Genomic DNA, 55,275 nt, shown 5'->3' on the forward strand with positions numbered 1-55,275 from the left:
AAACCACGCATCTGCGCACCGTGATTGTGCGCGCACTCGCATTGGCGCGCGGGCCTTTTGCCGCGTAAATTCCAAGGCGTATTTCCTCAAGGAGCATTCCATGCCGCTATCAACCACATCCACCGCCTATGGCGCGGTAACAAAGGGCTTTCACTGGATCACCGCGCTGCTAATCCTTACTGCCATCCCCCTGGGCCTGATCGGGGACGAACTGGCGCAAGAGATCCGTCAAACCGATGCCGGCGGTGATCAGGCGCTGATTGATCGTGCCGTGTTGGTTTTCTCGCTCCACAAGACGATCGGACTGGCGGCGTTTTTCACCGCCGCCCTGCGCATCCTGTGGGCGATAGGCCAACCCAAGCCGGGCTTGCTCAATGGCGGCCGTTGGGCCGAGGCGACCTTGGCAGAGACCATCCACTGGGCGCTCTATGGCGCCATGCTGATCACGCCGCTGGCCGGTTGGGTGACCCACTCCGCCGAAACGGGATTCGCGCCGATCTGGTGGCCCTTTGGTCAGAACCTGCCGTTCGTGCCGAAGGATGCCGCCATCGCGGGCGCGGCCGGCATGGTCCACTTCCTGTCGTCGCAGGTGTTGATCGGGGCAATCGTGCTGCACCTCGCAGGCGCGCTCAAGCATCACCTGATCGACCGTGATGCCACGCTGCGCCGGATGCTCCCCGGTCAAACCGATGCCATGCCCAGCCCCCAACAGCCCGGCCATACTGCGCCGGTATTGGCCGCCATTGCCATTTGGGTTGGCGTCCTGGCGGCCGGGATTGCCCCGGCGCTTGGCAATGCGGGCGGCGATGAGGCAGGCGCCCCGGCCATGACCAGCGCCGCCGCCGGGAACTGGCAGGTCGAGGGCGGCACACTTGCGATTTCGATAACCCAGATGGGCAACACCGTTACGGGCGAGTTCGCCCAGTGGCAGGCCGACATCACCTTCGCCGACGATCCGAACACCGCCCGCAACGGCGATGTCGAGGTGAGCATCGCAATTCCATCACTGACCCTCGGCTCGGTCAGCGATCAGGCCATGGGCGCCGATTTCTTTGCCGCCGATGAGTTCCCGAAGGCCACATTCACCGCCGACATCCTGCGCGCAGAGGGCGAGAACGCTTTCACCGCCGAGGGGCAATTGACGCTCAAGGGCCAAAGCGTGCCGGTGACGATGCCCTTTACCCTGAAGATCGAGGGCGAGCGCGCCACCATGTCCGGGGGCACCACCCTCGACCGGCGCAACTACAATATCGGCGAAGGCGTGCAGGACGAAAGCTCGCTTGGCTTTGATGTGGACGTGGATGTCTCGCTCACGGCCACCCGGGCCGGGCAATAGCCACGCGCGCGCCTTGGGCACGCATGAAAAAGGCCGCGCAAGTTCCCCGGCGCGGCCTTTGTTAAAACTGTACTGGTTATTTATTCAGCCTTCATCGCCTCGATTGAGATTTCGACCTGAACGTCGTCACCGACGTAAGGGGCGAATTTCTCAAGGCCATAGTCGCTTCGGGTCAGCGTGGTGCTCGCGTCGAAACCGGCCCAGGGCTTGCCCGCCATCGGATGCTCGCCCGCCTGGTTGAGCTGCGCATCCAGCACGACCGACTTGGTCACGCCATTCAACGTCAGATCGCCGGTGATCAGCGCGGTGTTGTCCCCGGTCACTTCGATGCCGGTCGATTCGAACGTGACCATGTCGCCCTCGCTGGCGCCAAAGAAATCGTCCGACATGAAATGCTCGAACCGCTTTTCCCAGCCGGTGATCATCGACATGACCGGCATCGACACTGTGACGGACGAGTTGGCCGGGGCTTCTTGGTCGAACATGATCTCGCCCTCGAACCCCGAGAACATCCCGGTCGTGTTCGAGAACCCAAGGTGGTTATAGGAAAAAACAACCTGGCTGTGACTGGGATCCAGAACATACTTCTCGGGTTCGGCATGCGCCGCCGTCACGCTTAGTGCCGCCGCGGCGAAAGCTGTCGTTAAGCCGTATTTCATTTGTCATTGCTCCTGCAATTTGAATTTATCAAGACGTCCGTGACAATTGCGGCACCGGCCGCGTTGTGCAATTCCGCAGAAGTCAACATGTCGTGTGGGGGAATGAACACCCGGCGCGCCGATCTGCGCGGCTCTCACGTAACCCTGTCGAGGCGCCCCCGCTCTTCGCCGCACCCATTGCCGGAATGCAACGCGGCAGCCCCCAAGCACAGCAGGACCACCGACAGGACCAACTGAGCCAGGAACTGCGCCGGCTCATCCGGTGCCCCGCGCACCGTCCAAGGCCCTGCACCCAAGAGCGTCATGGTTGCTCCCATCAAACGCGCCACCCTCGATTTCCGGGCGCCCATGCCGCGCCAGGTCATGGCCGCCGCTCTTCCGCTTTTGTTGTCTGCCTTTTTGATATTCGATAGTGATCCGCGCATTGATCCCATAGTCAATTTCAATCCTCGATTTAAACAATACACTCATGACGAGCAATGAGGGCGCAACTTGGGCAGCAATCGGAATAATCTGCGACGGGCGCCGCGCTCAGGGCCTGCCGGGCTTGCGTCACGGCGCGTTCCATCGTATAGCGCCGCTTCCTTCCGCAGGTAACAATGAACCGCGCAGTCTCTCGTGGATGGGTCGCGGAAGGCAATGACCCTCCTATGAAATGCGCCTGAAACAGAACAGGAGTGCACATGCCACTTTATGAGCATGTCTTCATCTCGCGCCAGGACTTGTCCAACACACAAGCCGAAGGCCTGATCGAACATTTCAGCACCGTGCTGGCGGACAACGGCGGCAAGATCGTCGATAGCGAGTACTGGGGCGTCAAGACGATGGCGTTCAAGATCAACAAGAACCGCAAGGGCCACTATGCCTTTCTGCGCTCCGATGCCCCCGCGGCCGCAGTGCACGAAATGGAGCGCCTGATGCGCCTGCATGACGACGTGATGCGCGTCCTTACCATCAAGGTGAACGAACATCAGGAAGGGCCCTCGGTCCAGATGCAAAAACGCGAAGAACGCGGTGAACGCCGCGAACGTCGCTGATCAATCGCTTCAGGAAAGGACGCCAAGTCATGGCCACCAAACCGTTTTTTCGCCGCCGCAAGGTTTGCCCCTTCTCGGGCGACAACGCACCCAAGATCGACTACAAGGACACGAAACTGCTGCAGCGCTACATCTCCGAGCGCGGCAAGATCGTGCCCTCCCGCATCACCGCCGTTTCGGCAAAGAAGCAGCGTGAACTGGCCCGCGCCATCAAGCGCGCCCGCTTCCTCGCCCTGCTGCCCTACGCCGTGAAGTAAGGAGTTCGCGACATGCAAGTTATCCTTCTGGAACGAGTGGCCAAGCTGGGCCAGATGGGCGACGTCGTCGACGTCAAGCCCGGCTACGCCCGCAATTACCTGTTGCGCCAGGGCAAGGCCCTGAGCGCCTCCGAGGCCAATATCGCCGACTTCCAAGAGCGCAAAGCGCAGCTTGAAGCGCAAAACCTCGAGACCCGCAAAGAGGCCGAGGCCCTTGGCGAGAAGCTGGGCGGCAAGCAGTTCATCGTGATTCGCCAAGCTTCCGATGGCGGCAACCTCTATGGCTCGGTCAGCACCCGCGACGCGGCCAACATCGCCACCGAAGAGGGCTTCTCGATTGATCGCAAACAGGTGATCATTCGCCAGCCGATCAAGGAGTTGGGCCTGCACGAGGTCGAGGTGCACCTGCACCCCGAAGTCATGGTGACGATCACGCTGAACGTCGCCCGCTCGCCCGAAGAGGCGGAGCTTCAGGCATCCGGCAAGACGATTCAGGAACAGGCAGCCGAAGACGAGGCCGCCGCCGATTTCGAAATCGCGGAGCTGTTCGAGGACATCGGCGCAGCAACCTCGGAAGACGAGGAACTGGCCGAGGTTGTCGAAGGCTCGAGCGACGAGGAAAGCGGCGAAGACACCGCATCCTGATCACGCTCCCGGCCTTGCCGTTACGGCAAGCCGGCACACACTGATCAAGCCGCGCGAGGGAACACCCCCTCGCGCGGTTTTTCAAATCTCAAGACAGCATACCCCGCGGATCAAGGGGCAAACCCCTGCCCCTCATCCTTGGGCGCCATCCTGATCAACCGCGAATCCGCTACCGCCGCCTGGCGATGCTCCATCGCCTCGCGGTACTGTGGGTCCTTAATCATTTGTGCAAAGGCGTCGGGGCTTGGATATTCAGCGATGAAACACAGGTCCCACGCCTCGTCTTCGGGACCGATCAGCATTTGTTCCATCTCACCGCGCCAAACGATGCGCCCGCCGACGCGCTCCAGCACCGGCGCGCTTTCGCGTCCATAGGCGGCATATGCCTCGGCCCCTGTCGCACGGCGCCCGTCAGGATACTCCGCCTGCGCGCGAAGACGGACGAGATTGAGCATGTGAATGGGCCCGGGGCGATCGTTCTCGCGAAAGGCGGCAAAGCCCTCCTTGGTGAATGACGTGTGGCTCATGGCTCTCCCCCAGTGTCTGCGTGGTTCATGAATAAATCATCAACGCCAGTCGGGACAATGAATGCAAGCCATTCGCGGCCACAGTCAATCGAACCCTCACGAAGGAATCTTCGGGAACAATGCATGCCGGATGTCAGGTCAGCGGACGAAGGAGGCTTTCGGGTCTGTTCGGGACGTGGGTAGGCTTGCCTGTTGCGGGCATTGAGCGCTCGGTTGAAAAGCCACGCATTGGTGCCATACCGCAACGGCAGCAACAGGCCATACGCCGCCAATATCGCGCCAACCTGATCCGGCGCAAAGGCCTCAAAGCGGTCATTGCGCCCCGCGCCCTGGGGCCGCTCAGTTGCACCGCGCAAAACGACAAAGGGCCACCCACCGGGCGGCCCTTTCGTTCTCATATGCCCGGCCCCTGCGGACCGGCGGCGGATCACTCGTCGTCGAGCGCCTCGACCGCCTTTTGCAAGTCGTCCTTGGACACTTTCTTTTCGGTCACCTCGGCCTGCTCGGCGATGTGATCGACAACCTTGTCCTCAAAGATCGGGGCGCGCAGCTGCTGCTGCATTTGCTGATTTTGCTGAACGAATTCAAAGAATTCGCGCTCCTGCCCCGGGTACTGACGCGCCTGGTTCATGATCGCCTGCGTCATCTCGGAATCGGACACCTCGATCTCGGCCTTGCGCCCAAGCTCTGCCAGCAGCAGACCCAGACGAACGCGGCGCTCGGCCAGCTTGGTGTGCTCCTCGGTGGGCTCGACCTCGGGGTGATCGTGACCTTCCACGTCGGGATTTTCCTCGTGCCACAGCTGATGCGCGATCTGCTTGGCCTCGGACTCCAGCAAGCTGGGCGGTAGATCGAATTTGACCATCTCGTCCAGCTTGTCCAACAGGTCGCGCTTCATCACGGCGCGCGCGGCACCCGCGTATTCCGCCTCGAGGCGTTCGCGGATCTGCGTCTTGAGCGCCTCCAGATCTTCCGCGCCGAACTTCTTGGCCAGTTCGTCATCGATCTCGGCCGCCTTGGGCGCCTTCACAGCCTTGATGGTGCAGTCGAACACGGCCTCTTTGCCGGCCAGATGCTCGGCGCCGTATTCCTCGGGGAACGTCACCGTGACGGCCTTTTCTTCACCGGCCTTGACGCCGACCAGCTGCTCTTCGAAGCCGGGGATGAAGCTGCCCGCGCCCAGTGTGAGCGGGTAATCCTCTGCCGAGCCGCCCTCGAACGCCTCGCCATCGACCTTGCCCACGAAATCGATCACGACCTGGTCGCCGTCCTTGGCTTTCGAGCCCTTCTTGCGGTCCTCGAAATCCTGGGCATTCTCGGCCAGGCTGGCCAACGCGTCGTCCACGGCGGCCTCGTCGGGCTCAACCACCATGCGCTCCAGCTTGATCGCGCTGAAATCGACCTCGGGGATATCCGGAAGCGCCTCGTAGGACATGGCAACCTTGACGTCGTCGCCCTCTTTCCAGTCTTCGCCCTCAACCATCGTGACCTGCGGCTGCATCGCCGGGCGATCGCCGCTGTCCTCGAAATGCTGGCTCATGGCGCCATCGACGGCTTCCTGCATGGCCTCGCCAAGCAAACGCTGGCCAAACTGCTTTTTCAGCAGGGCCATCGGCACCTTACCCTTGCGAAAGCCTTTCATTTCGACTTCGGGCTGCGCTTCGGCCAGTTTTTCGTTAACCTTGGCGTCCAGCTCGTCCGCGGTCACGGTGATCTCATACGCGCGCTTGAGGCCTTCGTTCTGGGTTTCGTTGACCTTCATTTTCCGTCGTCCTTTTGTCATGTATCTGGTGCGGGTGAAGGGACTTGAACCCCCACGCCTTGCGGCGCCAGAACCTAAATCTGGTGCGTCTACCAATTCCGCCACACCCGCAAAAAGCCAAGCAGGCGGCCTAAGACAATCGGGCCGCCCACAGTTGCTGGGCTATCTAGCAAACCAGCGCCCGGGATGCGAGAGGAAAATGACACCGTATATTTGACGATCACGCACGAAAAACAGCGACAATGCAGGCCGCCCGCGCTATGCTGCCCTCAATAACCGAGGCAGAAATCGAGCATACGCCCATGAAACCGAAAACGGTCGGGCGCCACGGCGGGCAAAACCCCGCAATACGTGCCCATGTGCAGAACATGGGCCTCGTGGCCGGCACATCAATCCTGACGCTCGACGGCGCCCTACCCGTCGAGTACCTGTACCCTGCGGATCGCATCATCACGCGCGATGCGGGCGCAGCCATTTTGCGCGATATCCAAGTGCACCGCGTCGCCGGCCCGGCTGTCCTGATTGCGGGGGGCACATTGGGCGATACCCGCCCTGAGCATGATCTGATCATTCCCGCAGCGCAGGCCGTTTTGGTCCGCGATTGGCGGGCAAAGGCGCTTGCAGGGCGTCAGCAGGCCCTGCTTCCGGCGCGGATGCTGGTGGATGGCGAATTCATCCGCCTGCTTCCCTGGACCCAGATAACGGTTTACCAACTTTTCATGGATGCGCCGCACATCATCTACGCAGGCGGTCTTGAGCTGGCCGCGCTGGCCTGTGCCCCCGCAACAGCCAACGCCGCGTGACGGGCTCAGGTCACGCCCAGCCCATGAAGCACCTTGGGAAGCGCTTCCGGTAAATCCTCGGCAATCAGGCCGGGGCCGAAGCCGCGTGCGCATTCCACGTGCAGCCACGCGGCCGTTTCCGCCGCCTGCATCGGCGCAAATCCCCGCGCCAATAGCCCGGTGATGAACCCCGCCAGCACATCGCCCGCCCCGGCCGTGGCCAGCCATGGCGCGGCGCGCTCGTAATGGGCGGAATTGACGCTGCACCGGCCATCGGGCGCGGCGATCACCGTATCCGGCCCCTTGAACAGCACCGCGCAGCCCGCCCGTTCGGCCGCTGCCCGCGTGGCATCCACCTTGGAGTAGGCCGGGCCCTTGGTGGCCGGCGCGTTCAGCTTGGCGGCAATGTCCGGAAACAGCCGCGCGAATTCGCCCGCGTGCGGGGTCAGCACGCATTTGTCGTGCAAGAGGGCAAACAGCGCTGCCGGCTCATCCTCGAACGCGCTCAGCGCGTCGGCGTCAAGCACCACCGCCCTGCCTGCGCTCAAAGCCATGGCAGCCAGATCTTGCGCCCGCGTAAGGCCCATCCCCGGGCCAAGGCACAGCGCGTTGATACGCGCATCCTCCAGCACCTGCGCCAGGCCCGCCGCATCCTCGACCCGCCGCAGCATCAGCGCGGTGATCTGGCTGGCCACCTCCATCTGCGCCGATCCCGGCACACCCAGCGTCACCAACCCCGCGCCGATGCGCAGCGCCCCCCGTGCGGCCAGCCGCGCCGCGCCCGTGCGCCCGGCCCCGCCCGACAGGATCAGCGCATGACCGTGGCTGTATTTGTGGGTCTGCGCGGGTTTTCCCAAGTCTTGGAACGACGCTCGCTCAACCAATCCAACCACGTCACCCGGCACCGCCGGACACCCCCCACCCTCAAGGCCAATGCTTTTCACAACGAGTTTGCCGCAACCGACCGGGCAATCCGCGAGACGATGCGCAAGCTTATCCGAATGAAATGAAACCGTGAGATTGGCCATGACCGACGTGTCAAACGGGGTCTCACCGTCCAACCCCAAGTAGCGCCCGCTGTCCGAGCAAATGCCGCTGGGAAGATCAATCGCAACAACGCGCGGCATGCCCCCCATCTTCGAAGCTGCCTGCCAACGATTCATTTCCATCTGCACTCGGCCGAGATCGAGAAACGGCCGACTCAACCCCGTGCCGAAGATGGCGTCAATTGCCAGCATGCAATCGGGGTTATCCTCTCCATACCCATCCATCGCAGAATCGGTGAGCTGCTTGACCGCCCCCAACGCCCGCCACCGTTCATAATTCACCTTCGCATCAGGCGGCAGCTTGGCAGGGTCGCCGTAGAGGAACACCTCCACCTCCCAGCCCCATTCCTTCAGCAACCGCGCCACCACGAACCCATCGCCGCCGTTGTTGCCCGGTCCGCACAGCACTACCGCCTTGTGCGGCGCCTTCGCAAGATCCGGCCATTCCTCGAACACCGCTTCGACCACGCCGCGCCCTGCCCGCTCCATCAGCTCGAGGCCCGTCACCTCGCCCGACTCGATTGCGGCCTGCTCGATGGCCCGCATCTGCGCCGCGGTTAGCAATTCGTTCATTCCCCAGTTCCTTGATTCATTTCCGCCCCAATATTCATCGCTTTGCCCAAAAATTAGGCAACTGCACAAAATCCTGCCCGTTGAGTAGCGCCATGAAACCCTAGCGAATTGTGACCCGGTTTTGAAAGTGATCTGTGAGGGGCAGCAATCCGGCGAGGAGGCCCACGACCATGAAAAAGATCGAAGCGATCATCAAACCCTTCAAGCTCGACGAGGTGAAAGAGGCCCTTCAGGACGCCGGCGTTCAGGGCCTGAGCGTGATCGAAGTCAAAGGCTTCGGCCGCCAGAAAGGCCATACCGAGCTTTATCGGGGCGCCGAGTACGTCGTCGATTTCCTGCCCAAGGTGAAGATCGAGGTGGTGATGGACGACGATCAGGTCGATGCCGCCATCGAAGCCATCGTGGACGCCGCGAAAACCGACAAGATCGGCGACGGCAAGATCTTCGTCAGCCCGGTCGAGCAAGCCATCCGCATCCGCACCGGCGAGTCCGGCTCGGACGCGCTGTGATCAAGCAAACAAGATTGACCCCCACAATAGCAAGGGACCTTACCACATGAGCACCGAAACGTTTCTGGCCACGATCCGTGACGAGGATGTCGAATACGTCGATGTCCGCTTCACCGACCCGCGCGGCAAGCTGCAGCACGTCACCATTATCGCCGACGAGGTCGACGAGGACTTCCTCGAAGAGGGCTTCATGTTTGACGGCTCCTCGATTCAAGGGTGGAAGTCGATCGAGGCCAGCGACATGAAGTTGCTGCCCGACACCAACAGCGCCTACATCGATCCGTTCTACGCGGAAAAAACGATCTGCGTGCACTGCACCGTGGTCGAGCCCGACACCGGCGAACCCTACGAGCGCGACCCCCGCGGCACGGCCGAAAAGGCCGAAGCGTACCTGAAGTCCACCGGCATCGGCGACACTGCCTTCATGGGCCCCGAGGCCGAGTTCTTCCTGTTCGACGACGTGCGTTTTTCCAACTCGATCAACAAGGTCTCGTACGAGGTGGACGCGCTTGACGGGTCGTGGAACACCGACACCGAGTACGAAATGGGCAACACCGGCCACCGCCCCGGCGTAAAGGGCGGCTATTTCCCCGTGAACCCGATCGACGACGGTCAGGATATCCGTTCGGAAATGCTCTCGACGATGAAACGCCTCGGGATGAAAGTGGACAAGCACCACCACGAAGTGGCGTCCTGCCAGCACGAGCTTGGCCTCATCTTCGGCACCGTCACCAAGCAGGCCGACGAGTTGCAGAAATACAAGTACGTCATCCACAATGTCGCGCAGGCCTACGGCAAGACGGCAACCTTCATGCCCAAGCCGATCGCGGGCGACAACGGCACCGGCATGCACGTCAACATGTCGGTCTGGAAGGATGGCAAACCGCTGTTCGCCGGCGACAAGTATGCCGACCTGAGCCAGGAAGCGCTGTATTTCATCGGCGGCATCCTGCAGCACGCCAAGGCGCTCAACGCCTTCACCAACCCATCGACCAACAGCTACAAGCGCCTGATCCCAGGGTTCGAAGCCCCCGTTTTGCGCGCATACTCGGCGCGCAACCGCTCGGGCTGCGTCCGCATCCCGTGGGCCGAAAGCCCGAAAGCCAAGCGCGTCGAGGCCCGTTTCCCCGACCCATCGGCAAACCCCTACCTATGCTTTGCGGCCCTGTTGATGGCAGGCATCGACGGCATCAAGAACAAGATCGACCCCGGCGAGGCGATGGACAAGAACCTGTACGATCTGCCCGCCGAGGAACTGGCCGACATCCCCACGGTTTGCGGCTCGCTGCGCGAAGCGGTCGACGAGCTGAACAAGGACATGGATTTCCTTCTTGCCGGCGACGTGTTCACCCGCGATCAGATCGAAGGCTATATCGGCCTGAAGATGGAAGAAATCGAAACCTACGAGCACACGCCGCACCCCGTCGAGTTCCAGATGTATTACAGCTGCTGAGACTTGCCGGCGGCGTGTAACGCGCCACATGAGCAATCGTTGAACGAAGGGCGCCCCATCGATGGGCCAGCCCCTCGTAGTAAATGTTGAAATAATCACTTCTGTTGGCCGCATTGCGGCCAACATTCCCTTCGAAACAAGACGCCTGACGCTTTCTCAGAAGGAGATGTCGGGTGACGTGTGCCTCGAAAATATCTGCGACAGAAGAATACGACCTGGAACTCAGGATACCCGAGCCATGTGAAGGCTTGGATCTAAACTTCTGTCGAAATCCTACATGCGCATCATACGGGATAAAGCCCGACCCTTTCAAGCGGCCCAACAACGCGCCGCCCGCTCCTCCTGGGGTTTTGCGGGGCGTGGTCTCGGGAAAAAGGCATGAAGAGTATTTCCAGTGCCCGACATGCAACAAGACATCCCGTCTCAAGAACAACCGAGCAGTCATGGAGGAGTTCAGGCGGCTTCAGCACTCCCGTTCCCATGATCCCACGGCTCCGGCCTGTGGAACCTCCGAGTGCTTCGCACAAGGGATGCCGACGCATGACCACCCGGAGTTCTACCGGCGCTTCGGAAAGACGGCCAAGGGAGATCCACGGTGGCAATGCAGATTGTGCCAGAAGACCTTTTCCGCAGGCAGACCGGCCCGCCGGCAGAAGCGCAGCGACAAGAACCGGATGCTCTTCCAGATGCTGTGCAACGACATGTCGTTTGCCAAGATCTGCAAAATCACCGGCATGACATACCAGGATCTCTACAAAAGGATCGACTTCTTCCATGATCAAGTTCGAGGTTTCCTCGTTGAGCGCGAGGACTTCTCGGAAGTCGATTTCCACCGGTCGGGGTCCCGGTTCGCGACCGACAGCCAAACCCTCATGATCAACTGGCCAACACGGCGACAGCGCACATCCGTCGCGATCCAGCACCTTTGCACCGCGCATGCGCGGTCCGGCTACATCATGGAAGCAAGTCTCCAATTCGATCCCTCGATGTCCATGCTGGAAGCCGAAGCGATCGCCGGAAACGCGAATGAAGATCATGTCTCAATTGCGTTCCGCAAGCATGCGCGGGTCTGGACCCGAACCGAGTTCGATGCCTATTTGGCGAAGCTCCAGAAGCAAAAAAGCGTGAAGCTGACAAACCTTTATCAGTTGCCGCATCGTGGTGTTTTGGTGCGTTACGACATCCTGCAACACGCCCATGCTCTTCGGCTAAGGGATATACTGTCCTCGACGGATGCGCCTCTCTACTTCGTCATGGACGATGATCGTGGCCTTCAACAGGCATTCTCATCGGCTTTCATGAACGAGATCCGAGCCCAGCGCGCCGACCTCGCGGTTGTCAGCTTTGACAAGGGCATGACAAATGACAGACGCAACCAGGTTGTCGCTGCCGGCCAGGCTTTCCTGTCTGGCCTGACAGGGGTCAGCCATGCGTAACTCCGCAACCTTTCAAATCAGGATTATGCCGATCTCGTTGATAAAGAGGTCGCCATTATGACGGTCCTCAGTCAGCGGCCACTCGAAATGGGCTTCCACTATCCGTTCCCCCGGAAGTCCGAACCCAACAAGCAGGTCAAGATCCTCACGGATCGCCCGAGTCGCTCACCCAGGTCATCGGCCCGCATGTTGCGACTGGCGACACTTCGTAGCGTCGATTCTTACTTCCACAAGTTCCGGAGCAATGTGCGTTTCGCATCCCGGCCTGCAATATCTTCAGGAAGCGTGGGCCAGACATGGAAGCGCCAGTATCTCTACAAGCCCGACACCATGGTGAAGCTCGCTGAAATCTACCGTTTCTACCACAACTGGTGCGACCCTGGGGAGGACAAGAAGACGCCGGCCATGCGGCTCGGGTTGGCTCGGGGAAAAATCTATGAAAGGGATTTTCTCTAATCTTCGCGGTCAGCAGCTCGTCGAATTAGTCCCGCATAACAGAATCGTTAAAAGGCCGGCGGAAAACGTGTCCCGCCAGCCATCAACATTTACTGCGAGGGGCTGGCATCGATGGGGCGCCCTTTGCATTTCGCGGCGCAGGTCGGGAGGTGGTTACGCTGGCCTGCTGCTGCCGTTGAGGCATGTCACCAATGCGCGGCATCAAGGACGAAGCCCGCAGCGCCTGACCGCCCTGTCTGTTCGCATCGTGGCATGATGGGACCGGCGGCGATCCCGTTGGCCGCCCTGGGCCGCTGGACCCCGTCCGAGGGATCGGGACGCCGCCTCAGCGGACCCCGTGCCTCAATGTTTGCGAAATTGCGACAAATTAACCGCGTTTTTGGGGTCTACACCAAGAATTGTTGGAAACCGCACAGACCGGGGAGAACTGTCATGAGCACAGGTACACACCGCTACAAAACTGGCCTAGTTTTCGCCGCGTCGCATGACATCGACAGCGTCGCCGTGATCAACCGCATCGGTATGATTCTCGAAGCGCGCCAAACCCGCGTGACCGGCAAGCGCATCCTGTCCGATGAACAGGCGCAGATCGACGCCAAGAACATCGAGGTAACGATCAACACCGAAGACGGCGATGCTGACCATGACGATTCTCTCCGCCTGATCATCAGCGTAACCGCGCATGACTGCAGCTCGTCCAGTGACGACGATCAGGCATTGAGATTGCTGGCGGCGGTGACACTGGATCTGGTCCAACACATGATGCCCGAATCCCTTTGGTGGCTCACCCCGACCGCCGAACTGAGCCGCGAGCAGTTCCTTAGCGCAGCAGGCCCGCGCCGCCCGCGTCGCGTGCGTCATAGCCGCACCCGCAAAGCGGCCCTGCGCCCAACACATGCTGGCGCAACGGCCCATGTCAGCCAAAGCAGCGAACGGGCGGGGGTTGTCCGCTTCCCAAGCGTTGAGGAAAGCCTTGAACAGCTTGATGCACGCATGTCCGAGCAACTCTCGCCACAGGAGCAAGATCACGTCTCCACACGCGAGAGCACATCGCAGGAAAACACCCTGCGCGAGGTGTTCCTGACCGATTCGGAGAACCCGGACGCAGCGGGCGCGGACCTTTTCGAGCAACCCAACCAGGTGCAGCGCCTGACCACGTGGATGCTTACGATCACCGTCGGGGTGTTCTCGCTCCCGGTCGCGGCGGCGCTCGTGGTGATCAACCTGCTGCGCGGCGAAGATATGCGATTGTCTGCACAGGCGCTTTCGCTGACCGGGTTTTTCATCGTGCTGAACAGCAGTGGATTGCTCCAGCAAGCCACGACTCTTCTCACCCTCTGAGCTGCATCGAATCATGGGGGCACCCGGGACGGGTGCCCGATTTTCGACACAATTTGTCCTAATCCGGACCAGAATTCGCAGCCACGTTAACCATATCGATCCGACCCGATGAGGCCCGCCATGTCACAAGCCACCACATGCATCGTCGCTTGCCTCGCATACGGGGCAGAGCCCGAATTGTCATTTCCCGAGATCGTAAGCGCTTTCGGCGATGTTCTCGACGCACACAGCATGCAGCAGCGCTCGATCAGCTTCGATGCGGACGATATCGCGCTCATCGACCTGGACATGATGCGCATCGCGCTTGGCTGGTACCGGCCCGAGACAGCCGACCAATCCTGGTATCTCGCGATCGCGGTCGGCCCCTCGCCCCACTCACACCGCCCCACCATACCGCGCCGCTTTAGCGAACGGCTGGCCCAAAGCGTCATCGACCGGATCAACACCGATTTGCCATTCGACGCGGTATTGTGGAGCGATACCACACCGCCGCTGGACGTCGACAAGATGGACCAGATCCTTGATGCGCTTGGCGGCGTGGCCTCGATGCCGAGTGACCCGCACAGCTCGGGCGCACAGGAAATCAGATCGGTCATGGCGGGTGCCAAAGAAAGCGCTCGAATGGCTGGCGGATCTCCCGAAGATTATATCCACGTCGGCGAAGTGCAGGACACCACGCCGTACCACGACGCCGAAGAGCCGGGCGAAGACAAGAAGACCGCCCGCCGCCTCTTTGCCGAAGTTTATGTAGAAGAGCCCGAGGGATGCTCTTTGCAAATGTATCTGACGGTGTACACGCTTGGCACAACGCTGTTGCTGATGACACCGCCGGTTGGCGCGGCCATGTTGGCCTACACGGTGCTGCGCGACCTTCAGAGCGAAGCCCCCAAGCCCCTGCGTTTTTGGAAAAAGGCGGCGTAACCCTCCGCCGCCATTCCAGATGTGGGCGCTCAGATGCGTTGACGTGGCACCCCCCTCGCCCGTCAACGCATCAGGGCCTTTAGGTCGGGTTTCCAAGCTCAAAACGGCTGTGCAAACGTGGGCCACGACCGGGTCAGAGACCTGCCTACCCCCGCCGCATTCCCCGCCTGTCCAGGACATAGGTATGGATCGAGAACACCACGGCGTTGCTCCGGGGTAGCCGCACAAGGCACTGACGCTCAGAGCGCAAGTATCGCGCCTCGGCGCGCGCGCGCCCGGACGGCTCGGACGGCTCGGAATGCCCCTCGGATCGCGGTTGGTGCAGTGACGGATCGTCATACCCCAAGACATTGAACCGCCACAGCGGCCGGCCCGGGCGCACCCCGTCCAGCAGCCGCTGCACCCGGCGGGCAAGGCTTGCATCATATACGTCCACCGGCTTGTGGATCGCCAGCATCGGCCGCATGAATTTCTCGGACAAGCGCCAGCTTGCCGGAAAACACAGAACGGCGCCGGTCAACAGGTGCTCTTCATAACCCGAACGGCGCTCCATCAGGCAAAGATCTTCCTGTACCAAATGGCCAACGCTGCGCATGGGATCGCCATAGTCGATATCGACAGACGCACCATCCGGCCGGCGCACGGCATTTTCCGACACCTCGAAATCATCGCGCGCGCGCAAATGCTCAAGAACCGTTTCCAGCAGTTCATCCGCCGCAGGGCGCGCCAAGGCGTCCAGCGCCAGCACCTCGCCGGGCTTCTCGCCCAAGATACGCGTCCGCTCGGCCATCTGCGGGCCATAGGCATCGTCGACCAGTAACCACTCCTTTTGGTCAAGCGGCGCAATCCCGGGCAATCGGGGCGCCGCAGCGGGGTCATAGGGGATGTCTTGCTGTAATATGATGGGCATCGCACGGACATCGCCCAAATCGATGAAACAGGCAAGTGCCCGCTGTAGCCGCCCCGCACGCACAATCCCTCACTGTGGCGTGATGCGGCGCACATGGCGCTTGCAGCCTACCCCACCTGCCACCATCCTTGGATACGTACCGCAGCAGCAGCACATGTCAAAGGACACCCCATGACCACCGAACGCGTCACATTCCCCGGGCATGACGGACAGGACCTTGCCGCGCGCCTCGACTGCCCCGATGGCCCCTTGTTGGGGACGGTGCTGTTTGCGCATTGCTTCACCTGCTCCAAGGACATCCCCGCCGCCCGCCGAATCGCGGGGCGCCTCGCGGCTATGGGCTTGGCGGTGCTGCGGTTCGATTTCACGGGATTGGGCCACTCGGACGGCGAGTTCGCCAATACCACCTTTACCTCCAACGTCGACGACCTGGTTTGCGCCGCCCGCTACCTGGCGAATCGCGACATGGCGCCCGGGATGCTCATAGGCCACAGCCTTGGCGGCGCGGCGGTCTTGCGCGCGGCAAAACACATCGACAGCGTCCGCGCCGTCACCACCATCGGCGCGCCGTTCGATCCGGCCCATGTCACGCACAACTTCAAGGGTGCACTCGACACGATCGCGCGCGAGGGCTCTGCCGAAGTGGACCTGGGCGGCCGCCCCTTCCGCATCACGCGCGGGTTTGTCGAAGATGTCTCCGCCGCGAACCTGGCCCCCGCCATTCGCGACCTGAACGCGGCCCTTCTCGTGATGCACGCCCCGCGCGATACCCAAGTGGGCATCGACAACGCGAGCGAGATTTTCAAGGCCGCGCGTCACCCCAAAAGCTTTGTCACGCTGGACGACGCCGACCACCTGATCACCAAGCCGCGCGATGCCGAATATGCCGCCGAAGTGATCGCCGCATGGTCGGGCCGTTACCTTGACCTGCGGCCGCCCGCGCCGCCCCCCGGCGCCCCGGAAGGGATCGTTCGCGTCTCCGAGGCGGACGCCGACGGCTTCTTGCAAGACGTCAACGCCGGACCCGAACACCACGTTCTGGCGGACGAGCCCGAGGCCTATGGCGGCACCAACCGGGGCATGTCGCCCTATGGCTTCCTGTCGGCCGGATTGGGCGCCTGCACCTCGATGACCATCCGCATGTACGCCCGGCGAAAGGGCTGGCCGCTTAGCCACGTGCACGTGGATGTGTGCCACGACAAGATGCACGCGCAGGACGCGTCGGGCGGCGAAAAGATCGACGGCTTCATACGCGAGATATACCTTGAGGGCGACCTGACCGACGATCAACGCCAGAAGCTGCGCGAGATCGCCAACAAGTGCCCGGTTCACCGCACGCTTGAGCGCGCCTCAAAGATAACCACGCGGCTGGCAGATCAGGGGTGACGCACGCCGGCACCTTGATTTCGCCGTCGGGCCATGCGTCACTGCCACCATGCGTGAAAGGCACGGTTGACGATGACGGACTTACCGATCGGGGAATATTTGCAGGGGTGGAATCCCGCCGCGCCGCCCACAGGCGCGCGCCTTACCGGGCGCACCGCATCGCTGCGCCGCCTCACAAGCGATGACGCGCGCCCCCTCTTTGCCCGGCTCCACTCCGCGAAGGCCCCGCAAGATTGGCTCTACATGCCCGTCGGCCCGTTCACGAGCGAGGCGGTGTTCACCGATTGGTGCGCCTCCGTCGCGGCAGCGGATGATCCGCTTTTCTACGCGATGGTTGCGGGCGAAAACGACACGCCGTTCGGCTTTTGCAGCCTTATGAACATCAAGCCCGAGGGCGGCTCGATCGAGATCGGCTTTGTCATGGTTGCCCCGCAGTACCAGAAATCCACCGCATTCACCGAAGCGATGTACCTGATGGCCAGGCATGCCTTTGATCTTGGCTATCGACGGTATGAATGGAAATGCGATGCGCTGAACCACAGATCCCGCCGCGCGGCGCATCGCCTCGGCTTTAGCTACGAGGGGCTGTTCCGGCAGGCCGTGGTCATAAAAGGGCGCAACCGAGATACCAAGTGGTTCTCGATCATCGATTCCGAGTGGCCTGAACTGGACAAGCTCTATGCCCGGTGGCTCGATCCTTTGAATTTCGATGAGCACGGGCAGCAAAAGCTATCCCTGTCACGCCTGACAGCCCCCCATATCGTCCAACGCGACCCGGATTTACCCCCCGAATGAGGAAAATGCCGCGTAATGGCGGGCCACGATGCGTCTGAGGCATGTCACCAATGCGCGGAATCAAGGCCGCAGGCCGCCGCGCAGCGCCCACCCGGCGGTCGCGCACCGCACGGCTCCTCACCCGGTTGCCCAAGGGCCTCAAATGCAAAGGGCCGCCCACTCGGGGCGACCCTCCTTCAATTCATCGACGCTCTCGGCGTTCAGCTACGTGCGCGCGCAACCAGCTTCCACACCATCGGCAGCAGCGCGGCAGCCAGCGCCAGCTTCAGCGCATCACCGATCAGGAACGGCGTCAGGCCCCACTGCAGAATCGGCTTGTCCCAGCCGTACAGCATCCCGAGCCAGATCAGCCCCGGCACATAGATCAACACGTTGCCCGCCAGCATCGCCAGCGCCATGCGCCCGGTCGTGCGATCCCAGCCGGCCTTGGCGAACCAACCAAGCGCCAGCGTCGCCAGCACATAGCCCACCAAGTAACCCCCGGTGCCGCCCATCATGTAGGTCAGCCCCGATGCCTCGGCGCCCGAGCCGGCAAACACGTCGAACCCAAGCGCGCCGATGATCATGTAGCCCATGATCGTCACAAGGCCCAAACGCGGGCCATAGGCCGCCCCAAGCGTCAAAACGGCAAAGGTCCCCATGGTGATCGGGACGGGCCACATCGGCACCTTGATCTTGGCCGCGATCGCCAGGGCCGCAATCCCGAGACAGACCAACGCCGCCTGCTTGAGCCATTGCTGCGCCCCCTCGCGCGGCGCGATGGCATCGGCCAGAACCGTGTTTGTCACTGCTGTTGTCATATCGTTATCTCCCGGTTGACGCGCCTTGGCGCTATAGCTCAGTTCCGGGGTTTCTGCCCCATTACCCCCTTTTTTGCAAGCATCAGGCGTCCGCGCAGCGGAATTAAACATATCTTGAATACATGATATATGCCTTGTGCGGACCCTCCACGCGCCACCGCGCCGACCATTCGGGCCAGTGGGAAAAATCATAGCGCACGGCATAGCTATCAGGGTCGCACCAGTGCCTGTCACCGCTGTCGCCGGCATTGGGATCAAAGCGATGAAACGGGCGCCCGTCGTCGAACTGCACATCTATCGTACCTGCGTTTCCAGGCCTCCACAGGTAGCGCCGCGTCGCGGCAAACTCCCCCTGCCCCGGAACATGAAGCGTCCCTACTTCGCACAATAGAAGCGCGCCATCGGCTTGCGCCTTGAATCGGGCCTGCCCACAAAACCGGGCCTCCTGACCGCTGTCGTGAACGATGCGGCGCGTCAGGCGCCACTCTCCTATGAAATCGCTCAAGGCAATCATGTAGTCCTCCGCTCCCCGCGGTCAGCCTAGCCGCCCCGCGCCCTTGCCGCCACCTCGCACGAGCGATAAGAGGGCGCAACTCCTCTTGAACAAGGTCCTACTGCCCATGATCCCCCGTTATTCCCGCCCCGAGATGGTTGCCATCTGGTCGCCAGAAACCAAGTTCCGCATCTGGTACGAAATCGAGGCGCACGCCTGCGACGCGCAGGCCGATCTGGGCGTGATCCCGCGCGAAAACGCCGACGCGGTGTGGAAGGCCAAGGATGTGGATTTCGACGTTGCCCGCATCGACGAGATCGAGGCCGTCACCAAGCACGACGTCATTGCCTTCCTCACGCACCTTGCCGAACACGTGGGCAGCGACCAGGCGCGCTTTGTCCACCAGGGCATGACCAGCTCGGACGTGCTGGACACCTGCCTGAACGTGCAACTGGTCCGCGCCGCGGACATCCTTCTGGCCGACATGGATGCGCTGCTCGACGCCCTCAAGCGCCGCGCGTTCGAGCACAAGGACACCGTCCGCATCGGCCGCAGCCACGGCATTCATGCCGAACCGACAACCATGGGCCTGACCTTCGCGCGCTTCTACGCCGAAATGGCGCGCGGGCGCGAGCGGCTGGTCAATGCGCGCGCGGAAATCGCCACCGGCGCGATCTCGGGCGCAGTGGGGACATTCGCAAATATCGACCCGGCCGTCGAGGAACACGTTTGCAAGCAGATGGGCCTGACGCCCGAACCGATCAGTACGCAAGTCATTCCGCGCGACCGCCATGCCATGTTCTTTGCGACACTGGGCGTCATTGCCTCCTCGATAGAGAACATCGCGATCGAAGTGCGCCACATGCAGCGCACCGAGGTCCTGGAGGGCGAGGAGTTCTTTTCCAAAGGCCAAAAGGGCTCGTCCGCGATGCCGCACAAGCGCAACCCGGTGCTGAGCGAGAACCTGACCGGCCTTGCACGGCTTGTCCGCATGTCCGTCACTCCCGCGCTTGAAAACGTGGCGCTCTGGCACGAGCGCGACATCTCGCACTCCTCGGTCGAGCGGATGATCGGCCCCGACACCACCGTGACATTGGATTTCGCACTGGCGCGGCTCACCGGGTTGGTCGACAAACTGGTCATCTACCCCGATCACATGCTCGACAATCTCCACAAGTTCCGCGGGCTGGTGATGAGCCAACGCGTCCTGCTGGCCCTGACACAGGTCGGCGTCAGCCGCGAAGACGCATACCGCCTGGTACAGCGCAACGCGATGAAGGTCTGGGAACAGGGGCGCGACTTCAAGACCGAGCTGCTCGCCGACCCCGAAGTCACCGCCGCACTCACCCCCGCGCAGATCGAGGAAAAATTCGACCTCGGTTACCACACCAAGCACGTGGACACGATTTTCCAAAGAGTGTTCGGCGAAAGCTGATCGCCCCTTGAGGCGCCGAATATCACCCTCCCGCCACCTTGGGGGGGGCGATAGCACACCGGCCGCCAAATCGACGGTCCGGCACGCGACGAAATCGGAAATGTCCCATTGAGACGCTCCCTCACTGGGCTGCCGAAAGAAAATATTCATTCCTTTGACGCTACCTTGGGCCATCGAGCTTAGAGAGCAGCATGAATGAATTGACCCGTTTCACTCCTCCCATGAACGGCAACAGCCCCGCCCGGCAATCGCTCTCTCTTCGGCAGAAGGCCGCAATCATCGTGCGCTACCTTCTGAACGAGGGGGCAGATGTCGAGCTTGCCGCCTTGTCCGATGAATTACAGGCCGAATTGACGCGGCAGATGGGCCATATGTGCCATGTTGATCGTGAGACACTCGCGCAAGTCGTCGGCGAGTTCGCGCAAGAGCTTGAGGGGATCGGCCTGTCATTTCCGCGCGGCATCGCCGCCGCGCTCAGTGACCTGGACGGCCGAATCAGCGCCCAGGCCGCCGCGCATCTGCGGCGCTCTGCGGGTATTCACCAAGATGATCCATGGTCCCGCATAAAGGGCATCGACAACGACACGCTGCTGCCCCTGATCAACGCCGAGTCCACCGAAGTGGGCGCTGTCATCCTGTCCAAGCTGGACGTTGCGCGTGCCGCAAACCTGCTTGCCATGATGCCCGGCGCGCAAGCACGGCGCATAACCTGCGCAATGTCGCGGACCAGCGCCGTCACGCCGGATGCCGTGCTCAGGATCGGACAATCCATTGTCGCGCAGATCGACGATGTCCCGCCCCGGGCGTTTTCGTCCCCGCCCGCCGATCGCCTCGGCGCGATCCTGAACCTGTCGCCCTCGGCCACACGCGATGAACTGCTGTCGGGGCTCGATGATGACGATGCCGAATTCGCCAAGAACGTACGCGCGGCGATCTTCACATTCGCAAGCATACCGGCCCGGCTGGGCGCACGCGACGTTCCAATCCTTGCGCGCGAACTGGACCAGGGGCGCCTTGTCACCGCCCTCAGCTTCGCCAGCGCCGCCGACGCGAACGCCGCCGAAGCCGCCGAGTTCATCCTGAACGCCTTGCCGGGACGAATGGCAAATACCCTGCGCGAGGAAATGGATGAGACCGGCACGATCCGCCCCGACGTTGGCGAGGAAGCCATGAACACCGTTGCGGCCACGATCAGGGATCTTGCCACCCAGGGCCAGATCGAATTGCTCGACGTGGATGACACCCCGACCTAACGCTTTGTAATAAAAGACACATCATTGAAAAAGGGCACACCGAGAGGTCCGCGCCCGCCCTGGGGGCGGGGTCGGGCGCGAACCGGATCGCAAGGGATCCGGGGGGAAAATGTGAATGATGTGCATTTTGGTTTCGGGGCTTATCGCAGGCGCCGTGCCGCCAGAATTTCGCCCGGGCCCTTCCGCTGAACGATGATCGCGGCCGGGCGCGCGCCTTTTAGCTCTGCCGTGGCGTTGAAAGGCTGCTTCATGTCCCACTCGCCCAGCAGGGACCAGTTGGTCACGATATTGGTATATGTCATCGTGCGGCCGGCATTCTCGCCCTTGGTAATCTTCACCGTCTCACTGGGCTCATAGCGTATCACCTGCACCAGCGCCGCGCCGTTCAACGACGGGTCGCTCACCCGCGCACTGATCCGCAGCTTACCAACCCCCGTGCGCTCCACGCGTAGCGCGATCAAGGCCGGGTCGCTTGCGTGGCTGGTAATCAGGTCGCGCACGTTCTGCGGCTGTGTGCCAACGACATGCTGCGCCCCCTGAACAATCATCTGGGGCGTATAGATCGACCTCCGTCCACCCGCGCTCGCATAAGCCTTTTGCCGCCTTGTGTGCGCCGGGTCGCCGAAACTGTCTTTCCAGCCGATGTAATCCCAATAATCGACATGCAGCGCCAGCGCCAAAACACCCTCACGCTTGGCCAACTCGGCCAGAAGTGCATCCGCGGGCGGACAAGACGAGCAACCTTGCGATGTAAACAGCTCCACCACGACCGGGCCGCGATCCGCATCGCCCTGCGCCGCGGCCGCACCGGCCCCAAGCCCCAAGATCAATGCACCCGCAGTTGCCCACGCTTTCAGGCCTCGCATTCTCGCATCACTCCATTACAGTCTATGCCTCGCACACTAGGCGCAACATGCCCGGAAGGCCAATCAACGTTTTGCGATCCGGCTGTCGCACTCGCTGATCTGGACTTTTAGTGTGCAATGGTATACATTCTGGGCGCATCCCCCTTGATCGCAGCCTGCGCATCGGGCAGAAGCACGTCAGCGAACCCCTTTCATACCTGCCAGAGGGAGGCCACGAGATGCCTATCACAGTCGGAACAGATACCACCGGAACGCGCAAGACGCTGACGGTCGGAGACCAATCGGTCGCCTACTACTCGATCCCTGCCGCACAAGCGGCCGGTCTGGGCGATTTCACCCGCCTCCCCGCTGCGCTCAAGGTTGTGCTGGAAAACATGCTTCGGTTTGAGGATGGCGGCCGCACCGTGTCGGTGGACGACATCAAGGCCTTCGGGGAATGGGCCACCAATGACGGCCGCAACCCGCGCGAGATCGCCTATCGCCCCGCCCGCGTTCTCATGCAGGACTTCACCGGGGTTCCGGCGGTGGTTGACCTTGCCGCGATGCGTGACGGCATCAAGGCCCTTGGCGGCAACGCGCAAAAGATCAACCCGCTCAACCCCGTGGACCTGGTCATTGACCACAGCGTGATGATCGACGAGTTCGGCAATCCCCGCGCGTTCCAAATGAACGTCGACCGCGAATACGAGCGGAACATGGAACGCTACCAGTTCCTGAAATGGGGTCAGGGCGCATTCAACAACTTCCGCGTCGTGCCGCCGGGCACCGGCATTTGCCACCAGGTCAACCTCGAATACCTGGCGAAAACCGTGTGGTCGGACGAGGATCAGCACGGCGAAACAGTCGCCTACCCCGACACGCTGGTGGGCACGGACAGCCACACCACCATGATCAACGGTCTTGCCGTTCTGGGCTGGGGTGTCGGCGGCATCGAAGCCGAGGCCGCGATGCTGGGACAGCCGATCTCGATGCTCATCCCCGAGGTTGTCGGGTTCGAGCTGACCGGCGCCATGGTCGAAGGCACCACCGGCACGGACCTGGTGCTCAAGGTCGTGGAACTGCTGCGCAAAAAGGGCGTAGTCGGCAAGTTCGTCGAATTCTACGGCGACGGCCTCGATCACTTGCCGCTGGCGGATCGCGCCACCATCGCCAACATGGCCCCCGAATATGGCGCGACATGTGGCTTCTTCCCGGTGGACGACGAAACGCTGAGGTATCTTGAGCAAACCGGCCGCGACAAGGATGGCATTGCCCTTGTCGAAGCTTATGCCAAGGAAAACGGCCTCTGGCGCGACAGCGCGTACAACCCCGTTTATACCGACACGCTGAGCCTGGATATGGGCGATGTCGTGCCCGCGATCTCGGGGCCGAAACGTCCGCAGGACCATACCCCGCTCACCGATGCCTCCAACAGCTTTTTCAACGTCGTGGCCGAGTACCGCGGCGAAGACGAAGGCACCGCCGCATGCGACATGGCCTCCGAGGGGCCGGCCCCCGACGCGATGATCGACCCGCGCAAATCGGCCAAGGTTGAGGGCGAAGATTATGAGCTGCGCGACGGCTCGGTCGTGATCGCCTCGATCACCTCCTGCACCAACACGTCAAACCCCTACGTGATGATCGGCGCGGGCCTTGTCGCCCGCAAAGCGCGCGAATTGGGCCTGACCCGCAAGCCCTGGGTCAAGACCTCGCTCGCGCCCGGCTCGCAAGTGGTGTCCGACTACCTCGAGGCGGCAAACTTGCAGGAAGACCTGGATGCCATCGGCTTCAACCTCGTGGGCTATGGCTGCACTACGTGCATCGGTAACTCCGGCCCGCTTCAGCCCGAGATTTCCAAGGCGATCCACGACAACGACCTGATCGCCACATCCGTCCTGTCGGGCAACCGCAACTTCGAGGGCCGTATCAGCCCCGATGTGCGCGCGAACTACCTCGCCAGCCCGCCGCTGGTTGTCGTCTACGCACTCGCCGGGGACATGAACATCGACCTGACAAGCGAGCCGATCGGCAAGGACAAGGATGGCAATGACGTCTACATGCAGGACATCTGGCCCACCCTTGAAGAGATCAAGGAGTTGGTGGATCGCACCGTCACGCGCGAGGCGTTCCAGTCGAAATATGCCGACGTGTTCAAGGGCGACGACAAGTGGCAGTCGGTCGAAACCACAACCGGCGAAACCTACAACTGGCCGCCCGAAAGCACTTACGTGCAGAACCCGCCCTATTTCCAGGGCATGAGCACCGAGCCGGGCAGCATCTCGGACGTCAAGGGCGCGCGCATCCTGGCGGTGTTGGGCGATATGGTCACCACCGACCACATCAGCCCCGCAGGTGCCTTCAAGGAAAGCACCCCCGCCGGCCAGTACCTCAAGGAACGCCAGGTGCCCGTGCGCGAGTTCAACTCCTACGGCTCGCGCCGCGGCAACCACGAGGTCATGATGCGCGGCACCTTCGCCAACATCCGCATCCGCAACGAGATGCTGGACGGTGTAGAAGGCGGCTACACCAAGGGCCCCGATGGCGAGCAAACCTCGATCTATGACGCGGCCATGGCCTATCAGGATCAGGGCACGCCGCTGGTCGTGTTCGGTGGTGAGCTCTATGGCGCGGGCTCAAGCCGCGACTGGGCCGCCAAGGGCACCGCCCTTCTGGGCGTCAAGGCCGTGATCGCGGAAAGCTTCGAGCGCATTCACCGCTCGAACCTCGTTGGCATGGGCGTGATCCCGTTCGAGTTCACCGGCGGCGACACGCGCAAGACACTGGGCCTGACCGGCAATGAGACGGTTTCGATCACCGGGCTTGAGGGCGATTTCAAGCCAATGTCCGAGGTGCCCTGCACCATCACCTACGAGGACGGCACCGAAAAGACGATCCAGTTGAAGTGCCGCATCGATACCGGCGTCGAGAAGGAATATGTCGAGAACGGCGGCGTGCTGCACTACGTTCTGCGCAACCTGGCGCGCTCGGCCTGATCAAGGGCACCGCGCAAGTCAAAGCCCCGGTCGATGCGGCCGGGGCTTTACCGTGAACGGTGCTCGCTTGGGCGAAACTCCGTGTGATCACGAAACCATGGCGCGTAGAGGCTATGCGGGACCAAAGTGGGCGTTCGGGTCTATTCTGGACGCGGTTAAGCTGACCTTGGGCGGACGGGTGAGGAGCCGCGCAGTGCCCGGCCGCCGGGTGGGCGCTGCAACGATTGTGTTGCGTGCTTTATGCTAGCCAAATACTTCTTCGTTATCAGTAGCTTGAAGCGCTCGCAAAAGCGCCCGCCCGAGGGGGCGGTCGGGCGCTGCGCGGCGGCGCGCAAGCGCGCCTCTATTCCGCGCATTGGGCCAAGCCTCAACGGCAGCAACAGGCCATACGTTGCCAATACCGTGCCAACCTGGTCCGTCACAAAGGGCTCGGAACGGTCGTTGTCACTACGAGCGTCGGGATCGGCTGTCTGCACCACTTACCGCAACCTGCACCGCAATGATGTTACTCAAGCGTCTCCATCGCGGGGCGCAGCTTGTTGTCAATGACGCGCTGCGTGATGGGCCCCGCGTGCCGCAGCACGATACGCCCCTCGCCGTCGATCAGGTAGGTTTCCGGCACACCGTACACCCCCCAGTTTATCCCCATCTTGCCATCGGCGTCCGCGCCAATGGCGGCAAACGGGTTGCCCAGCTCTTCCAGAAAGCCAAGCGCGTCGTTCGGCTTGTCCTTGTAGTTGACGCCGTAGATCGTCACGCCGTCAGCGGCCAGCTTCTCAAGATTGGGATGCTCGGCCCGGCAAGGTACACACCACGACGCCCAAAAGTTGACCAATCGCGCCTCGCCGCTGCGCAGATCGTCGTCCCCGAAAACCGGAGCCTGCCCAAGAGGTATCACCTCGACCGCAGGCGCCGGCTGACCGGTGAGCGCCGATGGCAGCTCATCAGGGTTCTCGCGCGCCATGCCCACCCAGAAAATCGCGGCTATTGCCGCAAAGATCAAAGGCGGCGCCAGCATCATCGGCCTAATCCGCATGGTTGCGACCCCTTTTCTCGGTGCTTTCCAGGTCCCGCTTCACCCGCCGAGCGCGCACGACGCTGGCGATGACCAACACCGCAAGCAGTGCAATCGAAATCGCGTAGGACGACAGGACCGCCTCCGCGTATTTGCCCAGATCCGGCATCATCAACCCAACCTCTCTCTAACCAGCAGCGCGCGCATTCGCCTTGCCCTGATCTCGGTTTGCGTCCTGAGAAATACAAGGGCGATGAACAGAAGCACGAACCCCGCGATGCACAACAACAACGGGAAATAAAACACGTCCGCCACGTTCTCTTCCTTGTCCAGCGACAGCGACGCCCCCTGATGCAGCCCTTGGTTCCAGAAATTGACCGCGTAGCGCGACAACACGGCAAACACCGACCCGACCAGGCACAGAACACTGGTCAGATCGGCGGCGGTATCGTCATTTTCGATCGCGGCCCAAAGCGCCATGTAGCCCAGGTAAAACAGGAACAGGATCAAAAACGAAGTCAGCCGCGGATCCCACGCCCACCATGTGCCCCACATCGGCTGCCCCCATATGGCGCCGGTGACCAGCGCGATCACCGTCATCGTCGCCCCCACAGGCGCCGCCGCCCGCGCCGCCAGCGCGCTGACGTGGTGCCGCCGAACGATCCAGATCAGCGACGCCGCCAGCATCATGATCCACCCGTTGATCGCCATCAACGCGCTTGGCACGTGCAGGTAGATGATCTTGACGGTCGATCCCTGCCGGTAATCCTCGGGGGTGAAAAAGAACCCCCAGACAAGACCGACAATCAGCGCCACCAGCGCCGCGCCCGCGATCCATGGCAAGACCCGGTCGGTCGTCTGAATGAACTTCCGCGGATTTGCATATTGCCAGATCGACGCCATGTCTTGTCTCCCTCTTGGTGCGCCCACGCGGGCGCATTCATCCTTAGCGCAGATTTACCCTGAGCACAGCCGCCGATGCGAAGGGCAAAAGGGCGATCACCCCGAAACTGATCCCTGCCTGCATCATCATCGCCGTTTTCATATCCAACCCCAACGCCCCGCGCCGCGCCATCTCGGCCCCGAAAATCAACGTCGGAACGTAAAGCGGCAGCACCAGCAACGACAACAGCAACCCACCCCGCTTGATCCCCACCGTCAGCGCCGCGCCGAACGTGCCGATCACGCTAAGCGCCGGCGTCCCCAGGAACAGCGACAGAACCAGCGGCACATACCCCGCCTGCGGAAGGCTGAGCAGTAGCGCGAAGACCGGCGTCGCCACGATCAACGGCAAGCCCGTGGTAAGCCAATGCGCCAACGCCTTGATGCTGACAAGCGCCTCCATCGGCACCGGCGAGGTCGCCAGCAGATCAAGCGATCCATCCTCCCAATCCAGCGCGAATATCCTGTCCAGCGACAACAAACACGCCAGCAACGCCCCCAGCCACAGGATCCCCGGTGCGATCTCCGACAAAAGCGCATTCTCCGGCCCCACGCTGAACGGGACCAGCGTGACAACGATCAGGAAAAACGCAAGGCCAAGGCCAAACCCGCCGCCAGCCCGCACCGCCAGCCGCAAATCCCGTGTCAACAATGCGATCACAAGAACGCTCCATCAAAATCATCGGGGTCCGGCGCCTTGGCCTTGAATGTGCCCATTTCCAGAACGCGCGCCTCGCTCAATCCCAGGTCGATATGCGTCGCCATCAAGGCCAATCCCCCGCCAGCCAGATGCGCGCGAACCGCCTGCGCGAATAGCGCAACCGCCTCCGTGTCCAACGACACCGTCGGCTCGTCCAGAACCCAAACCGGTCGCCCGGTCACGACCATCCGCGCCAGCCCCAAGCGCCGTTTCTGCCCCGCCGACAGCCCCCCGGCCACTCGGTCTGCCAGCGCGGTCAGGTGGAACGCCTCCAACGCCGGCGCGATGTCGCCCGTGGCAAACACGTCCGCCCAGAACCCAAGGTTTTCGCGCACCGAAAGCGTGCTCTTGATCCCATCGGCGTGCGCGGCATAGGCCATCGCCTCGCGCTCCAGCCCGATATGCCCGCGCAGCGGCGGCTGCAGCCCCGCCACCGTGCGCAGCAGCGTCGTCTTGCCAATCCCGTTGGGCCCGCGCAGGATCAGCGCCTCGCCGCTCGCGATGCAAAAGGTGACGCCCTCAAGCACCGGCACGCCGCCGCGCGTCACGCTCAGATCCTGAACCGATAATTCCATGCCGATGATTTATCCTATTGCACCCGCATGCGAAAGTCGCGGATCGGTCCCCATGCGCGACATTTACGCCGCTGCCCGCCAGTCACAAAAGGCTCCCCTGCTCGGGCGGCGTATCGTCCGATCGCTTGGCCTTGCGCGCCGGGGCACGCCCCCCGATCCGCATACGCCCATCCGCGAATTGCAGCTCCAGCATGCTGGCCTTTTCCGCCGAGGCCTTGCGCGTTTGCACCTGTCCGTCGCCCCACACCACCACGTACCCGCGCGCCAATGTCGCCTCGTAGCCAAGGGTTTCGCGCAGCCGCTCGGTCGCATCCAGCCGCTTGCGCCAATCCTCGGCCTGCCGCTGCGCGGCCGCGTGAAAGCGGCGGCTGATCTTGTCCAGATCGGTGTTGCGCCGCCTCAGATCGGCCCTGAGCGCATGCAGGTTCATGCGCGCGGCCGTATCCCGCAGGCGCCGCGCATCCGATTGCACAGCACGGCGCAAAAGCCCCGGCCGCAACCCGCCCGCGCTGTCGGACAAACGCACGCGGCGCAACTGCACCGACCGCACCAACGCCGCCGGCAACCTGTCCGCCCAAGTATCAAGCCGCTGGCGCGGCCCGTCCAGCAACCGCTCGGCGCGCGGCATGGCCCGCGACAGATCGCGCAGGCGCTGCCCCCGTTGGCTGACCAGCCCCGTCAAGGCACGAACCAGGCGCGAGGATTGCCCGTCCACCCACGCCAGCAAATCCATCCGCACCGGCACCGCGATTTCCGCCGCCGCCGATGGCGTCGGGGCCCGGCGGTCCGAGACGAAATCAATCAGCGTCGTGTCGGTCTCATGCCCTACCGCCGAGATCAAAGGGATCTCCGACGCGAACGCCGCGCGCGCCACCTCTTCTTCGTTGAAGCCCCATAAATCCTCGATCGATCCGCCACCCCGCGCCACGATCAACACATCGGGCCGCGGCACCGCGCCGCCGGGCGTAAGCGCGTTGAACCCGCGAATCGCACGGACCACCTCGGGGGCACAGGCGGCCCCCTGCACGGCAACCGGCCAGATCAGCACCTTGCGCGGAAACCGCTCGCGCAGGCGGTGCAGGATATCGCGGATCACCGCCCCCGAGGGCGATGTCACCACCCCGATCACATCGGGCAGGAACGGCAGTTCTCGTTTGTGCGCATCCTCGAAAAGGCCCTCTGCGGCCAGCTTCTTCTTGCGCTTCTCAAGCATCGCCATCAGGGCACCCTGCCCGGCTGGCTGAATATCCTCGATCACGATCTGGTACTTGGATTGCCCGCCAAAGGTCGTGATGCGGCCGGTCGCGATCACCTCCATGCCCTCTTCCGGCTGCGTCGTCAGGCGCGCGGCGACCCCCTTCCAGATGACCCCGGCAATGACCGACCGATCATCCTTCAGATCAAGGTAAAGATGCCCCGATCGCGGCCGCGCCACGCGCCCAATCTCACCGCGCAGGCGGACATGGCCGAACTCCCCTTCGATCACGCGCTTGATCGCCCCGGATAGCTCGGTCACGCTGAATTCCGGGGCGTTGTCGCCTTTCGCGTCGTCTTCAATCAGGTCTGACATGGGCAGGTCCTTCGTGGTTCCACCGTCTGGCGCTTGTGTCCCGATGCCCGCCACCTTAGAACGCCCCTGATCGAAGTCCAAGCGGGAGAGCGCAATGAACATCCTGATCCTCGGTGGCGGCGGGCGCGAACACGCGCTGGCCTGGGCTGTGATGCAAAACCCCAAATGCGACAAGCTGATCGTGGCGCCGGGGAACGCGGGCATAGCCGAGATCGCCGATTGCGCCACCCTGGATATCGAAAACGGGGCCGCCGTTGTTGCCTTTTGCGAGGAAAACGCAATCGAGTTCGTGATCATCGGCCCAGAGGCGCCGCTGGCCGCCGGGGTGGCCGACCGACTGCGCGATGCGGGCCTTCTGGTGTTCGGCCCCGATGCCGCAGCGGCGCGGCTTGAGGCCTCCAAGGCGTTCACCAAGGAAATCTGCGACGCGACCGGCGCCCCGACGGCGGCTTATGCGCGCTTTACCGACGCGGCAGCGGCGCGCGACTACATCAACACCCAAGGCGCGCCCATCGTGGTCAAGGCCGATGGGCTGGCGGCTGGCAAAGGGGTGATCGTTGCCGAAACCGTCGATCAGGCGCTCGAAGCCATCGACGACATGTTCGGCGGCGAATTTGGCGAAGCCGGCGCCGAGGTCGTGATCGAGGAATTCATGCAGGGCGAAGAGGCGTCATTCTTCGTCCTGGTGGATGGCGAGGACGTCCTGCCAATCGGCACCGCCCAGGATCACAAGCGCGTCGGCGAGGGCGACACCGGCCCCAACACCGGCGGCATGGGCGCCTATTCGCCCGCGCCGATCCTGACCGACGCGGTCGCGCAAGAGGCCCTTGACCGCATCATTCGCCCCACCGTGGCCGAACTGGCCCGGCGCGGCACCCCCTATCGCGGCGTTCTCTACGCGGGGTTGATGATTCAAAACGGCAAGCCGCGGCTGGTGGAATACAACGTGCGCTTCGGCGATCCCGAGGCGCAGGTGCTCATGCTCAGAATGGGCGCGCAGGCGCTTGATCTGATGCAAGCCGCCGCCGCCGGACAGCTGGCCGAGTGCCGGGTCAACTGGGCCGACGATCACGCGATGACCGTGGTCATGGCCGCAGACGGGTATCCCGGGGCGTATGAGAAGGGTAGCGTGATCAACGGCCTCGAGGATCTGCCCGAGACCAGCAACGAGATCTGCTTTCACGCGAGAACCAGCCGCCGCGACGGCCGTTTTGTTGCCTCCGGCGGGCGGGTCCTGAACGTGACGGCGCGCGGCGAAAGCCTGTCGCAGGCGCGCGAGCGGGTCTATGACATGATCGACCGCATCGATTGGCCCGAAGGGTTCTGCCGCCGCGATATCGGCTGGCGCGCGCTTTGAGGGCCGGAACCGGCAATGCGCCGCCCCCTGCGCCCCAAAGCCAGGCACCTCAAGGGCAACTCACCGCGGAATTCAGGCTACCGGGGCCGGTATAGGGTCCAATCTCGCGCGTTCTGATACGGCCATCGCGCAGCGTGCTCACCGTGACCGCGGACCAATCCGCGCTGGCCGTGACCATCTCGGGCGCGCCGCCGCAATGACGAATGCCACCGGGGATGACCTCCCACCCGATACGGTGGTTGGTCAGCCCTTCGCGATCCGCCACATGTGTCAACGCCCCGCCAGCAAAGCGCCAGACACGCAGGCGTTTTGCCAAATGGGGGCGGTCGATATAGGCGATCTCAACCGCGCCGTCGCCATCCAGATCGGCAATCCCCACCGGCGCCAGCCAGCGGTTGCGCCGGCCAATCGGCGGGGTGGCGATGCGGTTTAGCCTGCCATCTTGCAGCCTGTAGACGGTAAGCGCCGCGCCGCGCGCAACGCTGCTTTCCACCACCACGATCTCGGGCACCGCATCGTGATCAAGATCGGCAAGGCGCGGCGCGACATCCTCGAACACGCGGGTTTCAGGTAGCGTCACGCAAATCCGCTCACCCTTTTGGAGCAGGCAAAGCCGCCCCCATTCGGGCAAATCTCCCATGATACCGTGCCCATAGCGGTGCGTCGGCGCCTCGAACCGGGCCCCCGTCGAACCAAGCCATGTCTCCGACGCCTGCGCCGCCCCGGGCAGCAGCATGAGCGCAAGCCACACGCCCATCACCGCCGACAGAAGACGCGGCGCCACCATTGCTCAGATCTGCTTTTCGGGCATCTGCACAACCAGACCATCAAGCGCATCGCTCACCTTGATCTGGCAGGTCAGGCGCGAGCGCTCGGGGTCCGGCTCATACGCAAAATCAAGCATGTCCTCTTCCATGTCATCGCGCGCGGGCAATTTCTCGACCCAATCGGGATGCACGTAGACGTGGCAGGTGGAACAGGCGCAGGCGCCGCCGCAATCCGCCTCGATCCCGGGGATGTTGTTATCGCGCGCGCCCTCCATCACGGTCAGGCCATTAGCCACGTCAACGACGTGTTCGGTGCCGTTATGCTCGATATAGGTGATCTTTGCCATTTCGCCGCTTTCCTATGCTGAATCTCTGCCCTACTTAGTCAAGCAAACCGCGTCATTCCAGCCCCATTACCACCGCGCACCGCCCGCGTCCCCGGCGCAATATCGACAAGTTGCGGTATCCGGGCGGCACCACGCTTTCCCGAACCGGCAAAACCGGGTAGAACCAATGCAACGCCCGCAGAGAGGCCCGAGCAGATGGTACGCCCCGTTTCCATGATCGTTATGGCCAGCGTTGGCTTGGCTGGCTGCGTGCAACCCTCGTCGACCGGGGAGTCCCAGGCACGAACCGAACTGATCCGCCAGACCCAGACCGCCCCGCCGGGCGCGCCCGATGGCACCTGCTGGGGCAAGACCGTGACGCCCGCCCGGGTCGAAACGGTGACAGAGCAAGTCATGGTGCAACCACCGCAGGTCATGACCGATGGCACCGTGCTCGAGCCGGCGATATACCGCACGGAGACCCGCACCAAGATAACACGTGAGCGTAGCGAAACCTGGTTCGAGACGCTCTGCGCGCCCGACCTGACGCCAGAGCTGATCGCGTCGGTGCAGCGCGCGCTGAAGGTACGCGGACACTATCGCGGAGAGGCACATGGCCGCATGGATGCCCGCACCCGCACCGCCATCCGCCGATTTCAAAAGGCAAATGGCCTGGATACCGACATCCTGACCCTGCAAACCGCGCGCACGCTTGGCCTGGCGCCCGTGCAAAGGCCCGGCGCAGAGGAATAGACCTCCGTGGAAATGGGCGCCCTGTGCGAATTAGCGCCCAGCAGGGCGCCGCGCGTCGACGCGCGGCCCCTCAGCTGTCGCTCAAGACCACGAACTACAAAGGGCTGGCCCAACCAAGGCCAGCCCCTTCCAATGCACAAACTCGCGGCAATCGCAGTTATTCAACCACCGACAGCGCCACAAAGCGCGGCTCGCCCGCGCGGCGCACGAGCAGGAGCAGCGATTTGCGCCCCGCTTCGCGCGCGGCTTCGATCCGGTCCTGGAAATCATCGATGCGCGTCAGGGTTTGCTGGCCCGCCTCGGTGATAAGATCCCCGGCGCGCAAGCCCTTTTCATACGCCTCCGACGCCTGATCAACATCCATCACGACCAGCCCGTTGGCCCTGTCGCCAAGCTCCAGCTTCTGGCGCAGCTCCTCGGTGAGCACGCTAAGCTTGAGGCCCATGATGGTGGCCTGACCCGGCTCGTCCATCGGCTGCGCGGCCGGCACCGCTGCGGCTTCGGCCTCTTCGCGGCGCCCAAGCGTCACCTTCAGGGTCTTCGTCGCGCCATCGCGATAGATCACAACGCGCACGGTTTTCCCGACCTCGGTGTTGCCAACGACGCGCACCAACTCGCGTGTGTCAGTCACCTCGCGCCCGTCGAAGGACAAGATGACATCGCCTTGCTTCATGCCCGCCTCGGCGGCCGGGCCTTCAGGCACGTCGGTCACCAACGCACCGCGCGTGTCATCCATCTCCATCGCCTCGGCGACATCGTCGCTGACGTCCTGAATACGAACCCCAAGCCAGCCACGGCGGGTTTCGCCGTATTCCTTGAGCTGGTCGATCACGCGGCTGACCACGTTGGACGCCATCGAAAAGCCGATCCCGATCGAGCCGCCATTCGGCGACAGGATCGCGGTGTTCACGCCGACGACCTTGCCATTCATGTTGAACAGCGGACCGCCCGAGTTGCCGCGGTTAATGGCGGCGTCGGTCTGGATATAGTCGTCGTACGTCCCCGACAGCGCCCGGTTGCGCGCGGACACGATCCCCGCGCTCACGGAAAAGCCCTGCCCCAACGGGTTGCCCACGGCCAGCACCCAATCGCCAACGCGGGCGGTGTCGCTATCGGCAAAGCTGACGAACGGAAGCGCCTTGTCGGCATCGACCTTCAGCAGCGCGATATCGGTTTTCGGGTCCGTCCCGACAACCGTCGCATCAAGCGACTCGCCCTCGAAAAACTCGACAAGGATCTCATCCGCGCCATCGATCACGTGGTTGTTCGTGACGATATAGCCATCCTCAGAAACCACGAACCCGGAGCCCAGCGCCGACCGGCGGCGCGGCCGCCCCTCAGGGTTATTGCGATCTTGAAACTGGCGGAAGAACTCCTCGAACGGGCTGCCCTCGGGCACGATGGCCCCCGGCCCGGATCGCTCCGCGACCATGGTTGAGGTGGTGATGTTGACAACCGAAGGGCTTACCTTGTCGGCGAGATCGGAAAAGCTATCGGGCCGGGCGGCTGCCGGCATCGCCATGGCAAGCGTTACGATCAGGCCCATCAGCATGATCCAGTAGGGCCGCAACGTGGTCATGACCTCTGCGCGCGACACTGCACTTCTTTGTTGTCTCACGGCGTGTTCTCCTCTCGTTGATACTCAAGATGCCCGGTGACGCCCCCGATTCATCCCTTTAGGTTCATGTAGGAAGATACCGCACCCATTGCAAAGATGCGCCGCCTTATTCTCACGTGGCTGTTACCACGACAGGCGGCGGACCGCCGGGCGTCTAAAGTGATTTTGCGGCCCACACCATGATCACCCCGATCGCCAGCGCACCAAGCCCAAGGTTACGCCGCGTCGCGACAGGAAGAGCACGCAGCGCTTCGAGCAATTGCTCAACAAGTGAAGGGGCCAGCGCGTACACCAGCCCCTCCACAATCAATACCAGGCCAAGGGCCAAGAGCGTCGTTTCGATCACTGCGACGCGTTCGCCGAGCGCAAGTAGTCGAAGAACTCGCTATCGGGGGTCATTACCATGGACGAGTTATCCCCTTGCAACGCTTTCTCGTAGGCCTCAAGCGAACGGTAGAACGCGAAGAACTCTTCATCGTTTCCATACGCCTCGGCCAGAACGGCATTCCTGCGTGCGTCGGCCTCACCGCGGATCACCTGCGCTTCGCGCTCGGCTTCGGACAGGGTTTCCGTCACCGTACGATCCGCCTGCGCGCGCACACGCTGCGCCGCTTCCTTACCGCGGGCGATCTCGTCCGCGGCTTCGCGTTCACGCTCGGCCCGCATCCGCGAGAATGTCGCGTCAAGGTTCTGCGTCGGCAGGTTGGTTTGCTTCAACCGCACGTCAACCACGTCCAGCCCCAGACCTTGCGCGCTCGTGCGCGACTGATCACGAATCCGGTTCATCAAATTCCGGCGATCTTCGGACAGGATGGTGTCGGATGTCACCTGATCGGCACCCAGAACCTCACGGATCTGGGCGTTCAGGACCGATGAAAGCCGATCTTCCGCAGCCCGCAGGCCACCAACGCCAACCGCCTGGCGGAACTGCACCACGTCGGCGATGCGGTAGCGCGCAAAGGCGTCCACGACAAGGCGGCGGTCGTCCGACGGCGTCACTTCGATCGTGTCGGTATCCAGCGACAGAATGCGGGCATCGTAACGCACCACCTCCTGAATAAGCGGAATCTTGAACGACAGGCCCGGTTCTTCCTTGACCGACTTGATCTGACCGAATTGCAGGACCAGCGCCTTTTCCCGTTCGTCCACGACAAAGACCGACGATAGCCCGGCTATCACGAGGATCACGACGAGCGGCAATATGAGTGTTGTCTTGCGCATGGTCTTAGTTCCCCTGCTCGGTGGTGGTCGTCGCGCGGTTGCGGCGCATCTCGTTCAGCGGAAGGTATGGCACGATCCCGTCGCCACCTCCCTCGCCGCCCAGAACGGACTTGTCGAGGATTGTCTTGTCAACAGAGCCAAGTACACGCTCCATCGTTTCCAGGTAAAGCCGCTTGCGCGTCACCTCGGGAGCCTTGCTGAATTCCTCCAGAACCGAGTTGAAGCGACTTGCATCACCAAGCGCCTGGTTGACGACCTGCGCGCGATACCCTTCGGCATCTTGCAGAACCTGAGCCGCATTACCGCGGGCTTCGGCCAAGACACGGTTGGCATAGGCATCTGCCCGACGTTGCAAACGGTCACGCTCTTGCTCAGCGGCCTGCACCTCGCGGAAGCTGTCGATCACCTCGTTCGGCGGGTCGGCCTTGTCCAAGTTTACACGCACCACGGTGATGCCGCTTTCATAGTCATTAAGCGTCGTCTGGATATCTTGCATGGTCGTATCTGCGATCAGGCCGCGATCGCGGTTAAGAATCGGACCCAGAGTGCTAGCCGCGATGATCTCACGCATCACCGATTCGGACACCGCCTGAACCGTCAGTTGCGGATCGCGGATGTTGAACAACAGTTTCGCCGGGTCGTTGATGTTCCAGACGACCTGGAACTCGATATCCACGATATTCGCGTCCGTCGTCAGCATCAGGCCGTCCCCGGTCCCGCTGCGCTGCCCGATGTTCTCGGTTCGCTCGGACGTGACGTTGACCACTTCCGCCGTCACCAACGGCCAGGGCGCGAAATTCAGGCCCGGGTTGCCGATCGACGAGAACTCGCCAAGAAACAGCTCAACGGACTGTTCTTCGGGTTTGACGGTGTAAAAGCTCGCGAACGCCCACAAGCCCACGGCCACCAGCGCCGCCAGGCCAAAGGTGCCGCGGTTGAAACCGGGGCCCCCTCCGCCACCGGGGCCGCCGCCGCGGCCATCGCCGCCGCGCCCGCCCATGAGGACGCGCAATTGCTCTTGCCCCTTTTTCATCAGATCGTCGATTTCCGGGATTTGTGGCCCCTCGCCCTGCGGCGGGCGGCGTCCTCCGCCTTGCGGCGGACGGCGGTCATCGTCTCCGCCACGGTTTCCGCCACCGCCGCCCCATGGGCCGCCTGAATTACCAGCCATATGCGAATCTTCCCCTGTTGGTGTTCACGTTTCGCTTCTCCTCATAACCTGTGCAGATCGTGGCAGATTTCAACCCGTTCTAACAGGCGCTTTCATTGTAACGATTTCCTCGGCCATGGTGGGATGCACCGCGACGGTGCGATCGAAGTCCTCTTTCGTGGCCCCCATCTTTACGGCGATGCCGGCCAGTTGGATCATCTCGCCCGCGCCGGGTGCTACGATGTGACAGCCCAGCACCTTGCGGCTTTCCCGGCTGACGATCAGCTTCATCAACACCCGGTCACTGCGCCCGGCAAAGGCCTGCTGCATCGGCTTGAACGAGGTGCAATAAACCTCGACCGGCTCTTGCTCGCGCGCCTCTTCTTCCGACAGGCCGATGGTGCCCATCTCGGGCTGCGTGAAAATCGCGGTCGGGATCAGGTCGTGATCGACCGGCGTCGGGTTGCCGTTGAACACCGTCTCGACGAACGCCATGCCCTCGCGGATCGCCACCGGCGTAAGGTTGACGCGGTCGGTCACATCGCCGATGGCATGGATCGACGGCACCGAGGATTGTGAATAGGCATCCACCACCACCTCGCCGTTGCGGCCCAGCTCCACGCCGACATCCTGCAACCCCATATCGCGCGTATTCGGCGCGCGGCCGGTGGCGAACATGACCTGATCGAACTCGCGCTCGTCGCCATTCGTGGACTTGACCCAGACGCTGCCCGACGCCTCGTCGCGCTTCATCTCAAGCACGTTGGTCCCAAGGTGCAACTCCACGCCCTTTTGCTGCATTTCCTCGGCGACAAGGCCGCGCGCCTCGTCATCGAACCCGCGCAGCACCTGCGCGCCGCGGTAATATTGCGTCACCTCCACACCCAAGCCATTGAGGATGCAGGCAAACTCGCACGCGATATAGCCGCCGCCGACGACCAGCATCCGCTTAGGCAGATGATCGAGGTGAAATACCTCGTTCGACGTGATCGCCAGTTCCTCGCCCGCGATACCGGGTTTGACGGGCCATCCCCCCATAGCCAGCAAGATGTGCCGCGCGCTCTTGCGCGTGCCGTCCGATAGCTCAATCGTGTGCGCATCGGCCACGCGCACGCGCATGTCAAAGGTTTCAACGCCGCTACCGGCCAACAGCTTGCGATACACGCCCTCCAGCCGGTCCAGCTCGGCATGCAGCTTGCCCCGGAAGGTGGGCCAATCAAACGATCCCGGGCTGATATCCCAGCCGAACGCGCGCGCATCCTCGACGATATCGACGAACTCGCTGGCGAAAACCATCAGCTTCTTGGGCACGCATCCGCGGATCACGCAGGTCCCGCCATAGCGGCTCTCTTCGGCCAATGCCACGTGCGCGCCCCCTTGCGCGGCCACACGCGCCGCGCGCACCCCGCCAGAGCCGCCACCGATAACGAAAAGATCATAGTCGAATGCCATTGCCTTGCTTGCCTTCAGTCGTTCAAATCCGTGAACAGGTTGTCGTTCTCAACGAAATCGAGGCGGTCCTTTTCCACGGTCCCGTCATTGATATCGCGCGTCTCGACCCGGCCATCGCCATAGCCGATCACGACCGCGTCACAGATATCGATGAACAAGCCGTTTTCAACGACCCCCGGCATCTGGTTGAGCACCATCGCCAACTGCCGCGCATTGCCAATGCGATTGAGGTGCAGGTCCAGGATATGATTTCCCTCGTCCGTGACGTAAGGGTGATCGCTATTCATCCGCAGCGTCACATCGCGCCCCAGCACGTCCATCGACACCAGCAACTCCTCGATCAGCGACTTCGTCGTCTGCCAGCCAAACGGGATAACCTCAACCGGAAGTGGAAACGCGCCCAGCGTCTCGACCTCCTTGCCGATATCGGCAATGACGACCATCTGGTCGCTGGCCGTGGCAACGATCTTTTCTTGCAAAAGCGCGCCGCCGCCGCCCTTGATCAGGTTCAGATCCCCGTCGATTTCGTCCGCGCCATCTATCGTAAGGTCCAGCCACTTCGCCTCGTCCAGGCTGATCACCTCAATGCCCACATCGCGCGCCAGCGCGGCCGTGCGCGTCGAGGTAGGCACGCCCTTGATCCTCAGGCCGTCCTCGCGCACCAGCTCGCCCAAACAGCGTACCATCCACGCCGCCGTGCTGCCGGTTCCAAGACCAACGCGCATTCCATCCTCGACGAAATCGACCGACCGCTTGGCGGCGACGAACTTGGCCTTGTCGATGGGTGACAGTTCTCCGGACATGGGGCGGCTCCTCGGTTTGAACGTGTTCCGGTTATAGGCAAGAAACAGGCCGGGTGCGAGGGGCGATTTGGCGCGCGCCGCACCGCCGGGCACCGCAGGCTCAACGCGCGCCGGGCACCGCCTTGAGGTAAGCCACGATCGCCCTGCGATCCGCCTCGGGCAAAGCGGCAAGGTTGCCGCGCACCGCCTCCATCTCGTACCCGGCTTCTGCCGCGCTAAAATGCTGCGGCCCCGGGATCAGCACGCTGGCGATTTCCTCGACCGTCAAACCGCCCAGCCCCGCTTCCCCGCCCGTGATGTCGGGCGCAAACCCCTGCCCATCCGGCAGCATCCCGCCCGCCAGCCAGCGGTCATGATCCAGCCCGCCAAGCCCGCCGCGCGGGGTGTGGCATTCGCCGCAATGCCCCGGCCCCTCGACCAGGTACTGACCGCGCGCGACCTCGGGGCTCAGCGGCCCCAGATCCACCACCTTTGTCGGGTGGAAATACAGTGCCTTCCAAACCGCCATTGCACCGCGATTGTTATAGGGAAAGCGCAGATCATGATCCTGCACCTCCCGCCGCACGGGCGGCAGCGATTGCAGGTAAGCCCACAGGTTGGCCACATCCCGCGCGCTCATCCGCGCATAAGAGGTATAGGGAAACGCCGGATAATAGTGCTGCCCCTCGGGCGATACACCGCGCAGCATGGCGCGCGCGAACTGCGCCTCCGTCCAAGTACCGATGCCGTGCTCGTTATCGGGCGAGATGTTGGGCACCCGGAAGGTGCCATAACGCGTCTGCAACTCCTGCCCGCCGCCCAAATGCGGCGCGTCCTCGCTCGTTTCCCCCGGTGTCGTGTGGCAAGAGGCGCAGCCGCCGACGCGAAATACCGTCTCGCCATCTGCAAGGCTGATCGCGCCCGGGGCCATGTCTGTCGCCGGGTCTTGCCGCTGCGCGCAGCTTACCAGCACCAGCAGCCCCAAGGCGATGCCAGCCGCACCGCGGATCACCGTTTCGGCACCGTGTACGACACCCCGAACGCCACCTGGTTGCTGATCACCTCGGTCTTGAGCCACCCGCCCCCGTTCAGGTCCGCACTGATGTCGGCATAGCCCGATTTAAGCTCGCCAAACACGGCCCAGCGGTCGTTGATCTCGGCCTCCACCCCGATCAGCGCCTGCGCGGCCGGGCCTCCGAACTGGTACTCGGACGTGCGCGTCGCGCCAGAGGCGCTTACCACCTCGACATGCGGCGTGGTAAACCCGACACCCACCCCCAGGTACGGCGTGAACTTGGTATCGTTGAGAAACCGGTACTGCACATTCGCCGTCACCATGTTGATCCCGTCGGTGAACTCCAGCGTGTTGAACTGCGCCGGCATCGGATCGGCGGCCACCTTGGTATGCGCATTGTCGATCGACACGCCCCAATTCGGCTTGTCGTCGAACCACCACGTCGCACGCACACCGAAATACGGCGGCATGACCAGCGCCTCGCCATCCCAGCTGGTGTTGACCGATTGCCGCCCCGCGCCATCGTTGAAATCAAAATCAACATCCGAATCGGGCGAGAAGTTCGCGCCCGAGTAGAACGAAAGGACCAATTCCGCATGCGCCGGACCGGCAACCGCGCCGTATCCCAAACCGGCGCAAACCGTCAGCGCAAGCGCCCGAGAGACCCTTTTGGAAGGTTCCTTGTTGGTGAAATACATATCGTCGCCTCCGCGGCCTTGTGGCGGCCTTGTGTCTGAACGCCTCAGCGCCCCAGGAAACCACGGGGACTCGAGACAGGGGATTGAACAGGACGCCGCCCTGCCCATTACATATAAAAGGGGCTCGCCGCCCCGACCCTGTTCGCTCGCACGTCTCGGCGTAGCAAAGCGGGCAGCTTGAGCAAGTGCCCTTTTCGTCGCAGGGCAGCGGCGTAACTGACGCCGCCCCCTAAAGCCCCGACAAGAAACCATCGCCGCCGGGCGCAGTGCCCGCCAAACGCGGGTTTTCCCCGGCTGCACACTGCCCTAGGCTCGATGCGGGTTGGCGGCGATGAAGCGTCGCTTTCGGGCAAGATGGGATCGCCCGCCCGCGATATCCCCCGGCCAACAAGGAGCGCGCGCATGTTTCTATCCGTATTCGAGATGTTCAAGGTGGGCATCGGTCCATCCTCTTCGCACACGATGGGGCCGATGGTGGCCGCCGCACGGTTCCTCGACCGGATGCGCGCCTCGCCGTTTGATTTCGCGGGGCTGCGCGGCTCGCTGCACGGGTCGCTGGCGTTTACCGGCGTCGGCCATGCCACCGATCGCGCGACGATTCTCGGGCTCGCCGGGTTCGTGCCGGAAACCTATGACAACGAGGCCGCCGAGGCCGCCCTGTCTGATATCCGCGCCACCAAGACCGTTCGCCCCGATGGGCTGGGCACGCTGCAATTCGATCCCGCGCATGATTTGACGTTCGATTACGGCCCGTCCCTGCCAGGGCACGCGAACGGGATGATCCTGATGGCCACCGACGCGCAGGGCGATGTCATCTTGCAGGAAACCTACTATTCCATCGGCGGTGGTTTCGTCATGACCGAGGATGAGCTGGCCGCCGGCAAGGACACCGACGATGGCCCGCCGGTGCCCTACCCGTTCAAATCCGCCGCCGAGATGCTTGAGATGGCGCATAGCTCAGGCAAGACCATCGCCCAGATGAAAACCGCGAATGAGACCTCGCGCGGGGGCGATCAAAGCCTCAAATCGGGGCTGACCCGCATCTGGCAGGTGATGGATGACTGTATCGAGCGCGGCCTTTCCACCGACGGCATCCTGCCCGGCGGGTTGAAGGTGAAACGCCGGGCCAAGGGGATCCATGACGCCCTTCTGGCCGAGCGGGGCATGAACCTCAACGCGCCACACACGATCAACGACTGGATGAGCACCTACGCCATGGCGGTGAACGAGGAAAACGCCGCCGGCGGACAGGTCGTCACCGCCCCCACCAACGGCGCCGCGGGCGTCGTGCCCGCCGTCATCCGCTACTGGCTTGATCACGTGCCCGGCGCCACCCCGGCGCGTGTGGACGAGTTCCTGCTGACCGCCGCCGCGATCGGCGGGCTGGTGAAATACAACGCCTCGATCTCGGGCGCCGAGGCGGGTTGCCAGGCCGAGGTGGGATCGGCCTCTGCCATGGCCGCCGCCGGTCTGGCCGCCGTGATGGGCGGCACGCCCGAGCAGGTGGAAAACGCCGCCGAGATCGCGCTGGAGCATCACTTGGGCATGAGCTGCGATCCCGTCAAAGGCCTCGTGCAGGTCCCCTGTATCGAACGCAACGGCCTTGGCGCCATCAAGGCCGTTAGCGCCGCGTCCCTGTCCCTGCGCGGCGATGGCACGCATCTTGTCCCCCTCGATGCCTGCATCGAGACCATGCGCCAGACCGGCGCGGACATGAGCGAGAAATACAAGGAAACATCGCTTGGCGGGCTGGCCACCAACGTGCCAAACTGCTGAGATGAGCATCAATACAGCCCAAGCACTTCCCGATCGCACGGTTGCAGGCATCCTGTGCATGATCGCGTTCACCGCCCTGGCCCCGGTCATGGACAGCTTTGCCAAGGCCACGCCCGAGGTGATCGTCGTCGGCCTGATCCTCGCCGTCCGCTTCGGGTTCCAGGTTCTCACGCTGATCCCGCTGGCGATGGTCCTGCGCATGGCCCATCGCCCCAACTTGCGCGAAAGCGGCCTGCACCTGCTGCGCGGCTTCCTTCTGTTGCTGGCAACCGGCCTGTTCTTCTCCGCCCTGCGCTACATGCCCATCGCCAACGCCATCTCGATCTTCTTTGTCGAGCCGTTCATCCTCACCCTCTTGGGCGGCTTCTTGTTGGGCGAGGACGTCGGCCGCCGCAGGATCATCGCCTGCCTGATCGGCTTTGGCGGCGCCCTGCTGGTGATCCAGCCCAGTTTTGCCGACCTGGGCCCGGTCGCCCTCATGCCATTGGGCACCGCGCTGTGTTTCGCGGGATACATGATCATGACCCGCTCGATGGCGCGGCATATCCATCCCATTACGCTGCAAGGCTACACCGCGGCGGGCGCGACGGTGATCGTGGTGCCGCTTCTGGTGATCTTCGACGGCACCGGCAACATCGCGCTTGATCCGGTGATGCCGCAGGGATTTGCCATCTGGACGCTTCTGGGCGTGGGCGTGACCGCCACGATCTCGCACCTGTTCATCAGCTTCGCGCTGCGCATGGCCCCGGCGGCCACCATCGCGCCGCTGCAATACCTTGAGATCGTCGCGGCCACCGGGCTGGGCTACTGGATCTTCGGGGATTTCCCCAACGCGCTGACATGGACGGGGATCGCGATCATCGTCGGCTCGGGCCTTTATGTCTTCGCGCGCGAGCGGGCCAACAGCATCCGCCGCCGCCCGTTGCCCCCCGCCTGAGCCCGCTTTCGTCTTTTCAATCCGCCCCCCGCGCCCTAGCGTGCGCGAATGACTGCGGACCGCCCCCTTCTTGGCATCCTGTTGATGCTCGGCTTCTGTGTCGTCGCCCCCATGGGCGACGCAACCGCCAAGCTGTTGGGCGAGACGGTCGCGCTTGGCCTTCTGCTGATCGTGCGGTTCGGACTGCAGGCGCTTTTGCTGATCCCTCTGGTGGTGCTGGGCGGCCGCATCTGGCGCATGCAGGGCAAGGCGCTGGCGCTAGCCGGGGTGCGCACCGTTTTGCACGTCGCCGGGATCGGCATGATGTTCACGGCGTTGCGTTTCTTGCCCTTGGCCGACGCCATCGCGATCGCCTTCGTCATGCCCTTCATCATGCTTCTGCTGGGCAAGTTCGCCTTGGGCGAAGAGGTGGGCGCGCGCCGCCTTCTGGCCTGCTGCACCGGGTTTATCGGCACTCTGCTGGTGATCCAGCCCTCCTTCGCCGAAGTCGGATGGCCGGCCCTCTTGCCGCTTGGCGTGGCGCTCGATTTTGCCCTGTTCATGTTGGTGACACGCACCATCGCGCGCGAAAGCGATCCGATCGCGCTACAGGCGATCAGCGGCGTCATGGCCTGCGCGGTGCTGTTGCCGCCGCTTCTGCTGCTGCACGATAGCGGCCTGCCCGGCTTTGATGCCGCGTGGCCGTCCCCGCGCGAATGGTCCCTCTTGATGCTGGTCGGCGTCCTTGGAACGCTGGGGCACCTGCTTATGACATGGGCCCTGCGGCTGGCGCCGTCTGCTACGCTGGCGCCGATGCAATACCTGGAGATTCCGTTCGCGACCCTGATCGGCTGGATCGTGTTCAACGACCTTCCCGATGGCCTTGCCCTTCTCGGGATCGTGGTTACCGTGGCCGCCGGCCTTTACATCATAGTCAGAGAGCGGACCATGTATCGCGCTGCTCGCGTAGCGCCGCAACGACCTGGTCCAGCGCCTCCCGCGGCAGAATGACCAACAGCTTCGGCGCCGTCACCCCGAGGTAAACGGGCGCCGTCACACGGTTCGACGTGCCCACGCGGCCATCGGGCGCAAGGCTCAGCCCCGCAAGCGGCCAGTGCAAGCCCTCTGATACCGCCTCGACCGCGCCCATCGGAAACACCGAAAACCGCGTGCCCACCGGCAGATCAAGCCGCAGCGACGGCGGCGCCAGAAACGCCAGGTCGGCCCCATCCAGAAGGATGCACCGCTGCAACGGGTAGCGCGCCAATGTGTTGAAGTTGGCCAACCGATGATCCAGGCGCGGACCGCCAAACCCGACCCCAAGGATCAAGGGCGCGCGCACCGACATCAGGCACTTTTCGAAATCCGTTGTTTCCTGCTCGGCGATGCAGTGGATACTGTCGGGGTTCAATGCCGCGCGATCCGTTTCGCGCAGCGAATCCATGTCGCCAATCACCGCGTGCGGCACCAACCCCTGCGCCAACGCCGTGCCGGCGCCGCAATCCGCCGCGACCACGTCTTGCACATGCGGTCGGATGGCCTGCCAAAGGACCTCTTCGACGCCGCCACCGCCGATCATTGCAATTGGATCGAGAGATTGAACAATCACGCTTTCGCCTCCGGCATTGTCGCCCCGTGCAGCTACAGAACACAATCCCGCCATTAAATGATACCTTAATAACCGAAGAATCGGTCAGGTTTGGTCTCGGATCGGATGGTAGATGCGGAACTTACATTAGAAAGAAAGTGAGTTGGTAATGGTAAGCAGCAACAAAATACTAACCGTTTCCTATGGGACGTTCTCCTGCACGCTCGAAGGGTTTGATGACTCTTTCGGGACGATGAAGGCCATTGCTGAATACTTCCGCGATCTGGCCTCCGACGATCGCTACTTCGGGGCAGAGCCGCCCACGCCGGACGCCGACATGCTTGCCCGAATCGCCGAACGTGAAATTGCACGTCAGGTCGAGGCACGCCAGGAACGCGGGCAGATTGTCCTGCGCGCCTCCGAGCAGGAGCAAGAAACTCAGGCGCAAGAAACGCCCGAGGAATCGACCGCCCCCGATACCGACGCAATACCGACAGAAAACAGCCACCAGGATCAGGCCGATTCCGACAGCGAACAGCGCGAAGATATCGCCGCCGAATCGCCGCAGCCCGAGGTCGCCAGCGCCGCCGAAACCGACACCTCCCCGGTGCCGCCAGTCGAAGACACCCCGCCCGATTTCGATGAAGCGGCAACCGCCGAAAATGAAGACTTGCCCGAAGACGAGGCCGCAGAAGAGGCCGCGGCACCCACCCCCTCAGAGCCGCAAACCATTGAGCCGCAAACCATTGCAGCGGCGACCGAGACCGAAAGCGTCGCCGCGAAATTGCGCCGCATTCGCGCCGTCGTGTCCAAAGGTCAAGGTAGCGCCGCCGCCCTCTATACCGAGGACGAGCACGCCGAAACCCCTGATATTTCAGAAGAAATCGCCACGCCCCCAAGGTCGAGGCAACCGAAGAAACCCCACGGACCGAGGACTTCACTCCCGGTTTCGAAGCCGCGATCGCCCACGGCGCCGAGCCGGCCGAAGCCCTCGCAGAGCCAGAAAACATCGAAGATGAGGGCCCCACCGCCGAAGTCCTCCCCGAAACAGACCACGCCCCACTGGCCGAGGATCTGGCCGAAGAGACGCCCCAAACCGATGAGCAGGAAAGCCCACGCTCGGGCGTCCTGAAGGTCAAACGCTCCGACTTCGAAGAGGCAACCTATACCCCCGAAGAGAACGCAGACGACTGGTCCGACGATTGGCTCGACGACGAAGAAAGCAGTCTAACCCCCGAAGAAGAAGAGGAATTGCGCCTCGAGCTCGCCCAGGTCGAAGCCGAGTTGAGCAGTGACGACGAAGACGAGAGCCACGACGACAGCCACGCGGAAGACGAGGGCGACCAAGACGATGTCAGCTCCATCTTCGCCGCCGATCCAAGCGAGCAATCCCACGAAAGCAGGCATGATCGCATAGCCCGGCGCGAACGCCTTTACCAAAGCGCCGGCGAGCAAGACATGAAGCGCCTGATCGCGAAAACCCAAAGCGAAATGGCCGAGCCGCAAGCCACCAACCGCCGCAACGCCATCGCCCATCTGCGCGCCGCTGTGGCCGCGACCAACGCCGAGATCGAGGCGGGCAAGCCCGAGCGCGAAGACACCATTTCGGACGCCTTCCGCGACGATCTGGCCAGCGCCGTGCGTCCCAAACGCCCCAAGAAACTTGGCAAATCGAGTGCTCGCCGCCCCGACACGGATCAAAGCGCGCCGCCGCTGAAACTGGTGGCTGAGCAGCGTATCGACAACCCCGATGAGACCAAGCCAGTGCGCCCGCGCCGTGTCTCGCGGGCCGATCTGGATGCTCCGCTTGCCGAAGTGACCACCGATCACCCCGCACCGGACGGGTTTGCCGATTTCGCGGCCGAGGTCGGCGCGCAAAGCCTGGGCGACATCCTCGAGGCGGCCGCAGCATACATGACCTATGTTGAAGAACGAGAGGACTTCTCGCGCCCGCAGTTGATGACGCGGCTGCGCAGCATCCAGGGCGACGCATTCAGCCGCGAAGACGGCTTGCGCAGCTTCGGCACGCTCTTACGGACCGGAAAATTGCGCAAGGTCGGCCCCGGTCGTTTCACCGCGTCATCCGAAATCGGGTTTCTGCCAGAGGCAAGGCGCGTCGGCTAAGTGCGCCTATTCCTTGCCGCTTCCGGCCTCATCATCGGCGTCGGGGGCGGCTTGTCCAACCCCGCGGAACACGAACCTGAGCGGCACCACCCAGCCAAAGCCGACCACCACGTACACGATCAGCTCCAGCCAGAACGGCGGCCGATCCAGCATGTTCAGGATGCTCACCGCCAGAACGATGTACGCGGGCATCCCAACCAGCAGGATCACCAGCGACCAGCGCCTTCGTGCTTTCCAGGACAGTGCCATCAATCTGCAAACGGGTCCGTGACCAGGATCGTGTCTTCACGCTCGGGCGAGGTAGACAATAGCGCGACGGGGCAATCAATCAACTCTTCCACGCGGCGCACGTACTTGATCGCGTTGGCCGGCAGGTCCGCCCACCGTCGCGCGCCCTCGGTCGATTCCGTCCACCCCGGCATTTCTTCATATACGGGGGTGCAGCGCGCCTGCTGATCGGCTGCCGTCGGCAGATAGTCCAGCGTCTTGCCGTCCAACTCGTACCCGACGCAGATCTTGAGCGTCTCAAACCCATCCAGCACGTCCAGCTTGGTCAGGGAAATGCCGTTGACGCCGCTGGTGGCGCATGTCTGGCGCACCAGGCAGGCGTCGAACCAGCCGCAGCGCCGCTGCCGCCCCGTGGTGGTGCCAAACTCGTGACCGCGCTCGCCCAACCGCTGACCGTCGCCATCGTGCAGTTCGGTCGGAAACGGCCCCTCGCCCACGCGAGTGGTGTAGGCCTTCACGATCCCAAGCACGAAATCGATGCTGCCGGGGCCGATGCCCGTGCCGGTGGCGGCCTGCCCCGCGATCACGTTGGACGAGGTAACGAACGGATAGGTGCCGAAATCAATATCCAGCAGCGCCCCCTGCGCCCCCTCGAACAAGATCCGCTTGCCCGCCTTACGCTTTTCGCTCAGCACCTTCCACACCGGCGCCGCATAGGCCAGGATCCCCGGCGCTATCTCGCGCAGCTTGGCAAGCAGGGCGGCGCGATCCACCGGCTCAAGACCAAGGCCCCGGCGCAGCGCGTCGTGATGGGCCAGCGCCCGATCCACCCGCAGCTCCAGCGTCGCATCATCCGCCAGATCGGCCACGCGCACCGCGCGGCGCCCGACCTTGTCCTCGTAGGCCGGCCCAATGCCGCGCCCCGTCGTGCCGATTTTCGCGACGCTGATCGCGGCCTCGCGGGCGCGGTCCAACTCCCCGTGAATGGGCAGGATCAGCGGCGTGTTCTCGGCAATCATAAGCGTTTCCGGCGTGATCTCCACGCCCTGCGAGCGGAGGGTTTCAACCTCGCTCAGCATATGCCAGGGGTCCAGCACGACACCATTCCCGATCACGCTGAGTTTGCCGCCGCGCACCACCCCCGAAGGTAACGCGTGCAGCTTGTAAACCTCGCCGTCGATAACCAGGGTGTGGCCCGCGTTGTGCCCCCCCTGAAACCGGGCGATGACATCCGCCCGCTCGGACAGCCAGTCCACGATCTTGCCTTTTCCCTCGTCACCCCACTGAGCGCCGACGACAACCACATTCGCCATGTCCGGACCTTTCGTCTGAAACGGTGTTGCGATGAAACCCGCAACCATATAGCGGCACGAGAACACACATGAAACCGCAAATTCATCCCGCGTCTGGACACAGGGTGCCGAATGCGCAAAATCAAGCCATTCGATTAAAGGAGATTACTCATGGGGTTTTTCGTCCGCTGGCTTGTGGCATTTGCCCTTTTGGTCAGCACCTATAACCCGACGCAATGGAATTACGCGGCCTGGACACAGGCCAACTGGGAGATCCAGACACCGCTGGTGGTGTTCATGGGGCTCGTGTTGTTCGTGGGGTACATTATCTACCTGCGCGCCACGCTTCGCTCGATCGGCACGTTCGGGATGGGCCTTGTGCTGGCAATTTTCGGTTCACTGACGTGGGTGCTCTATGATTGGGGGGTGCTGAACCTGGAAAACCGCGACCTGAACCTGTGGCTTGGCCTTGTGGCACTCTCGCTGGTTCTGGGCATTGGGCTGAGCTGGAGCATACTGCGCAGACAGCTCAGCGGGCAGGCCGATATTGACGACGTGGCCGACTAAGCACCTTGTAGCCGCCAGACCGCCGGCAGACATACGCGGCACGGCGACAATGGGTTGCGCCGCGCCTGCAATTTCCCTAGATACCCCACAGTTCACACCGAAAGCGGGCGCCTTCATGGAAAACGTCATCCTCATCATCCACCTCCTATTGGCATTGGCGCTGATCGGCGTCGTGCTGATCCAGCGTTCGGAAGGCGGCGGTCTTGGAATGGGCGGCGGCGGTGGTGGCGGCGCACCCGGCGGGGTCATGTCCGGCCGTGCCGCGGCAACCGCGCTTGGCCGTGTGACATGGGTCTTGGCGATCGCGTTTATCTGCACCTCGCTGGCGCTAACCATCATCGCGGCGCAAAAATCGACGGGGGGCTCCGTTCTGGACCGCCTGGGCGAGCAACCCGCCGCCGAGGAGCAGGCCGATCCGGCTGCCCCGTCGGACGATACGTTGGTGCCGCCGACGTCGGGTGAGACTGCACCATTGGTGCCGCGCGCCGACTGATCCACAAGTAATTGAGGCAAGCAATTTCGCCGCAACAGCATCTTGCGGCTTGCTTGCTCTTTTCCTGCGAATCCTTTATAGGTTGTGCCCCGTGGTTCAGTGGTCCGGCAGGGCTATTCAGGGCGCTCAACTGCTGACCAAAAATGGCCTGATCACGGGGGATGCCAACCAAATGGCGCGATATATTTTCATCACTGGCGGTGTTGTTTCTTCTCTGGGCAAGGGGCTTGCCTCTGCGGCACTTGGCGCGCTGTTGCAGGCGCGTGGCTTTTCGGTTCGGCTGCGTAAGCTTGATCCGTATCTGAACGTCGATCCAGGCACCATGTCGCCCTTTGAACACGGCGAGGTGTTCGTCACCGACGATGGCGCCGAGACCGATCTGGACCTGGGCCACTACGAGCGCTTTACCGGCGTGGCGGCGCGGGCCAGCGACTCGGTCAGTTCGGGGCGCATCTATTCCAACGTTTTGGAAAAGGAGCGGCGCGGCGATTACCTGGGTAAGACGATCCAGGTGATCCCGCACGTCACCAACGAGATCAAGGATTTCCTCGCGATCGGAGAGGACGAGGTTGATTTCATGCTATGCGAGATCGGCGGCACCGTCGGCGACATCGAAGGGCTACCGTTTTTCGAGGCGATCCGCCAGTTTGCTCATGATCGGCCGCGCGGGCAGTGTATTTTCATGCATCTCACGCTGCTGCCCTACCTGGCCGCCAGCGGCGAGTTGAAGACCAAGCCCACCCAGCACAGCGTCAAGGAATTGCGCAGCATCGGTATCGCGCCCGATGTCCTGGTTTGCCGGTCGGAGCATCCCATTCCCGAGAAAGAGCGCGAAAAGATCGGCCTGTTCTGCAACGTCCGCAAGGAAAACGTGATCCCGGCCTACGATCTGGGTTCGATCTACGAGGCGCCGTTGGCGTATCATCGGGTCGGGCTGGATCAGGCGGTGCTCAATGCGTTCGGCATCTCGCCTGCGCCGCGCCCGCATCTGGCCGTGTGGGAGGATGTAGTCGATCGCATCCAGCACCCCGAGGGCGAGGTTCGCGTGGCCATCGTCGGCAAGTATACGCAGCTTGAGGATGCCTATAAATCCATCAAGGAGGCGCTGACCCACGGCGGCATGTCGAACCGGGTGCGGGTGCGGGTGGACTGGGTCGATGCCGAGCTGTTCGACCGCGAGGACCCGGCGCCGCATCTTGAGGGGTTCCACGCCATCCTCGTGCCCGGCGGGTTCGGAGAGCGCGGCACCGAGGGCAAGATCAAGGCGGCCGAGTTCGCCCGCACCCGCAAGATCCCCTACTTGGGGATCTGCCTGGGCATGCAGATGGCCGTGATCGAGGCCGCCCGCAACGTTGCCGGGCTGGCGACGGCGGGGTCGGAGGAATTCGATCACGAGGCGGGGCAGACCCGGTTCGAGCCAGTGGTCTACCACCTCAAGGAATGGGTGCAGGGCAGCCACACGATCGAGCGGCGCGTCGGCGACGACAAGGGCGGCACCATGCGGCTAGGGGCCTACGAGGCGACGCTGGCCGAGGGCTCTCGGGTGGCGAAAATCTACGGCACCACCAAGATCGAAGAGCGGCACCGGCACCGGTACGAGGTGGACACCAAGTACCGCGAAAAGCTGGAGGCTTGCGGGCTGAAATTCTCGGGGATGTCACCCGATGGGCGGCTTCCGGAGATCGTGGAATGGGAAGAGCATCCCTGGTTCATCGGGGTGCAGTTTCACCCCGAATTGAAATCCAAGCCGTTCGCGCCGCACCCCCTGTTCGCCGATTTCGTGAAGGCGGCGGTAGAAACATCGCGACTGGTTTGAGGGGCTGGTTTCACTATGGGACGGTGAATCTAAAGCGCTGTTATTGAAGCATCTTTCCAAACTACCTGTTAAGGGCGCTCGCTAGTCGTGCGCACCTCGCCCGGGGCGCGCATGCCCTCTCGGACCAGAGCGGCCGCGCGAATTTGCCCTTGCGCCACCGGCCGGTTGCGGCTGAACTCCCTCCATCGCAACGCGCGGTAAAGGAGGCCGACATGGTCAAGGCGGAATGGGCGCGGCATGGCGCGCGAGCCGCGATGTGCGCGGCGCTGATGGCGGCGGGACTGGCTTTGGCGGCACCGGGCGCAGCGGCAGGGCAGGTGAATCGGGCCGATTATGACGCGCTGGCCGAGCAACTCGGCGGGCGCATCGACTTTGAAGAACTGCCCGCGATGGCCGAGCCGGGCGTGATCCTTGACGATGTCTACCGGGTGCCCGGCGCCGCCCTTGCAGAGCATTTCGCCGGCCAGAGCGTCAGCATACGCCCCCTGCCCGAGGTATCGGGCGGCGCGCCGCACGACGTGCTGCCACGTACCGACCTGCGCGCACCTCTCGCCCTGCGATCCGGGCCGCCGGGGCGATCACTGGCCGTGGCGCTGCACCGCGGTTTCGGGTCCAACGCGGTGTTCCCGGTCGGTCCCGATGGCGCGCAGGCGCGCAGCGGCCGCGGTGAAGGGGCGCTGGCAGTGCTATTCGACAGCGATCAGCGCGCCGTGGCGATCCGCATCCACGCCGACTACGCCGACCCGCTGGGAGACCGGCCCTTGCCCGGAGCAGTGACGGTGCAGTTCTACGCCCGCGACGGCACACGGCTGAGCATCGATACCCTCTTCCCCGGGCATGGCGTCGCGTCTTTCGGCTTCGTTGTGCAAGGCGCAGGGGCCGGCATTGCCGCGATCACCATCAGCAACAGCGACCCCGGCGGCATCGCCATCGACGACATCCTTTTTGCCCTTGCACCGCTGGCCGGTTGAGGCTGAACTGGGCACGACCACGCGGCGAAGGAGAAAAGAATGGCCAAGGGATATTGGGTTGCGCATGTGGATGTGGACGACCCGGAGGTATACGAGCAATACAAGGCCGCGAACGCCGCCCCGTTCGCGGAATACGGCGCGCGATTCCTGGTGCGCGGCGGCGAGGGGCAGCAGCGCGAGGGCAGCGGCCGCGCCCGCACCGTGGTGATCGAATTTCCCAGCTACGAGGCGGCGCTGGCGTGCTACGATTCGTCCGGCTACCAGGCGGCCAAGGCGCTGCGCGATCCGGTCTCGACGGGCGATCTGGTGATCGTGCGGGGGTATGACCCCGACTGATCGGGCGCGTTTGGGATCACATGATCAAGATCAAGGACGGCGCCGGCGCGGCGTGGTTTAGGGCGGCTTGAGCGAACACATTCAAAGGACAAGACATGAGTTGGAGCGACAAACTTTCGGGCACGCGCGACCAGTTGCGGGCGCTAAACAAGACCATTCCCGACACCACCCGCGCGTTCGGCGCATTGGGCAAGACGGTGAAAGAGGGCGGAACGCTTGAGTTCAAGACCAAGGAATTTGTGGCATTGGGCATCGCGATCGCCACCAAGTGCGAGGCCTGCATCGTGCTGCATGTCGAGACGTTGGTGAAATGCGGGGCCACCCGCGAGGAAGTGGCCGACGTTCTGGCGATGGCGATCCAGATGGGCGGCGGGCCGTCGATGATGTACGCTGGCAAAGCGTTGGAATGCTACGACGAATTGGCGGGGTGAGGCGTTTGCGGGGTAGCGCAAGCCGGGCGCGCGCCTGCCCGTGGGGTGGCGCTGTAACGGTTTGGCAGCGCACTTTACCCCGCCGCATACCTCCAACAGATCAATGGCAGCGCACCATCACCAAAACGCCAGCCCGCCCATCTTCAGGCGGCACCGTCCAGAAGAGCGCGCGCGGCGCCTCGGGCCTCGTCGGTGATCATGTCGCCGGCGACCATGCGGGCGATCTCGTCGACGCGCTGCGCAGCGTCCAGCGGCACCACGGTTGACAGCGTCTGATCGTCATTGACGGCCTTTTCCACGCGCCAGTGATGGGCTCCGCGCGCCGCCACCTGCGGCGAGTGGGTCACCACCAGAACCTGCCCATCCTCGGCCAGCGCGGCAAGGCGGCGGCCCACGGCATCGGCGGTGGCGCCGCCAACCCCGCGATCGATCTCGTCAAAGATCATGGTCACGCCCTCGCTGTTCTGGCTGAGGCAAACCTTGAGCGCCAGCAGGAAGCGGCTGAGCTCGCCGCCCGAGGCGATGCGCGCCAGCGGCCCGGCGGGGGCACCGGGGTTGGTGGCCACCTCGAACGCGACCTGGTCGGTGCCGTCGGGGCCGGGATCGGCAGGCGTGACGCGGGTGCAAAAGCCCGCCCTGTCCATCTTGAGCGGGGTCAACTCGGCCATCACCGCGCGATCGAGGCGCGCGGCGGCATCCGCGCGGGCGGCCGACAGGGCGCTTGCGGTGGCATCGTACTCGGCCTGGGCGGTATCGCGGGCCTGCGTCAGGGCGGTGATGCCCTCGTCGCCCGCATCCAGCGCGGCGAGTTTTTCGCGCAGCTGGGTGCCGAACCCGACCAGGTCATCGGGCGCGACGCCATGCTTGCGAGCCAGCGCGCGGATGGCGAACAGGCGCTCCTCGGTGCGCTCCAACTCGTGCGGGTCGAAATTGAGGCTGTCCATCGCCGCCTCGACACCCTGCGACGCCTCGCCCAGCTCCATCAACGCGCGGCCAAGCGCCTCTAGCGGGGCATCGAGCTGCCCCTCGGCCTGATCGGCGACCCCTTCGAGCCAGCGCATCGCGTCGCCCATGGCCCCTTCGGCGCCGTCGGTGCCCAGCACCTGGTAGGCGCGGGTGACGTCGCTGCGGATGCGCTCTGCGCCC

At 63.2% G+C, this 55,275-nt stretch carries 59 protein-coding genes and 1 tRNA gene (1 of these 60 cut by a window edge); 30 read left to right on the forward strand and 30 right to left on the reverse strand.

What is annotated here, in order from left to right; all coding sequences use genetic code 11:
* Positions 1–100: 100 nt before the first annotated feature.
* Complete coding sequence (locus G568_RS0100300) at positions 101–1,336, forward strand: cytochrome b/b6 domain-containing protein (protein WP_026756159.1); 1,236 nt, start codon at positions 101–103, stop codon at positions 1,334–1,336.
* 80 nt (positions 1,337–1,416) lie between these two features.
* Here the strand turns inward: G568_RS0100300 and G568_RS0100305 are convergent, their stop codons facing one another.
* Both G568_RS0100305 and G568_RS20155 read right to left on the reverse strand, forming a co-directional pair.
* Positions 1,417–1,995, reverse strand: coding sequence for a YceI family protein (locus G568_RS0100305; protein ID WP_026756160.1), 579 nt, complete (start codon positions 1,993–1,995; stop codon positions 1,417–1,419).
* 134 nt (positions 1,996–2,129) lie between these two features.
* Entirely contained in the window at positions 2,130–2,300 is a 171-nt protein-coding gene (locus G568_RS20155) for a hypothetical protein (RefSeq protein ID WP_157084202.1), read from the reverse strand.
* On the opposite strand from G568_RS20155, the gene G568_RS20160 reads away from it, so the two are divergent.
* The 4 genes from G568_RS20160 (at position 2,299) to rplI (ending at position 3,934) form a co-directional block, all read left to right on the forward strand.
* On the forward strand, positions 2,299–2,478 hold the full coding sequence (locus tag G568_RS20160; protein WP_157084204.1) for a hypothetical protein: 180 nt from the start codon (positions 2,299–2,301) through the stop codon (positions 2,476–2,478). The two genes, G568_RS20155 and G568_RS20160, sit on opposite strands and share 2 nt — an antisense overlap.
* Before the next feature lie 200 nt (positions 2,479–2,678).
* Positions 2,679–3,032 carry a 30S ribosomal protein S6 gene (rpsF, locus tag G568_RS0100315; protein WP_026756162.1) on the forward strand — a complete coding sequence of 118 codons (354 nt, stop codon included), beginning with the start codon at positions 2,679–2,681 and terminating at the stop codon, positions 3,030–3,032.
* Positions 3,033–3,061: 29 nt separating this feature from the next.
* Entirely contained in the window at positions 3,062–3,289 is a 228-nt protein-coding gene (rpsR, locus tag G568_RS0100320; RefSeq protein ID WP_026756163.1) for a 30S ribosomal protein S18, read from the forward strand.
* A gap of 12 nt (positions 3,290–3,301) precedes the next feature.
* A complete protein-coding gene (rplI, locus tag G568_RS0100325; RefSeq protein WP_026756164.1) occupies positions 3,302–3,934 on the forward strand; it encodes a 50S ribosomal protein L9 in 633 nt (210 codons plus the stop codon).
* 110 nt (positions 3,935–4,044) lie between these two features.
* Here the strand turns inward: rplI and G568_RS0100330 are convergent, their stop codons facing one another.
* The 3 genes from G568_RS0100330 to G568_RS0100340 form a co-directional block, all read right to left on the reverse strand.
* On the reverse strand, positions 4,045–4,461 hold the full coding sequence (locus G568_RS0100330) for a DUF1330 domain-containing protein (RefSeq protein WP_026756165.1): 417 nt from the start codon (positions 4,459–4,461) through the stop codon (positions 4,045–4,047).
* Positions 4,462–4,888: 427 nt separating this feature from the next.
* Positions 4,889–6,223, reverse strand: a complete 1,335-nt coding sequence (tig, locus tag G568_RS0100335) for a trigger factor (protein ID WP_026756166.1) — start codon at positions 6,221–6,223, stop codon at positions 4,889–4,891.
* A 26-nt stretch (positions 6,224–6,249) separates the two neighbouring features.
* A tRNA-Leu gene (locus tag G568_RS0100340) sits at positions 6,250–6,334 on the reverse strand.
* A gap of 191 nt (positions 6,335–6,525) precedes the next feature.
* On the opposite strand from G568_RS0100340, the gene G568_RS0100345 reads away from it, so the two are divergent.
* Positions 6,526–7,026, forward strand: a complete 501-nt coding sequence (locus G568_RS0100345; protein WP_037373480.1) for a Hint domain-containing protein — start codon at positions 6,526–6,528, stop codon at positions 7,024–7,026.
* Positions 7,027–7,031: 5 nt separating this feature from the next.
* On the opposite strand, the gene G568_RS0100350 is transcribed toward G568_RS0100345, so the two are convergent.
* Entirely contained in the window at positions 7,032–8,624 is a 1,593-nt protein-coding gene (locus G568_RS0100350; protein WP_026756168.1) for a bifunctional ADP-dependent NAD(P)H-hydrate dehydratase/NAD(P)H-hydrate epimerase, read from the reverse strand.
* Between the two features lie 170 nt (positions 8,625–8,794).
* Here G568_RS0100350 and G568_RS0100355 point away from each other — a divergent pair, with 170 nt between their 5' ends.
* The 6 genes from G568_RS0100355 to G568_RS0100380 all read left to right on the forward strand — a co-directional run bounded on the left by G568_RS0100355 (position 8,795) and on the right by G568_RS0100380 (position 14,740).
* A complete protein-coding gene (locus G568_RS0100355; RefSeq protein WP_026756169.1) occupies positions 8,795–9,133 on the forward strand; it encodes a P-II family nitrogen regulator in 339 nt (112 codons plus the stop codon).
* Positions 9,134–9,179: 46 nt separating this feature from the next.
* Positions 9,180–10,586: a type I glutamate--ammonia ligase gene (gene glnA / locus G568_RS0100360; protein ID WP_026756170.1), complete on the forward strand. Its 1,407-nt coding sequence runs from the start codon at positions 9,180–9,182 to the stop codon at positions 10,584–10,586.
* 530 nt (positions 10,587–11,116) lie between these two features.
* Entirely contained in the window at positions 11,117–12,022 is a 906-nt protein-coding gene (locus G568_RS0100365; protein WP_157084206.1) for a hypothetical protein, read from the forward strand.
* Positions 12,023–12,079: 57 nt separating this feature from the next.
* On the forward strand, positions 12,080–12,478 hold the full coding sequence (locus G568_RS0100370) for a hypothetical protein (protein WP_026756172.1): 399 nt from the start codon (positions 12,080–12,082) through the stop codon (positions 12,476–12,478).
* Positions 12,479–12,910: 432 nt separating this feature from the next.
* Positions 12,911–13,819, forward strand: coding sequence for a hypothetical protein (locus G568_RS0100375; RefSeq protein WP_026756173.1), 909 nt, complete (start codon positions 12,911–12,913; stop codon positions 13,817–13,819).
* 120 nt (positions 13,820–13,939) lie between these two features.
* A complete protein-coding gene (locus G568_RS0100380; RefSeq protein WP_026756174.1) occupies positions 13,940–14,740 on the forward strand; it encodes a hypothetical protein in 801 nt (266 codons plus the stop codon).
* Between the two features lie 145 nt (positions 14,741–14,885).
* Here G568_RS0100380 and G568_RS0100385 read toward each other — a convergent pair whose 3' ends face one another.
* Entirely contained in the window at positions 14,886–15,650 is a 765-nt protein-coding gene (locus tag G568_RS0100385; RefSeq protein WP_026756175.1) for a heme-dependent oxidative N-demethylase family protein, read from the reverse strand.
* A gap of 171 nt (positions 15,651–15,821) precedes the next feature.
* On the opposite strand from G568_RS0100385, the gene G568_RS0100390 reads away from it, so the two are divergent.
* Positions 15,822–17,036: a bifunctional alpha/beta hydrolase/OsmC family protein gene (locus G568_RS0100390; protein ID WP_026756176.1), complete on the forward strand. Its 1,215-nt coding sequence runs from the start codon at positions 15,822–15,824 to the stop codon at positions 17,034–17,036.
* A 72-nt stretch (positions 17,037–17,108) separates the two neighbouring features.
* A complete protein-coding gene (locus tag G568_RS0100395; protein WP_026756177.1) occupies positions 17,109–17,831 on the forward strand; it encodes a GNAT family N-acetyltransferase in 723 nt (240 codons plus the stop codon).
* 200 nt (positions 17,832–18,031) lie between these two features.
* On the opposite strand, the gene G568_RS0100400 is transcribed toward G568_RS0100395, so the two are convergent.
* Both G568_RS0100400 and G568_RS0100405 read right to left on the reverse strand, forming a co-directional pair.
* Entirely contained in the window at positions 18,032–18,631 is a 600-nt protein-coding gene (locus tag G568_RS0100400) for a biotin transporter BioY (RefSeq protein ID WP_026756178.1), read from the reverse strand.
* Between the two features lie 103 nt (positions 18,632–18,734).
* Positions 18,735–19,145, reverse strand: a complete 411-nt coding sequence (locus G568_RS0100405; protein ID WP_026756179.1) for a DUF6314 family protein — start codon at positions 19,143–19,145, stop codon at positions 18,735–18,737.
* A 106-nt stretch (positions 19,146–19,251) separates the two neighbouring features.
* On the opposite strand from G568_RS0100405, the gene purB reads away from it, so the two are divergent.
* Positions 19,252–20,559, forward strand: a complete 1,308-nt coding sequence (gene purB, locus G568_RS0100410; protein ID WP_026756180.1) for an adenylosuccinate lyase — start codon at positions 19,252–19,254, stop codon at positions 20,557–20,559.
* A gap of 221 nt (positions 20,560–20,780) precedes the next feature.
* A complete protein-coding gene (locus tag G568_RS0100415; RefSeq protein WP_037373428.1) occupies positions 20,781–21,812 on the forward strand; it encodes a FliG C-terminal domain-containing protein in 1,032 nt (343 codons plus the stop codon).
* Between the two features lie 140 nt (positions 21,813–21,952).
* Here G568_RS0100415 and G568_RS0100420 read toward each other — a convergent pair whose 3' ends face one another.
* Entirely contained in the window at positions 21,953–22,678 is a 726-nt protein-coding gene (locus G568_RS0100420) for a DUF1223 domain-containing protein (protein WP_026756182.1), read from the reverse strand.
* A gap of 218 nt (positions 22,679–22,896) precedes the next feature.
* Between G568_RS0100420 and acnA the strand changes: the two genes are divergently transcribed.
* A complete protein-coding gene (gene acnA / locus G568_RS0100425; protein WP_026756183.1) occupies positions 22,897–25,650 on the forward strand; it encodes an aconitate hydratase AcnA in 2,754 nt (917 codons plus the stop codon).
* 505 nt (positions 25,651–26,155) lie between these two features.
* On the opposite strand, the gene G568_RS0100430 is transcribed toward acnA, so the two are convergent.
* The 6 genes from G568_RS0100430 to xseA all read right to left on the reverse strand — a co-directional run bounded on the left by G568_RS0100430 (position 26,156) and on the right by xseA (position 30,452).
* The gene (locus tag G568_RS0100430) at positions 26,156–26,686 is read right to left on the reverse strand and encodes a DsbE family thiol:disulfide interchange protein (protein ID WP_245582849.1); all 531 of its coding nucleotides are present in this window, start codon (positions 26,684–26,686) and stop codon (positions 26,156–26,158) included.
* Complete coding sequence (ccmD, locus tag G568_RS19865) at positions 26,676–26,837, reverse strand: heme exporter protein CcmD (protein WP_084627294.1); 162 nt, start codon at positions 26,835–26,837, stop codon at positions 26,676–26,678. The genes G568_RS0100430 and ccmD overlap by 11 nt, the downstream gene beginning before the upstream one ends.
* Positions 26,837–27,568 carry a heme ABC transporter permease gene (locus G568_RS0100440; protein ID WP_026756185.1) on the reverse strand — a complete coding sequence of 244 codons (732 nt, stop codon included), beginning with the start codon at positions 27,566–27,568 and terminating at the stop codon, positions 26,837–26,839. Before G568_RS0100440 ends, ccmD begins: the two co-directional genes overlap by 1 nt.
* A gap of 43 nt (positions 27,569–27,611) precedes the next feature.
* Positions 27,612–28,268: a heme exporter protein CcmB gene (ccmB, locus tag G568_RS0100445; RefSeq protein ID WP_026756186.1), complete on the reverse strand. Its 657-nt coding sequence runs from the start codon at positions 28,266–28,268 to the stop codon at positions 27,612–27,614.
* On the reverse strand, positions 28,265–28,882 hold the full coding sequence (gene ccmA, locus G568_RS0100450) for a heme ABC exporter ATP-binding protein CcmA (RefSeq protein WP_026756187.1): 618 nt from the start codon (positions 28,880–28,882) through the stop codon (positions 28,265–28,267). Before ccmA ends, ccmB begins: the two co-directional genes overlap by 4 nt.
* A gap of 82 nt (positions 28,883–28,964) precedes the next feature.
* On the reverse strand, positions 28,965–30,452 hold the full coding sequence (gene xseA / locus G568_RS0100455) for an exodeoxyribonuclease VII large subunit (protein WP_026756188.1): 1,488 nt from the start codon (positions 30,450–30,452) through the stop codon (positions 28,965–28,967).
* A gap of 94 nt (positions 30,453–30,546) precedes the next feature.
* Between xseA and purD the strand changes: the two genes are divergently transcribed.
* Positions 30,547–31,809, forward strand: a complete 1,263-nt coding sequence (purD, locus tag G568_RS0100460; protein ID WP_026756189.1) for a phosphoribosylamine--glycine ligase — start codon at positions 30,547–30,549, stop codon at positions 31,807–31,809.
* 49 nt (positions 31,810–31,858) lie between these two features.
* On the opposite strand, the gene G568_RS0100465 is transcribed toward purD, so the two are convergent.
* Together G568_RS0100465 and G568_RS0100470 are read right to left on the reverse strand one after the other, a co-directional pair.
* A complete protein-coding gene (locus tag G568_RS0100465) occupies positions 31,859–32,596 on the reverse strand; it encodes an FG-GAP repeat domain-containing protein (RefSeq protein WP_051202556.1) in 738 nt (245 codons plus the stop codon).
* 3 nt (positions 32,597–32,599) lie between these two features.
* On the reverse strand, positions 32,600–32,923 hold the full coding sequence (locus tag G568_RS0100470; protein ID WP_026756191.1) for a 2Fe-2S iron-sulfur cluster-binding protein: 324 nt from the start codon (positions 32,921–32,923) through the stop codon (positions 32,600–32,602).
* A 195-nt stretch (positions 32,924–33,118) separates the two neighbouring features.
* Here G568_RS0100470 and G568_RS17910 point away from each other — a divergent pair, with 195 nt between their 5' ends.
* Positions 33,119–33,655, forward strand: a complete 537-nt coding sequence (locus G568_RS17910) for a peptidoglycan-binding domain-containing protein (RefSeq protein WP_037373431.1) — start codon at positions 33,119–33,121, stop codon at positions 33,653–33,655.
* A gap of 157 nt (positions 33,656–33,812) precedes the next feature.
* Here the strand turns inward: G568_RS17910 and G568_RS0100480 are convergent, their stop codons facing one another.
* From G568_RS0100480 to G568_RS0100515, 8 genes are all read right to left on the reverse strand, one after another.
* Complete coding sequence (locus G568_RS0100480; protein WP_037373433.1) at positions 33,813–35,234, reverse strand: Do family serine endopeptidase; 1,422 nt, start codon at positions 35,232–35,234, stop codon at positions 33,813–33,815.
* Between the two features lie 193 nt (positions 35,235–35,427).
* Positions 35,428–35,619: a DUF2065 domain-containing protein gene (locus G568_RS0100485; RefSeq protein ID WP_026756193.1), complete on the reverse strand. Its 192-nt coding sequence runs from the start codon at positions 35,617–35,619 to the stop codon at positions 35,428–35,430.
* Positions 35,616–36,494 (reverse strand): protease modulator HflC, encoded by an 879-nt coding sequence (gene hflC / locus G568_RS0100490; RefSeq protein ID WP_026756194.1) that lies wholly within the window; start codon positions 36,492–36,494, stop codon positions 35,616–35,618. The genes G568_RS0100485 and hflC overlap by 4 nt, the downstream gene beginning before the upstream one ends.
* 4 nt (positions 36,495–36,498) lie before the next feature.
* Positions 36,499–37,665: an FtsH protease activity modulator HflK gene (hflK, locus tag G568_RS0100495; protein ID WP_026756195.1), complete on the reverse strand. Its 1,167-nt coding sequence runs from the start codon at positions 37,663–37,665 to the stop codon at positions 36,499–36,501.
* Positions 37,666–37,734: 69 nt separating this feature from the next.
* Positions 37,735–39,096: a glutathione-disulfide reductase gene (gor, locus tag G568_RS0100500; RefSeq protein WP_026756196.1), complete on the reverse strand. Its 1,362-nt coding sequence runs from the start codon at positions 39,094–39,096 to the stop codon at positions 37,735–37,737.
* Positions 39,097–39,110: 14 nt separating this feature from the next.
* Entirely contained in the window at positions 39,111–39,899 is a 789-nt protein-coding gene (gene rpiA, locus G568_RS0100505; RefSeq protein WP_026756197.1) for a ribose-5-phosphate isomerase RpiA, read from the reverse strand.
* Between the two features lie 100 nt (positions 39,900–39,999).
* The gene (locus G568_RS0100510) at positions 40,000–40,890 is read right to left on the reverse strand and encodes a c-type cytochrome (RefSeq protein WP_026756198.1); all 891 of its coding nucleotides are present in this window, start codon (positions 40,888–40,890) and stop codon (positions 40,000–40,002) included.
* Entirely contained in the window at positions 40,887–41,591 is a 705-nt protein-coding gene (locus tag G568_RS0100515; RefSeq protein WP_051202558.1) for an outer membrane beta-barrel protein, read from the reverse strand. Before G568_RS0100515 ends, G568_RS0100510 begins: the two co-directional genes overlap by 4 nt.
* A gap of 402 nt (positions 41,592–41,993) precedes the next feature.
* On the opposite strand from G568_RS0100515, the gene G568_RS0100520 reads away from it, so the two are divergent.
* The 3 genes from G568_RS0100520 to G568_RS0100530 are packed head-to-tail and all read left to right on the forward strand — an operon-like array spanning position 41,994 to position 45,294.
* Positions 41,994–43,367 carry an L-serine ammonia-lyase gene (locus G568_RS0100520; RefSeq protein WP_026756200.1) on the forward strand — a complete coding sequence of 458 codons (1,374 nt, stop codon included), beginning with the start codon at positions 41,994–41,996 and terminating at the stop codon, positions 43,365–43,367.
* Position 43,368: 1 nt separating this feature from the next.
* Complete coding sequence (locus G568_RS0100525; RefSeq protein ID WP_026756201.1) at positions 43,369–44,304, forward strand: DMT family transporter; 936 nt, start codon at positions 43,369–43,371, stop codon at positions 44,302–44,304.
* A 48-nt stretch (positions 44,305–44,352) separates the two neighbouring features.
* Entirely contained in the window at positions 44,353–45,294 is a 942-nt protein-coding gene (locus G568_RS0100530) for a DMT family transporter (protein ID WP_026756202.1), read from the forward strand.
* Here G568_RS0100530 and G568_RS0100535 read toward each other — a convergent pair.
* Positions 45,218–45,892: a thiamine diphosphokinase gene (locus G568_RS0100535; protein WP_026756203.1), complete on the reverse strand. Its 675-nt coding sequence runs from the start codon at positions 45,890–45,892 to the stop codon at positions 45,218–45,220. The two genes, G568_RS0100530 and G568_RS0100535, sit on opposite strands and share 77 nt — an antisense overlap.
* A 148-nt stretch (positions 45,893–46,040) precedes the next feature.
* Here G568_RS0100535 and G568_RS0100540 point away from each other — a divergent pair, with 148 nt between their 5' ends.
* Positions 46,041–47,003, forward strand: coding sequence for a hypothetical protein (locus tag G568_RS0100540; protein ID WP_026756204.1), 963 nt, complete (start codon positions 46,041–46,043; stop codon positions 47,001–47,003).
* 119 nt (positions 47,004–47,122) lie between these two features.
* A complete protein-coding gene (locus G568_RS0100550; protein ID WP_157084208.1) occupies positions 47,123–47,995 on the forward strand; it encodes a hypothetical protein in 873 nt (290 codons plus the stop codon).
* Positions 47,996–48,001: 6 nt separating this feature from the next.
* On the opposite strand, the gene G568_RS0100555 is transcribed toward G568_RS0100550, so the two are convergent.
* The gene (locus G568_RS0100555; protein ID WP_026756207.1) at positions 48,002–48,244 is read right to left on the reverse strand and encodes a DUF2842 domain-containing protein; all 243 of its coding nucleotides are present in this window, start codon (positions 48,242–48,244) and stop codon (positions 48,002–48,004) included.
* Positions 48,244–49,536 carry an adenylosuccinate synthase gene (locus G568_RS0100560; RefSeq protein WP_026756208.1) on the reverse strand — a complete coding sequence of 431 codons (1,293 nt, stop codon included), beginning with the start codon at positions 49,534–49,536 and terminating at the stop codon, positions 48,244–48,246. Before G568_RS0100560 ends, G568_RS0100555 begins: the two co-directional genes overlap by 1 nt.
* A gap of 150 nt (positions 49,537–49,686) precedes the next feature.
* Between G568_RS0100560 and G568_RS17915 the strand changes: the two genes are divergently transcribed.
* The 6 genes from G568_RS17915 to G568_RS0100585 all read left to right on the forward strand — a co-directional run bounded on the left by G568_RS17915 (position 49,687) and on the right by G568_RS0100585 (position 54,129).
* Positions 49,687–50,082 carry a DUF6524 family protein gene (locus G568_RS17915; protein WP_037373435.1) on the forward strand — a complete coding sequence of 132 codons (396 nt, stop codon included), beginning with the start codon at positions 49,687–49,689 and terminating at the stop codon, positions 50,080–50,082.
* 115 nt (positions 50,083–50,197) lie between these two features.
* Complete coding sequence (secG, locus tag G568_RS17920; RefSeq protein WP_037373436.1) at positions 50,198–50,575, forward strand: preprotein translocase subunit SecG; 378 nt, start codon at positions 50,198–50,200, stop codon at positions 50,573–50,575.
* Positions 50,576–50,747: 172 nt separating this feature from the next.
* Positions 50,748–52,391 (forward strand): CTP synthase, encoded by a 1,644-nt coding sequence (locus G568_RS0100570; protein WP_026756209.1) that lies wholly within the window; start codon positions 50,748–50,750, stop codon positions 52,389–52,391.
* Positions 52,392–52,603: 212 nt separating this feature from the next.
* Positions 52,604–53,362 (forward strand): hypothetical protein, encoded by a 759-nt coding sequence (locus G568_RS0100575; protein WP_026756210.1) that lies wholly within the window; start codon positions 52,604–52,606, stop codon positions 53,360–53,362.
* 39 nt (positions 53,363–53,401) lie between these two features.
* Positions 53,402–53,698: a DUF1330 domain-containing protein gene (locus G568_RS0100580; RefSeq protein WP_026756211.1), complete on the forward strand. Its 297-nt coding sequence runs from the start codon at positions 53,402–53,404 to the stop codon at positions 53,696–53,698.
* 95 nt (positions 53,699–53,793) lie between these two features.
* Positions 53,794–54,129, forward strand: coding sequence for a carboxymuconolactone decarboxylase family protein (locus tag G568_RS0100585; protein WP_026756212.1), 336 nt, complete (start codon positions 53,794–53,796; stop codon positions 54,127–54,129).
* Between the two features lie 143 nt (positions 54,130–54,272).
* Here G568_RS0100585 and recN read toward each other — a convergent pair whose 3' ends face one another.
* Positions 54,273–55,275, reverse strand: the 3' portion of a protein-coding gene (recN, locus tag G568_RS0100590) for a DNA repair protein RecN (RefSeq protein ID WP_026756213.1). It continues 656 nt past the right edge of the window; only the last 1,003 of its 1,659 coding nucleotides appear in the window; the start codon falls outside the window, past its right edge; it ends in the stop codon at positions 54,273–54,275.

Source organism: Sediminimonas qiaohouensis DSM 21189, from assembly GCF_000423645.1.
GTDB classification, from domain to species: Bacteria; Pseudomonadota; Alphaproteobacteria; order Rhodobacterales; family Rhodobacteraceae; genus Sediminimonas; species Sediminimonas qiaohouensis.

Bases quoted from the DNA above. Each gene is read 5' to 3' on its own strand.
- G568_RS0100300 (WP_026756159.1), top strand. From the start codon at position 101: ATGCCGCTATCAACCACATCCACCGCCTATGGCGCGGTAACAAAGGGC.
- G568_RS0100305 (WP_026756160.1), bottom strand. From the start codon at position 1,995: ATGAAATACGGCTTAACGACAGCTTTCGCCGCGGCGGCACTAAGCGTG.
- G568_RS20160 (WP_157084204.1), top strand. From the start codon at position 2,299: ATGGTTGCTCCCATCAAACGCGCCACCCTCGATTTCCGGGCGCCCATG.
- G568_RS20155 (WP_157084202.1), bottom strand. From the start codon at position 2,300: ATGACGCTCTTGGGTGCAGGGCCTTGGACGGTGCGCGGGGCACCGGAT.
- rpsF (WP_026756162.1), top strand. From the start codon at position 2,679: ATGCCACTTTATGAGCATGTCTTCATCTCGCGCCAGGACTTGTCCAAC.
- rpsR (WP_026756163.1), top strand. From the start codon at position 3,062: ATGGCCACCAAACCGTTTTTTCGCCGCCGCAAGGTTTGCCCCTTCTCG.
- rplI (WP_026756164.1), top strand. From the start codon at position 3,302: ATGCAAGTTATCCTTCTGGAACGAGTGGCCAAGCTGGGCCAGATGGGC.
- G568_RS0100330 (WP_026756165.1), bottom strand. From the start codon at position 4,461: ATGAGCCACACGTCATTCACCAAGGAGGGCTTTGCCGCCTTTCGCGAG.
- tig (WP_026756166.1), bottom strand. From the start codon at position 6,223: ATGAAGGTCAACGAAACCCAGAACGAAGGCCTCAAGCGCGCGTATGAG.
- G568_RS0100345 (WP_037373480.1), top strand. From the start codon at position 6,526: ATGAAACCGAAAACGGTCGGGCGCCACGGCGGGCAAAACCCCGCAATA.
- G568_RS0100350 (WP_026756168.1), bottom strand. From the start codon at position 8,624: ATGAACGAATTGCTAACCGCGGCGCAGATGCGGGCCATCGAGCAGGCC.
- G568_RS0100355 (WP_026756169.1), top strand. From the start codon at position 8,795: ATGAAAAAGATCGAAGCGATCATCAAACCCTTCAAGCTCGACGAGGTG.
- glnA (WP_026756170.1), top strand. From the start codon at position 9,180: ATGAGCACCGAAACGTTTCTGGCCACGATCCGTGACGAGGATGTCGAA.
- G568_RS0100365 (WP_157084206.1), top strand. From the start codon at position 11,117: ATGCCGACGCATGACCACCCGGAGTTCTACCGGCGCTTCGGAAAGACG.
- G568_RS0100370 (WP_026756172.1), top strand. From the start codon at position 12,080: ATGACGGTCCTCAGTCAGCGGCCACTCGAAATGGGCTTCCACTATCCG.
- G568_RS0100375 (WP_026756173.1), top strand. From the start codon at position 12,911: ATGAGCACAGGTACACACCGCTACAAAACTGGCCTAGTTTTCGCCGCG.
- G568_RS0100380 (WP_026756174.1), top strand. From the start codon at position 13,940: ATGTCACAAGCCACCACATGCATCGTCGCTTGCCTCGCATACGGGGCA.
- G568_RS0100385 (WP_026756175.1), bottom strand. From the start codon at position 15,650: ATGCCCATCATATTACAGCAAGACATCCCCTATGACCCCGCTGCGGCG.
- G568_RS0100390 (WP_026756176.1), top strand. From the start codon at position 15,822: ATGACCACCGAACGCGTCACATTCCCCGGGCATGACGGACAGGACCTT.
- G568_RS0100395 (WP_026756177.1), top strand. From the start codon at position 17,109: ATGACGGACTTACCGATCGGGGAATATTTGCAGGGGTGGAATCCCGCC.
- G568_RS0100400 (WP_026756178.1), bottom strand. From the start codon at position 18,631: ATGACAACAGCAGTGACAAACACGGTTCTGGCCGATGCCATCGCGCCG.
- G568_RS0100405 (WP_026756179.1), bottom strand. From the start codon at position 19,145: ATGATTGCCTTGAGCGATTTCATAGGAGAGTGGCGCCTGACGCGCCGC.
- purB (WP_026756180.1), top strand. From the start codon at position 19,252: ATGATCCCCCGTTATTCCCGCCCCGAGATGGTTGCCATCTGGTCGCCA.
- G568_RS0100415 (WP_037373428.1), top strand. From the start codon at position 20,781: ATGAACGGCAACAGCCCCGCCCGGCAATCGCTCTCTCTTCGGCAGAAG.
- G568_RS0100420 (WP_026756182.1), bottom strand. From the start codon at position 22,678: ATGCGAGGCCTGAAAGCGTGGGCAACTGCGGGTGCATTGATCTTGGGG.
- acnA (WP_026756183.1), top strand. From the start codon at position 22,897: ATGCCTATCACAGTCGGAACAGATACCACCGGAACGCGCAAGACGCTG.
- G568_RS0100430 (WP_245582849.1), bottom strand. From the start codon at position 26,686: ATGCGGATTAGGCCGATGATGCTGGCGCCGCCTTTGATCTTTGCGGCA.
- ccmD (WP_084627294.1), bottom strand. From the start codon at position 26,837: ATGATGCCGGATCTGGGCAAATACGCGGAGGCGGTCCTGTCGTCCTAC.
- G568_RS0100440 (WP_026756185.1), bottom strand. From the start codon at position 27,568: ATGGCGTCGATCTGGCAATATGCAAATCCGCGGAAGTTCATTCAGACG.
- ccmA (WP_026756187.1), bottom strand. From the start codon at position 28,882: ATGGAATTATCGGTTCAGGATCTGAGCGTGACGCGCGGCGGCGTGCCG.
- xseA (WP_026756188.1), bottom strand. From the start codon at position 30,452: ATGTCAGACCTGATTGAAGACGACGCGAAAGGCGACAACGCCCCGGAA.
- purD (WP_026756189.1), top strand. From the start codon at position 30,547: ATGAACATCCTGATCCTCGGTGGCGGCGGGCGCGAACACGCGCTGGCC.
- G568_RS0100465 (WP_051202556.1), bottom strand. From the start codon at position 32,596: ATGGTGGCGCCGCGTCTTCTGTCGGCGGTGATGGGCGTGTGGCTTGCG.
- G568_RS0100470 (WP_026756191.1), bottom strand. From the start codon at position 32,923: ATGGCAAAGATCACCTATATCGAGCATAACGGCACCGAACACGTCGTT.
- G568_RS17910 (WP_037373431.1), top strand. From the start codon at position 33,119: ATGGTACGCCCCGTTTCCATGATCGTTATGGCCAGCGTTGGCTTGGCT.
- G568_RS0100480 (WP_037373433.1), bottom strand. From the start codon at position 35,234: ATGACCACGTTGCGGCCCTACTGGATCATGCTGATGGGCCTGATCGTA.
- hflC (WP_026756194.1), bottom strand. From the start codon at position 36,494: ATGCGCAAGACAACACTCATATTGCCGCTCGTCGTGATCCTCGTGATA.
- hflK (WP_026756195.1), bottom strand. From the start codon at position 37,665: ATGGCTGGTAATTCAGGCGGCCCATGGGGCGGCGGTGGCGGAAACCGT.
- gor (WP_026756196.1), bottom strand. From the start codon at position 39,096: ATGGCATTCGACTATGATCTTTTCGTTATCGGTGGCGGCTCTGGCGGG.
- rpiA (WP_026756197.1), bottom strand. From the start codon at position 39,899: ATGTCCGGAGAACTGTCACCCATCGACAAGGCCAAGTTCGTCGCCGCC.
- G568_RS0100515 (WP_051202558.1), bottom strand. From the start codon at position 41,591: ATGTATTTCACCAACAAGGAACCTTCCAAAAGGGTCTCTCGGGCGCTT.
- G568_RS0100520 (WP_026756200.1), top strand. From the start codon at position 41,994: ATGTTTCTATCCGTATTCGAGATGTTCAAGGTGGGCATCGGTCCATCC.
- G568_RS0100525 (WP_026756201.1), top strand. From the start codon at position 43,369: ATGAGCATCAATACAGCCCAAGCACTTCCCGATCGCACGGTTGCAGGC.
- G568_RS0100530 (WP_026756202.1), top strand. From the start codon at position 44,353: ATGACTGCGGACCGCCCCCTTCTTGGCATCCTGTTGATGCTCGGCTTC.
- G568_RS0100540 (WP_026756204.1), top strand. From the start codon at position 46,041: ATGGTAAGCAGCAACAAAATACTAACCGTTTCCTATGGGACGTTCTCC.
- G568_RS0100555 (WP_026756207.1), bottom strand. From the start codon at position 48,244: ATGGCACTGTCCTGGAAAGCACGAAGGCGCTGGTCGCTGGTGATCCTG.
- G568_RS0100560 (WP_026756208.1), bottom strand. From the start codon at position 49,536: ATGGCGAATGTGGTTGTCGTCGGCGCTCAGTGGGGTGACGAGGGAAAA.
- G568_RS17915 (WP_037373435.1), top strand. From the start codon at position 49,687: ATGGGGTTTTTCGTCCGCTGGCTTGTGGCATTTGCCCTTTTGGTCAGC.
- secG (WP_037373436.1), top strand. From the start codon at position 50,198: ATGGAAAACGTCATCCTCATCATCCACCTCCTATTGGCATTGGCGCTG.
- G568_RS0100570 (WP_026756209.1), top strand. From the start codon at position 50,748: ATGGCGCGATATATTTTCATCACTGGCGGTGTTGTTTCTTCTCTGGGC.
- G568_RS0100575 (WP_026756210.1), top strand. From the start codon at position 52,604: ATGGTCAAGGCGGAATGGGCGCGGCATGGCGCGCGAGCCGCGATGTGC.
- G568_RS0100580 (WP_026756211.1), top strand. From the start codon at position 53,402: ATGGCCAAGGGATATTGGGTTGCGCATGTGGATGTGGACGACCCGGAG.
- G568_RS0100585 (WP_026756212.1), top strand. From the start codon at position 53,794: ATGAGTTGGAGCGACAAACTTTCGGGCACGCGCGACCAGTTGCGGGCG.